Below are 42,146 nucleotides of genomic sequence, written 5' to 3' on the forward strand. Positions count from 1 at the left end.
CCGCGACAGCACCTAGATGCTGGGGGCGGATGCGTCGTCCTCCCCCATCACCACGGCACCCCCACAACCGACCTCCCTGTGTTTTTGGTTGTGTGTCGGGGGGGGGGGGGCCCCCCCCCCCCCCCCCCCGACCGCGAGGACCGTGGCGGCGACAGCGGCGAGCGAGACGTTACGTACGTGGGACCGACGCATCCGTACCTCCAGTCAACGACCGTCCGCGCAGCCTAACTTCGTGGGCAGCCCCTTGCCAGGACCGCCTCGAACAACGTTCCACTCCCCCGCTACCATGCGCGCCCATGTATGAAGACCTGCTCAACATCGTGCTCGGCGTCATCGCCACCGGGGTCAGCGCGTCACTCGGCTGGATCGCCCGCACCGCGCTGTGGCGCCGCAAGCTCCGCCGCAAGCAGGCCTTCTTCGGGCTGCCGGGCAACGCGGAGTGCCTGCTCGTGGTGAACCGCGAGGCGGGCGGCGAGGGTGCGGTGCACCGCTTCGACACGTTCGCGCTCCTGGAACTGGCGGCGCTCATCAAGGACTGCGGCGCCCACGCCCGGATCGTGTACCACGACGCCACCCAGCAGGGCTTCGGTGAGCGGCCCGAGTTCTGTCTGGGCGGGCCGTACTCGAACCGGCGGATGGCCGCGCACCTCGCCACCCTGCTCCCCGGCGTCGACGTCAACGTCGAGCTGGATCCCGGCCCGGAGCGGGGCGCGTTCACCATCGGTTCGAAGGTGTACCCGGTGGACGCGGGTTCGTCCGAGTACGTCGTCCTCGCCCGGCTCACCGCCGGCGAGGGCGCCCGGCCGGTGTTCCTGTTCTGCGGCCAGCGCGCCATCACCAACCAGGCGGCCACCCGCTACCTGGTGCGGCACCACGAGAAGCTGGCGCGGAAGTACGGGGCCGACGGCTCCTTCGTGCTGCTGCTGAAGGTCGTCAATTCCCAGGCGTACGGTCCCGACGTCGTCGAGCTGGTCGCGGATGTGACGCGTGCCGCGCGGTCCCCGGCACCGGCACCGGGGCAGACCGTGGAACCGGCCGGCGACTAGGGCACGCCCCGGCCGGTCAGGCGGCTTCCGGGCGGGTGGTCCGGGCGTCCAGCGCCGTGAGCAGCCAGTCGTGGGCGGTGCCGGGGGTGGGTTCCGGGCGGCCCGACGGGGAGCTGATCAGTACGGCGGTGAGGTCCCAGTACCGGTCGATCCGCGGGTCCGACGCGAGCTGCCGGCTCAGGCTCCGGCGGAAGGCGGGGGTGTCGCGCACGCCGAGCGAGCGGGCGTAGGCCGTGACGAAGCAGTCGAGTGCCTCGCCGTCGGACGGGGGGCGCCCGGCCCGGAGCTCCGGTGCCGCGAGGGCGTACGCCTCGGTGAGGCCTTCGTAGAGCACGGCTGGGCGCCAGCCGTCGCCGGTCCGGTGGGCGGCCGGCTGGCAGGGGGCGTCGCTCAGGCACGGTCCGGAGACGAGGGCGTGCAGCCGGGCGAAGGCCAGGACCTGTTCGGGGGTCGGGTCGTCGGGGGGCTGGGGCACCGCCTGTTCGAGGAACGAGGACAGCAGCCGCGCCGGGAACCGTGCCGGGAGCCAGCGCTTCCAGAACCGCGCCGGCGCGTCGGTGCTCGGCGGGGCGGACACGGCGCCGACCAGGCGCAGTCGCTCCGCGCGCTCACCGGGCGGGCAGTCCCTGATCAGCCGCAGGGCGGCCTCTCGCCAGCGCAGGGCCGCCATCTGGGTGCCGAGGTCCCGCAGCCGTCCGGCGACGACGTTCTCCAGGGCGTCGTCGAGGCCGTCGTCCTGGCCGAGGATCCGGCCCACGTCGGGGACCGGCAGATCCAGTGCGCGCAGCGAGCGGATCAGACGCAGCCTGTCGAGCGCCTCGGGGCCGTACCGCCGGTGCCCGCCGGCGCTGCGGGCGGCCTCGGGCAGCAGACCGCGGTCGGAGTAGAAGCGGACGGTCTTGACGGTGACGCCCGCGTGCTCGGCGAGCTCCCCGATGCTCCACAGACTGTCGGGCGACACGACTTGAACCTCCCTCAGGGGGAGTTCCTACCGTACCGGCGGACGGGACGGCCACCACGGCCGGCCCGGGGACGGAAGTACGAGGAGGGGTTCATGACGGCGTTCATCCTGGTGCCGGGGGCGCACACCGGCGGCTGGGTCTGGCGGGAGGTGGCCGATCGGCTGCGGGAGGCCGGGGCACAGGCGCATCCGGTGACGCTCACGGGCACGGGCGGCGAACCGCACCGGCCCGGCACGCCGGAGACCGCCACGGCGGCCGATGACAGGAACACCGGTCCGGAGAGCCATGTCGCGCGGCTGGTGCGGCTCATCGACCGGGTGGAGGCCGATGAGGTGGTGCTGGTCGGTCACTGCTACGGCATTCACCCGGTGTTCGGCGCCGCCGATCGGCGCCCGGAGCGGGTTTCGCGGATCGTCCATGTGGATGTGGGCATGCCGCGGGACGGCCGGCCGGCCCTCGACCTGCTGCCGGACCAGGACCTGCGCGCACGGCTGGCGCACCTGGCGGAGCACGGGGAGACCGGCGGCGGGGCGGACGAAGCGGGGGCGGGGATGCTCGCGGCTCCGTCGCGGGACGCCTGGGGTCGCTGGGGCAGTCTGGACGGCGTCCCCGCCGGGGCTCTGGACCGGCTGGCCCGGGAGGCCGCGCCGCAGCCGCTGGGTACGCTCACGCAGCCGCTGCGGCTGACCGGGGCGGTGGGTGACCTGCCGACGACCGGCGTGCTGTGCACCGGGAACGGCCCGGGCATCGAGACGTTGCAGGCGCTGATGGCCCTCGGTGACCCGGCCCTCCAGGCGCTCGCCCACCCCCGGGTCGGCTTCTTCGAACTGGCCACCGGGCACTGGCCGATGCTGTCCGCACCGGACGAGCTGGCGGACGTGCTGCTCAGGGCCGCGGCCGGGGAGGGGCACCGGCTGACGCCCGCCGAGGAGCCGGCGCACCTGCGGCCGTTCCTCCTGGACGTCCCCGAGGGCTGGCGCGAGCGTGCCGGTCGGGTGGATCTGTATCTGCCCGACGACCTGGACGAAAGCCCGGGCCCGCGGCCCGCGGTGGTTCTCGTGCACGGCGGCCCGGTGCCCGAGGGCGTGCGTCCGACGCCTCGGGACTGGCCCGCTTTCACCGGGTACGGCCGGTACGTGGCCGGGCTGGGGGCGGTCGGGGTGACGCTGGACCACCGGCTGCACACGCTGACCGACTACCCGCGCGCCGCGGAGGACGTGGCGGCCGCGGTCGAGTTGGTGCGCGCCGATCCGCGCGTCGACCCGGACCGCGTGGCGCTGTGGTTCTTCTCGGCCGGCGGGCTGCTGTCGGCGGACTGGCTCGCGGCCCCTCCGGCGTGGCTGCGGTGCGTCGCGGCGACGTATCCCGTCCTCTCGCCGCTGCCGAGCTGGGGGCTCGGCGAGTCCCGGTTCAGGCCCGCGCGGGCGGTGACCGGGGCGGGGCGGCTGCCGTTGGTGCTGACCCGGGTGGAGCGCGAACGTCCCGAGATCGCGCGGACGGTGACGGAGTTCCTGGCCGCCGCGGAGGAAAGCGGGGCCGAGGTCGAGGTGGTGGACGTGCCAGGCGGCACACACGGTTTCGAGACGACGGACCACAGCGAGGCGGCGCGACGGGCGGTGGAGCGGGCGGTACGCGCCGTGCTGGGTCACCTGCGCGGCTGAGCCGGCGGACGTACGCACACGCTGCCGGGTGCGTGCGGAACGGGGCGGGCTTGCGGCCCTCAATCCGGGCAGGGGTGGGAAATTTCCGGCATCCCCGAGGCAACCCGCGGCCTCCCCGCACCCTCTCACCTGGGGACGAAAGATCGCATCGGAGGTTTTCCAGGTGACCCGCACACGCCCGCGCAGCCCCTTCCGCACCGCCGCCCTGGCCGGCACCGCGGTTCTCGCCGCGGCCGCCCTGACCGCGTGCTCGGGCGGTTCGGGGAAGGCCGAGGCCGACGGCAAGGACACCAAGCCGGACACCCGGATCTCGGTGAACCTGACCGGCAAGCAGGCCAGGGCCGGCGAGCCGGTGAAGGTGACCCTCGCCGAGGGCAAGCTCCAGCAGGTCACGGTGACCGACTCCAAGGGCGCCACGCTCAAGGGCACCGTCTCCGCCGACGGCCGCACCTGGACCTCCGCCCGCAAGGCGGCGCCCGGCACCGGGTACACCGTCGAGGCGCGCTCCGTGGACGGCGGGACCGCGAAGGCCGACTTCGCCACCGCCGCGCCCGAGAAGGTGAACAAGCTGACGCTGGCGCCGGGCAAGAACACCACGGTCGGTATCGCCCACCCGCTGTCGATCGTCTTCGACCACCCGGTGAAGAACAAGGCCGAGGTCGAGAAGCACCTCAAGGTGACGACCTCGAACAACACGGTGGGCTCGTGGGGCTGGATGGAGGACTGGTCGGGCAAGGACCGGGTCGACTGGCGCCCCAAGGAGTACTGGAAGCCCGGCACCAAGGTCACCCTCCAGGCCGAGCTGAACGGCGTCGACTCGGGCGACGGCGGCTGGTTCGTGCGCGACTACACGACGAACGTGACCATAGGGAAGAACCAGCTGGTCAAGGTCGATCTGGACAACCACCGGCTGAAGCTGATGCGGGACGGCCAGGAGGTCAAGGACATCCCGATGTCGGGCGGTACGCCGGGCGGCGACAAGGCGTCCTGGCGCGGGAAGACGGTGCTGATGTCGAAGGAGGGCACCATTAACATGCGCTCCGAGACGGTCGGCCTGGGTGACGCGTACGACAAGATGGTCGACTACTCGATGCGGCTGACCTGGTCCGGGATGTACGCGCACGCCGCGCCCTGGAACGCCCGTTACATGGGCAACGCCAACAAGAGCTCCGGCTGCATCGGCATGGACACCCCGGACGCGCGGTGGGTGTACGACCAGGTGCAGGTGGGTGACCCGTTCGAGGTGGAGGGCGGCGACGCCAAGGGCACCCAGGCGCTCAACAACGGGTACGGCGAGTGGAACCTGTCGTGGGCGGACTGGCAGGCGAAGAGCGCCACTCGTTGACACGACGTCCAATAATCGTTACCGGTGCGTAACTTACCGACGGGTTACCTCCGGTAAGCCACCCGTGCTTTCCTTCGGTTCACCTTTCAAGCGTTGACAGCGATGGGGGAACGAACCGTGGTAAAGCCGCGCACAACCCTGCGCACATCGGTGCGTACGACGACGACCGGCGCCGTCTCGGCCGCCCTGCTCGCCGGGACGGCCCTGGGGTTCGCCCCCAGCGCCGCCGCCACGGAAACCACCGGCGGTATACGGTTCGTCGACATCACCGGCGACGGCGGCACCCTGCTGAAGGCCAATGTCGTCACCCCGGCGGACTCCGACGGCACCCGCCGGTACCCGGTGATCGTGCTGCCCACGAGCTGGTCCATGCCGCAGGTCGAGTACCTCGCCCAGGCGCAGAAGCTCGCGGACGCCGGATACGTCGTCGTCAGCTACAACTCACGCGGCTTCTGGCAGTCCGGCGGTCACATCGAGGTCGCCGGCCCGCCGGACGTCGCCGACGCGTCCAAGGTCATCGACTGGGCACTGGCGCACACCCCCGCCGACCCGGACCGGATCGGCATGGCGGGCGTCAGCTACGGCGCCGGTATCAGCCTGCTCGCCGCCGGGCACGACAAGCGCATCAAGGCCGTCGTCGCGATGAGCGGCTGGGCCGACCTCATCGACTCCATCTACAGCGGCCGCACCCAGCACCTCCAGGCCGCCGCGATGCTGGGCGGCACCGGCTACCTCACGGGCCGCCCGAGCGCCGAACTCCAGCAGACCCTCAAGGACTTCCTCGCCTCCAACCTCGACAAGGAGGAGGAGATGATCGCGTGGGGGGCCAAGCGCTCCCCCGCCTTCCGGCTGGACAGCATCAACGCGGGCGGCGCCGCCATCATGCTCGGCAACGCCTGGGGCGACACCATCTTCCCGCCCAACCAGTACGCCTCCTTCTACGAGAAGCTCACCGGGCCCAAGCGCCTGGAACTGCGGCCCGGCGACCACGCCACCGCCGAGGCGACCGGCCTGCTCGGTCTGCCCAACGACACCTGGACCAACGCGCACCGCTGGTTCGACCACCACCTCAAGGGCGTCGACAACGGCATCGACCGCGAACAGCCGGTCCAGCTCAAGTCCCGCACCGGCGGCGGCTACGAGGGCTACCCGGACTGGAAGTCGGTGGGCGCGAACGAGCGCAAGATCGCCCTCGCCGACACGCGGAAGGTGTACGCGAACATCGACTCCGGCGCCAACGGCGGCGTCGTCATGCTCTCCAGCACCCTCGACCAGTTCCTGAAGCTGCCCCCGATGGCTTCCATCCCCCTCCTCCCCCGCTCCTTCGCGGCCGTCTGGCAGTCCGAGCGCTACGACTCCGCGCAGCGCGTCCGGGGAACGGCGAAGCTCCACACCACGGTCACCAGCACCGAGTCGAGCGGCACCCTCGTCGCGTACCTCTACGACGTGGGCCCGCTCGGAATCGGCAAGCTGGTCAGCAACGCCCCGTACACCTTCCACGGCAAGACGCCGGGCCGGCCGTTCGCCGTCGACCTGGAGCTGTTCTCCACCTCCTACGACGTCCCGGCCGGCCACCGGCTCGCCCTGGTCGTCGACACCGTCGACCCGCTGTACATCGAGCACAACCCGTCCGGCGCGCGGCTGACCTTCTCCTCGCCGTCGTCCGACCCGTCGTACGTGTCGGTCCCGCTGCGCGAGAAGTGATCTCCGGCCGCTGCCGGGCGGGGCCTGGCCCATCAGGTCTGTCGGCACCCCGACTCGCCGCCGCGTTCCCTCCGCGCCCTGTCCCGGCGCGGAGGGGCCACCGGCACGTCACCCAGCTCGATCAACGGATCGACGGCCATACGCTGCCCTGCCCCATTCTCAGCTGTGTCGAGGTCAGCGCAAACTATCCAGCCCGGAAAGGGACTTCACACCGTCGACACGCATAAAGGCCGCATAAGCCGTATAACCACCCCAACCGCCGCTATCCCTCGGCGGCCTCCGCATACACCTGGGAGAGCTCCGGGGAACCGCTGATCGCCCAGTCCAGACCGGCCTCGACGACATGGATCTCCCGGCCCGAGACCAGCCGCACGACCGGGTGGCCCCCCGGGGCCAGGTGCCAGTGCGCACCCGGCACCGTCCGTACGATGACCGTACCGAGGTACAGGCCGGCGTCGTTGCCGAGCCAGGGCAGCTCCTCGGGGTCGTCGCGCCAGCGCGGCGGGAGCTGGTCGATCGCCTCCAAGGACCGGGGGGTGTCGTCCAGTTGGACCCCGAACCCCTGTACCCGGGCGCGCAGCAGATCGCACTCGGCGAGCATGTCGGCCACGCCCTCCGGGTCGTCGCCCTTCGGGTCGCGCTCCACCGCAGAGGCGGCGGGTCCGCCGCCGTGCCGTTTACGCCAGGCGTCCAGGAAAGGGATGTTCATACCGCCCAGCGTCGCACCGAACCCACCGGGCGCACTACAGGGCGCGCGCTAGACGTCCAGGTCGACGACGACCGGGGCGTGGTCGGAGGCACCCTTGCCCTTGCGCTCCTCGCGGTCGACGTAACTGTCCTTGACCGCGTCGGCGAACGGCTTGTTGCCGTACACCAGGTCGATGCGCATGCCCCGGTTCTTGGGGAAGCACAGCTGGCGGTAGTCCCAGTAGGTGAACGGGTGGTCGTACTTCAGCGGGCGCGGCACCACGTCGGTGAGCCCGGTGTCGCGCAGCCCGGCGAGCGCGGCGCGCTCGGGCTCGGTGACGTGCGTCGAGCCCTCGAAGAAGGCGCGGTCGAAGACGTCGTCGTCGGTCGGCGCGATGTTGAAGTCGCCGAGCACCGCGAAGGGCCGGGGGCTCGCGGCGTCGTCGGCGACCGCGCCCTTGAGCGCCTCCAGCCAGCGCAGCTTGTAGGCGTAGTGCTCGTGGGCGACCTCACGGCCGTTCGGCACGTACACCGACCAGACCCGGACGGGGCCGCAGGTCGCGGAGATGGCCCGCGGCTCGGCCGCGCCGTCGTACTCCGGCCCGCCCGGCAGGCCGTGGACGACCTCCTCCAGGCCGACCCGGGAGACCAGGGCCACGCCGTTCCACCGGCCGGTGGCGTGCACCGACGAGGCGTACCCGAGCTCGCGCAGCTCGTCGGTGGGGAACTGGTCCGCGGTGCACTTGGTCTCCTGGACGCACAGCACGTCCGTACCGCTGCTCTCCAGCCAGGCCAGCAGGCGGGGCAGCCGGGCAGTGATCGAATTGACGTTCCAGGTGGCGATGCGCATGCCCCACAGCCTAACGGGGGCCTGTGACAACCGGGGTCGGCCGTCAGAGGTCCCTGGAGTCCCCGGGAGCGAGCCGGCCGTGGTCCGTGCCGCCCAGCCCGCCGATCTGACGGTCGTAGATCGGCCGGGCCAGATCGGTGAGCAGGGCGTCGTGGATGTCGATGGCGCGCCGCGGCCCCACCTCGCGTACGTAGTCGATGACCTCGGAAATCTTGCTCCAGGGGGCCATCACCGGAAGCATCAGCGTCTCCACCGGCCGGTCGGGGACGGTGAGCGCGTCACCGGGGTGGAAGAGGGACCCGTCGACCAGGAAGCCGATGTTGGTGATGCGGGGGATGTCGGGGTGGATCACCGCGTGCAGTTCGCCGTGCACCTGGACGTCGAACCCGGCCGCGGTGAAGGTGTCGCCGTGGCCGACCGTGTGGACACGGCCGGGGAAGGCCGCCGAGATCTTCTCCGCGACGCTGCGCAGCGTCCAGATCTCGACGGCCGGGTCGGCCTCCAGGGCCGCCCGCAACCGTCCCTCGTCGAAGTGGTCGGGGTGTTCATGGGTGACCAGAACGGCGTCGGCGCCGAGCGCCGCGTCCTGTTCGCTGAAGCCCCCGGGATCGACGACGAGCGTGCGCCCGTCCTTCTCCAGCCGGATGCAGGCGTGGGACTTCTTGGTCAGCTTCATGGGGCCATCCTTCCCGGTGGATCAGACGTCCGGTGTGGTCTCCTCCAGGATCACCTCGCGGGCGACGCGGAACGCCGAGTTCGCCGCCGGGACGCCGCAGTAGACGGCCGTCTGGAGCAGCACTTCCTTGATCTCGGCGGGCGACAGGCCGTTGCGGAGGGCGGCACGGGTGTGGAAGGCGAGCTCGTCCAGGTGGCCGCCGGCGACGAGGGCGGTCAGGGTGACGGCGCTGCGGGTCCGGCGGTCCAGGCCGTCGCGGGTCCACACCTCGCCCCAGGCGTAGCGGGTGATCAGCTCCTGGAAGTCGCCGGTGAAGGCGTCGGCGGCGGCCATGGCGTGGTCGACGTGGGCGTCTCCCAGCACCTCGCGCCGCACCTTCATCCCGGCGTCGTACGGGTCGGGCCGCCCGGCCGCGGCGGGCGTGGGCGCGGGCGCGGCGGGCACGGCGGTGTGGGCGACGGCGGACGGTACGACGCCGGACGCGGACGGTACGGCACCATGCGGTACGGCTCCGGACGCCGCCGGGACGGCCTCGGCGGGCGGGACGGGCGGGACCGCGGCGGGCGGGACGGAGTGCGTGACCGGGACCGGGGCGGGCGCCGTGGGGGTGAGCGGGGCGGCGATGGCCGGGATCACCGGCGGCGCGGCGAGGGCGGTCATGGTGTCCTGCCACGACGTGGAGAAGTGCCGTACCAGCAGGTCGGTGACCGCCGCGGGCTGCTCCACCGGGGCGAGGTGGGACGCGCCGGGCACCACGGCGAGGCGGGCGTCGGGGATGCCGGCGACCAGGTGGCGGGCCTCGGCGGGCCCGGTGACGCGGTCCTCGGAGCCGACCAGCACCAGGGTGGGGACGCCCACGCGGCCGAGGTCGGCGCGTACGTCGAAGGCGGCGAGCGCCTCGCACGCGGCGACGTAGGCCCCGGCGTCCGTGGTGCGGACCATCTGCACGGCCCACTCGACGATCGCGGGCTGGGCGGCGGCGAAGCCGGGCGTGAACCAGCGCTCGGGCGCGGTGCGGGCCATCGGGTCGAGGCCGTTGGTGCGGACGATCACACCGCGCTGACGGAACTCGTCGGCGGTGCCGAAGCGGGGCGAGGAGGCGCTCAGGGCGAGCGAGGCGAGACGGTGCGGGGCCCGCAGTGCCAGGTCGGTGCCGATGGCGCCGCCGATGGAGCATCCGGCGTAGCCGAAGCGCTGGACGCCCAGTTCGTCGAGGGTGGCCAGCAGCCGGTCGGTGAGCTCGGCGACCGACGTCGCCGGGTGCGCGGGGGCGCCGCCGTGGCCGGGCAGATCGAAACGGATGACCCGCCACTGACGGACGAGCTCGGGTATCTGCCGGTCCCACATGTGCCAGGTGGTTCCGAGCGACGGGCCGAGGATGAGGACGGGTGCGTCATCGGGGCCGTCGGACCGGTACTGGAGGGTGAGGGGGCCTGCGGGCTGAGGTTCGGTCGTCTGCGTCTGGCTCACTCGCTCCAGGGTAGCCAGCGGAATCACCCCCTCCGGTCAGGGGGGTCCTCCGGTCAGGAGCGCCTCCGTCCGGGAGCGCCTCCGTACGGGAGCGCCTCCGTACGGGAGCCGGGTGCCGGGCGAACCGGTCAGGGGGTCGCGGTCGAGACCACGTGCACGCGGGGGGCCGCCGGGTCGGTGAGGTCGACGGTGATGTCCTGGGTGGGGCGCGGGTCCTTCTGGCGGTGCGTGGTGGCGGACCAGTCACGGCCCGCCGGGAACGTCCAGCCCACGGTGCGGGCGTCACGGTCGCTGATGGAGACGTCGTCGGCGTCGAGCGCGGCGCGGCTCGTACCGACGTCGTTGAGGAAGTCGTCCAGCCCCGTCCCGCTGGTGGTGAACTCGACGTACAGCCTGCTGGACTTCCAGTTGCTGGTCTCGAAGTAGGCGACCTCGGTCGAGCCGGCCGGGATCGGGACCTCGAAGACGCGGCGCTTCATCTTGGACGGCCAGCTGTCCCGGAGTCCGGTGACGGACGACTCGGCCTCCTTGTCGCGGCCGCTGGCGCGGCTCTGCTGGGCGGAGATCACCAGATACCCGGCCGGGATGCCGATGAGCAGCACGATGACGACGGCCGTCAGGACCCGGCGGCGGATCATGCGCCGCCGCTCCTCCGGGGACGAGGGCTGGTTCAGTACGGACATCGCTGACATGACTACGGTTCCTGGGTGGGGGTCGAACGGCCGGTGCGGATGGCCTGGGCGTACCGCTCGTACTTCTCGTAGCGCTCCAGGCGGCGGCGGTTGGCGCGCCGGAAGCGGCGGGCGACGAGCCGGGCGAGGTCGGCGGCGCCGACCATGCCGGCCTCGGGACCGAGCTGGGCCTTGGCGATCCGGGCCTCGGGGCGGTAGCCACGGCCGGTGAGGTGGCGGCGGAAGGCGTCCCGGGCGGGGCCGATGAGGAGGTCGTCCGCGGCGCTGACACCACCGCCGATGACGAAGCAGGACGGGTCGAGGGCGGCGGCCAGGTTGGCGATGCCGACGCCGAGCCACTGGCCGATGTCCTGGAACAGCTCGACGCACATCGCGTCGCCCTCACGGGCGAGCTCGGTGATCAGCGGGCCGGTGATGTCGGGGACGGAGCCCTTGACGCGCTCGATGATGTTGTACGCGACCGGTGAGTCGGCCGCGGCCAGCTCGCGGGCCTCCCGGACGAGGGCGTTGCCGGAGCTGTACTGCTCCCAGCAGCCGCGGTTCCCGCACGGGCAGCGGTGGCCGCCGGGCACCACCTGCATGTGGCCGAACTCGCCGGCGACGCCGTACTTGCCCCGCTTGACCTGGCCGCCCTCCAGGATGGCGCCGCCGATCCCGGTACCGAGCGTGATCATCACGAGGTGGTCCTCGCCGCGGCCCGCGCCGAACCGCCACTCCGCCCAGGCGGCGGTGTTGGCGTCGTTGTCGACCATGACGGGGACGGCGAGCCGGGCCTGCAGCGAGTCGCGCAGCGGCTCGTTGCGCCAGGCCAGGTGGGGGGCGAACAGGACACGGCTGCGGTCGGCGTCGACCCAGCCCGCGGCGCCGATGCCCACCGCGTGCACGTCGTGCCGGTCGGAGAGGTCCAGGACCAGCTCGGTGATGGTGTCCTCGACGACCTTGGCGCTCTTGGACTTGTCCGGTGTCTCGGTCTTGATCTGTTCCAGGATGCGGCCGTCGGCGTCGACGACGCCCGCCATCACCTTCGTACCGCCGATGTCGATGCCGACGGTGGGGACGCGGGGCGCGGTCAGGTGCGAGCGGCGCTCGCGGGCCGAGACGGTCCGCAGGACGGTGGCGCGGGCGGAGCCCCGGTGGGCGAAATCGCGGTACGTGCTCACGAGTCCTGTCGTCCTGGTGGTGGGGGGGCCGGGAGGTGGGGGTCCGGCGGCGGACGGCGCCCGCCGCCCCCGATTCTGCCAGCTACGCGGCCGGGGGCGGGGGCGCGCCGTGCTCAGGGAGCCGGGGCGGGAGGCACGTCATGGCCGCCGACCCGCGCGGGGGCCGGGGCCCTCTCCAGTTCGTGGCGGAGGTCCTCGAGCTCGCTGCCGCCCGCCATCTGGCGGGTGAGTTCGTCGAGCGTGACGGAGTCCTTGGTGTGGCTCGCCGACATCACCCCCCGCTTCAGCAGGATGAAACGGTCACCGACCAGATACGCGTGGTGCGGATTGTGCGTGATCAACACCACGCCCAGACCCGCGTCGCGGGCGGCGGCCACGTACTTCAGGACCACGCCGGACTGCTTGACCCCCAGCGCGGCGGTCGGCTCGTCCAGGACGAGGACCTTGGCGCCGAAGTGCACGGCACGGGCGATCGCCACGCACTGGCGCTCACCGCCCGAGAGGGTGCCGATCGGCTGGTCGACGTCACGCAGGTCGATGCCCATGCGCGCCAGCTCCGCGCGGGTAGTCTCGCGCATGAGGTCGACGTCCAGGCGCTTGAAGGGGCCCACGCCCTTGGTGGGCTCGGAACCGAGGAAGAAGTTCCGCCAGACCGGCATGAGCGGCACGACCGCCAGGTCCTGGTAGACGGTGGCGATGCCCCGGTCGAGCGCCTCGCGCGGCGAGGCGAGGGAGGTGTCCTCGCCGTCGATGCGCAGGGTGCCGCCGTCGTGCGTGTGGAGTCCGGCGATGATCTTGATGAGGGTGGACTTGCCGGCGCCGTTGTCACCCAGGACGCAGGTGATCTCACCGGCGTGGACCCGCAGGGAGACGCCTTCGAGGGCGCGGATGTTGCCGTAGTACTTGCTGACGTCGTCGAGCTCCACAAGTGGAGTGCTCACAGGGGGAGTGCTCATGTCGTTGCCTCCGCGCGCTTGCGGACCCAGGCGTTGAGCAGGGTCGCGAGAAGGAGCATCGCCCCGAGGAAGAACTTGAACCAGTCCGGGTTCCACTCCGCGTACACGATGCCCTTGCTGGTCATGCCGAAGATGAACGCGCCGACCGCCGAACCGATCGCCGAACCGTATCCTCCGGTGATCAGGCAGCCGCCGATCACGGCCGCGATGATGTAGATCAGCTCGTTGCCCACGCCCTCGCCGGACTGGACGACGTCGAACGAGAACAGCAGGTGCTGTCCGGACACCCAGGCGCAGAAGGCCACCCCCATGTAGAGGCCGATCTTCGTCGTACGGACCGGGACGCCCACCGCGCGGGCCGCGTCGGCACCGCCGCCCACCGCGAAGATCCAGTTGCCGAACCGGGTCCGCAGCAGGATCCAGGTGGCGAGGGCCACCAGGCCGAACCACCACAGGATGGTGACCTTGATGTCGACGCCGCCCAGCGAGAACTGGGAGGCGAACAGCGCCTGGGCGGAGGCGAAGCCCTCCATGTCGGCGATGGTCCTGGTCGACACGGTGCCGCTGATCAGCTTGGTCAGGCCGAGGTTGAGGCCGGTCAGCATCAGGAACGTACCGAGCGTGATGATGAAGCTCGGCAGTTTGGTGCGGGTGAGCATGACGCCGTTGAAGACGCCGATGGCGAGCGTGACCAGGAGCGACACTCCGACGCCGACCCAGACGTTCGCCGTCATCTGGTAGCTGAACATCGACGAGATCAGCGCCGCGCTCGTCACCAGCACACCGGCCGACAGGTCGAACTCGCCGCCGATCATCAGCAGGGCGACGGGGACGGCCATGATGCCGATGGTCGAGGCGGCGTAGAGGACCGTGCCGAAGCTGGAGGCCCGCAGGAAGCTGTCGGCGACGATCGCGAAGAAGAGGAAGACGGCGACGGCTCCGACGACCGAGCCGAGCTCGGGGCGGCCCAGGAGGGTGCGCAGCGGGGAGGTGCGCAGGAGGCGCTCGTCGGCGGGGGCGCCGTCCTTGACGGGTGGTGCGGTCGCGGTCATCGGGTTCCTCGCTCCGTGAATTCCGCCAGCGCGGCGGCGTCCTTCTCGGTGATGATCTGCGGCCCGGTCAGCACCGGCCGGCCACCGCCGAGCACGTCGGCGTTGTACCGGTACAGCCAGAGCAGGTCGACGGCCTCGTACCCCTGGAGGTAGGGCTGCTGGTCGACGGCGAAGCCGAGCTGCTTGCTCTTCAGCCCGGTGGCGACCTTGGCGTTGAGGTCGAAGGTGTCGATCTCGGCCTTCGACCCGGCGGTCCTCTTCGCCTGGACGGCGGCGTCGGCGAACGGCGCGCCGAGGGTGACGACGGCGTCGATGGAGGGGTCGGTCTGGAGCTTGGCCTCGATGGAGGCCTGGACGTCGGGCATGTTGGTGCCGTCGACGTACAGGTTCTGCAGGTCGCCGCCGAAGGTCTTCTTCACCCCGGCGCAGCGCTGCTCGTGGCCGACGTTGCCCTGTTCGTGCAGAACGCACAGGGCCTTCTTGCGGCCTCGCTCGTCCAGCTCGTCACCGACGGCCTCACCCGCGATCGTCTCGTCCTGCCCGATGTGGGTGAGGGCGCCGAACGCCTTGGACTGCTCCGAACCGGAGTTGACGGTGATCACCGGGATGCCGGCCTTCACGGCCCGGGCGACGGACGCCTTCATCGCGTCGGGCTTGGCCAGGGTGACGATCAGGCCGTCGACCTTCTTGTCGATGTAGGAGTCGACGAGCTGCGCCTGCTGCTGGCCCTCGTCGCTGTGGGCGTACAGGAAGTTGATGTTGTCCTTGACGGCCGCCTGCTTGGCGCCGTTCTGGACGATGTCCCAGAAGGTGTCGCCATCGCCGGAGTGGGTGACCATGGCGATGGTCCACTTCGGGGTGTTGACGGCGGACCGGCCCTCGGCGGCTGCGGCCCTGCGGGCGTCCTCGGCGCGTTTGCCGCCGGTCGCGCTGCATCCCGCGACGGCTCCCGCGAGGGACACTCCGAGCACCGTCGCCAGCACCGCGCGGAGCGCGCGTACCCCTGTCCGAACCCTTGCCACGACGCCGTGCCCCTCTTGCCGTTCTCGCTGTGTCTGCTGTGCCTGCTGTGGTTGTCGTGCTTGCTGCCGTACGACTGGCCAAGTATGGGTCATGGTGATGTGCCCGGATTTCATCGGGTACCGCGGCCGGTCAGTTCCTCCAGCACCGGTACGTCCTTCCCGGTGACGAGGGCCGGGCCGGTGAGGACCGGCTTGCCACCGCCGACGATGTTGAGGTTGTCCTTGTGGAGCCAGAGCCCGTCGACGGCGAGGTAGCCCTGGAGGTAGGGCTGCTGGTCGACGGCGAAGCCGATCTGCTTGGCCTTGAGCTGGGCGACGACGGCGGCGTTGAGGTCGAAGGTGTTGATCTCGGCGCCGGAGCCGGCGCTCTGCCTGGCCTTGACGGAGGCGGCGGCGAACGGGGCGCCGAGGGTGACGACGGCGTCGATGTCCTTGGCGCTCTGGAGCTTGGCCTCGATGGAGGAGGTCGCCGCGGGCATGTTGGTGCCCTCGACGTTGAGGTTCTCGACGGTGCCCTTGAAGGTCTTCTTCACTCCGGCGCATCGCTCTTCGAGGGAAACGTTTCCCTGCTCGTGGATGACGCAGAGCGCCTTCTTCTTGCCGCGGGCGGTGAGCTCCTCGCCGACGGCTTCGCCGGCCACGGCCTCGTCCTGGCCGATGTGGCTGATCGCCCCGAAGGCCTTGGAGTGCTGCCCGCCGGAGTTGATCGTGACCACCGGGATGCCGGCGGCCACCGCCTTGGCGACGGACGCCTTGACCGCTTCGGGCTTGGCGAGGGTGACGATCAGGCCGTCGACCTTCTTCGCGACGTACGAGTCGATCAGCGCGGCCTGCTCCTTGCCCTCCTTGTTGGCGGCGTAGAGGAATTCGACGTTGTCCTTGGCCGCGGCGGTCTTGGCGCCGCTCTGGACGATGTCCCAGAAGGTGTCGCCCTCGCCGGAATGGGTGACCATCGCGATGGTCATGCGTGCGGTCGCGGCGGGCTTCCCGCCGCCGGAGGTGTGCGTGGTGCCGTTCTCGGAGTCCTTGCCGCCCGAGCTGCTGCATCCGGCGGCGGTGACGGTGAGTGCGACTGCGGTCAGCAGGGCTGCTGCCGCCGTGCGGGTGGTGGGCATCGTGGATCCGCCTTGTCTCCCCGGCGCCGCCCGATTGCGGCTGGGTGAGTTTCTACGGGGGCTGAGCGGGCCCGTCAATACTTTGTCCGAACATTCTTACGCGGCAGACGGCGTGCGACGGACAGGAGACGGCATACGACGGACGGCACACGGCCCTACGGCCGCACGAGGAGCTGGAACTCGAAGGCGTACCGCGACGCCCGGTAGATGTGCGAGCCGAACTCCACCGCCCGGCCGGTGTCGTCGAAGGTGGTCCGCTCCATCGTCAGCAGCGGGGCGCCCTTCTCCTCCGTGAGCAGCTCCGCCTCCGGGCCCGTGGCGGCCCGCGCGCCGACCTTCTGGCGGGCGCTGTGCAGGGTGATGCCGGCGGAGCGCATCATCCGGTAGAGCCCCGTACCCTCCAGCAGCTCGTTGTCCAGGTCGAGCAGCCCCAGTGGCAGGTGGTTGCGCAGCCGTGCCATCGGCTCGTTGTGGGCGAACCGCAGCCGCTCCACGTACCGGACGTCGGTGCCTTCCGGCACGCCGAGCGCGGCGGCGACCTCGGCGGGTGCGGGCTCGACGCGGTTGGCCAGGACGGTGGTGGCGGGACGCTGACCGGCCGTTTCCAAGTCGTCGTACAGGCTGCTGAGCTCCAGGGGGCGTTTGACCTGGCTGTGCACGACCTGGGTGCCGACACCCCGGCGGCGCACCAGCAGACCCTTCTCGACGAGGGCCTGGATGGCCTGGCGGACGGTCGGCCGGGACAGGCCGAGCCGGTTCGCCAGCTCGATCTCGTTGCCGAGGAGGCTGCCCGGGGTGAGCGTCCCGCGCTCGATGGCCGCCTCCAGCTGCTGAGAGAGCTGGAAATAGAGCGGGACCGGGCTGGTGCGGTCCACGCTCAGGGGCAGTCGCACGACGGAACCGGTCTCTTCTCTGGCTGCTCGGGTCTGCTTGGGCACGGGCCGAGCCTATCCACAGGAAATGATGACGGGAAGTTGTGAAGTCATGTTGTCAGGACAAAAGCTTGACACGATGACGTCGCGGCACCACCTTGGGGGCCATGCGCATCGGACTCATCGGAACGGGACGTATCGGGGCCTTCCACGCGGGCGTGCTCAGTCGCCACCCCGAGGTGGGAGCTCTCGTCGTCGCCGACGCCGACCCCGGCCGGGCGGCCCAGGTCGCCGAACTCACCGGCGCCACGGCCGCGCCGACCGTCGACGACGTCTTCGCCTGGGGGGTCGACGCGGTGGTCATCGCCTCGGCCACCTCCTCCCACGCCGAACTCATCGCCCGCGCCGCCCGCGCCGGCCTGCCCACCTTCTGCGAGAAACCCATCGCCCTCGACCTGCCCGGCACGCTCGGCGCGCTCCGCGAGGTGGAGGCGGCCGGCACCCAGCTCCAACTGGGCTTCATGCGCCGCTTCGACGCCGGTTACCGGGCCGCCCGCGACGCCGTCCACTCCGGGCGCATCGGCCGGCTGCACACCGTCCGGGCCATCACCTCCGACCCGGCACCGCCGCCCGCCGCCTACCTCCCGCTCTCCGGCGGCCTCTACCGCGACTGCCTGGTCCACGACTTCGACATCCTGCGCTGGGTCACCGGCCGCGAGATCAGCGAGGTGTACGCGACGGGCTCGGACGGCGGCCACGCGATGTTCCGCGACGCGGGCGACGTCGACACGGCCGCCGTGCTCCTCACGCTCGACGACGGCACCCTCGCCACGGCGACGGCCACCCGCTGCAACGGCGCCGGGTATGACGTACGGATGGAACTGGCGGGCGAGCACGACCAGATCGCGGTGGGTCTCGACGACCGGACGCCGATCACGTCGACCGAGCCCCTCGGCCCTCCCCCGGCCGACAAGCCGTGGCCCGGGTTCCTGGAGCGGTTCGCCCCGGCGTACGAGGCCGAGCTGGACGCCTTCGTCCACCTCGCGCGCGGCGAGCTGGCCAACCCCTGCGACGGTCACGAGGCGTTGCGGGCGCTGCGTGTCGCCGAGGCGTGCGAGCTGTCCCGCCGCGAGCGCCGCCCGGTGCGGCTGGACGAGGTGCCGTCAGCGCTCTGATCCGTTCACCGACAGGACCGTGCCCTGGGCCACCGCGCACAGGGTCTCGGTCCCGTCCTCGTCCACCGTCAGCAGGTCGCAGCGCACCACCGCCTGCCGTCGGCCCGCGTGGACGACCGAGGCGCGGGCCAGCAGCGTGCGGCCGGTGGCCGGGCGGACGTACTGGATGGAGAACCCGGCCGTGAGCACCGCCGGCCCCAGCGCGCTGCCGGCGGCGAAGGTGATCGCGTTGTCGGCGGCGTACGACAGCACCCCGCCGTGCAGGAAGCCGTTCTGCTGGCGCAGGTCGTCACGGACGTCCACCTCCAGCACGGCCTCACCGTCCTCGAAGGCGCAGATGCGGGCGCCGACGAGCCGGCTGAACGGCTGGCTGTCGAGGACCTTGCGGGCGAGGGACAGGTCGAAGCCGGTCATGTGCGTCGTCACCACCTGACGGGAAGGCGGCGGACGCCGCGCATGAGGAGGCCGGGCAGCCAGTCCAGTGGCCCGGCCGAGGGGTCGAGGGACAGGGAGGGGAAGCGCTCCAGCAGGCCGCGGATCGCGATCCGGCCCTCCAGGCGGGCCAGCGGGGCGCCGAGACAGTGGTGGACGCCGTGGCCGAAGGCGAGGTGCCCGGCCGTGTCGCGGCGGATGTCGAAGCGGTCGGGGTCCGGGAACCTCTCCGGATCGCGGTCCCCCGCGCCGATGCCGACGAGGACGACGGCACCCGGCGGGATCACCGTGTCCCCGACCGGCACGGGCTCGCGCGCGAACCGGGCCGTGCCGGTCTCGACGGGGCCGTCGTAGCGCAGCATCTCCTCCACCGCGCCGTCCAGCAGGCCGAAGTCGGCGCGCAGGGCCGCCAGTTGGCCGGGGTGGGTGAGGAGCGCGCGCACGCCGTTGGCGATGAGACCGACCGTCGTCTCGTGCCCGGCGATCAGCAACAGGTAGGCCATGGCGCGCAGTTCGGCGGCCGACAGCCGGTCGTCGCCCTCCGGGCCGGTGTGCAGCAGCGCCGAGAGCAGGTCGTCGGTGGGGCCGGCGCGTCGCTTGTCCTCGATGAGCTCGTCCAGGTAGCGGCCCAGCGCGTGCACGGCGGCGTTCTCGTCCTCCCCGCGCCTCGGTGCGACGATCTCGCCGGACCAGGCGCGGAACGTGTCCCGGTCGGCGGCGGGGACGCCGAGGAGTTCGCAGATCACCGTGATGGGCAGCGGGAAGGCGAGCGCGTCGACGAGGTCGGCGTGCCCGGCGGGCGCCATGGCGTCGAGCAACTCGTCCGTGATGGCCTGGACGCGCGGGCGGAGGGCCTCCACGCGCCGCCCGGTGAACTCTCGGGCGACCAGTCTGCGCAGCCGGGTGTGGTCGGGCGGGTCGAGAACCAGCAGGTACGGGCCGATGACCGCTTCGTCGAGCATCCGGTACCCGGCCGCCGAGGGTGACTTCGACAACCGGGGGTCGGCGAGGGCGGCCCGTGCCTCGGTGTGGCCGACGATCAGCCAGGCCTCGGCGCCGGTGGGCGTGCGCACCTGGTGCACGGGACCGCTCTCGCGGAGTTTCGCGTAGTACGGATAGGGGTCGGCGGTGAACGCCTCGCCGTACTCGCTCAGATCGACCGTGACCATCGGCCCAGCCTATGCGTCTTCTCTCCGGCCGGGTGTCGTTCCGGGACGTTCGGCGGCAGTACGGCGCCGGATGCCGCGCGGGCTCACTCGCCCAGTTCGAACGTGCCGAACTGCGCGGGGCCGGTGGGCCGGTAGGTCTGGATGGTGACACCGGTGGATGTGGTGCGGTGGCCGGTGAGTTCGAAGGCGGTCGGGGTGCCGCCGTGGGGGAACAGACGCCGTCCCTCGCCGAGGAAGACCGGGAAGACCAGGAGGTTCAGCTCGTCGACCAGGCCGAGGGCGATGAGGCTCTGGGCGAGGCGGGCGCTGCCGTGGACCTGGATCTCGCGGCCGGGCTGCTCCTTGAGGCGGTTCACCTCCTCGCTCAGGTCGCCCTCGATGACGGTGGAGTTGTGCCACTCGGCGCGGTCGAGGGTCCTGGAGACGACGTACTTGGGCAGGGTGTTGAGACGGCTCGCGATCGGGTCGTTCTCGTCGGTGACCTTCGGCCAGTAGGCGGCGAAGATCTCGTACGTCCGCCTGCCGAGGAGGAAGCAGTCCACCCGGCCGAACACGTCGTCCATGAACCGGCCGAAGTCCTCGTCCGCGAAGGGGACGCTCCAGCCGCCGTACGCGAAGCCGTCGGTGCGGTCCTCGTCGGGGCCGCCCGGGGCCTGCATCACGCCGTCCAGTGTCATGAAGGTGGTGAGGGTGAGCTTGGCCATGGCCGGTGCCTTTCGTTTCCGTCACGTCGGTCTTCATCGTGGGTCACAAGCTCAGACCGTGCCTCCGGACGGAACTCATCGGTGGACGGGCACCGGATTGCGAAAAAGGCGCCGCGGCGCTCGCGCGGAGGGCCGTACGGGCGAAAAGCGGGGGCGCACCGGTGCTGTCCTTCCGGTGCGCCCCCGCATACGGGCAGGTGTCGTGCTGCCCGGGTCGGTCAGCTCAGCTCGTCGTGGCGGGCCGACAGGCGCTTGGCACCCTCGTCCGTCAGCGAGCCGAACAGGCGGAGGCGGGAGATGCCGCCGTCCGGGTAGATGTCGATGCGCACATGGGTGCCGACGACCGGCTCGGGCAGGACGAACCGGTGGTTGGTGTCCGGCTGGAGGCGGGTGCGCGGCAGGAACTCGGTCCACTCGCCGTCCTCGCCGTCGCGTGACGACAGGGCCGCCCAGCCGGCGCTGTTGCCCTTGAGGTAGGCGGTGTCGATCTCGACCGCGCGGATGGCGGACTGCTCGACGAGCTGGTAGCGGATCCAGTCGTTGCCCTTGTCACGGCGGCGGCGGGTCTCCCAGCCGTCGTCCATCTTGCGGGAGCGGCCGGGCTGGATGGTGTTGGTGGCGGGCGAGTAGAAGCGGTCGGAGGCGTCCTCGACACGGCCGCCGTTCTCCAGCGCGACCACGTCGAAGGTGCCGAGCACGCCGAGCCACGCCGGGTCGGGGGCGACCTCGCCGTACACGCGCAGGCGGGCGATGCCGCCGTCGGGGTGCTGCTTGACGCGCAGGTGCGTGAAGCGCCGCTCGACGTCGACGGCGAAACCGTTCGCCGCGTGGCCCCCGATGGCGGTGCGCGGGACGAGTGTCGTCCACTCGACGTCGTCGGCCAGCAGCCGCTCGGGCGACGGGGAGCCGGCCACGGAGGTCGCCTCGACGGAGACGGCCTGCGGGTAGTTGCCGCGGAAGTGGGCCGTGTCGACGACGATGCCGCGTACGACGCCGGGGGCGCCGAGGCGTACCAGCGCCCAGTCGTGGTCGTCGTCCGTGGGGTGCGGCTCGGTGGCGGAGACACCGCGGCGGCGGCGGGTCTCCCAGCCGTCCATGATCTTGCCCTTGTGGCCGAAGTGCTCGGGGTCGAACTCGGCGGGCTCCGGCTTGAGCATGTTCTCGCGCTCGGCGAAGAACTCGTCGTTGGCGGCGATGACGCCCGCGCCGAGGCGGCGGTCGGCCAGGTCGACGAGGCCGGTGAAGGGGAAGTCGGCGGTGCGGTAGTCGGCGTACGGGTCACCGCCGCCGTAGGGGCTGGCGTCGCCGGTGAAGGACGGTATGCCGGTCACGGGGGTCACTTGTTCCTTTCGAGCAGCCGGCCGTTCGGCTCGGCCAGGGTGCCGTTGTCGACGATGCGTACGCCACGCAGCCAGGTGGACTTGACGACGCCGTGCAGGGTCTTGCCCGCGTACGCCGTGACGCGGTTGCGGTGGTGGAGCTCCGCCGGGTCGACGGTGAAGGTCTCGTCGGGGGCGAGGACGGCGAAGTCGGCGTCGCGGCCCACTTCGATGGCGCCCTTGCGGTCGAGACCCGCGAGCCGGGCCGGGGCGGTGGACATCCAGCGGACGACGTCCTCCAGGGTGCGGCCGCGGCGGCGGGCCTCGGTCCAGATGGCGGGCAGGCCGAGCTGGAGGGAGGAGATGCCGCCCCAGGCGGTGGAGAAGTCGGGGGTCTTGAGGTCGGCGGTGGAGGGCGAGTGGTCGGAGACGATGCAGTCGATCGTGCCGTCGGCCAGCCCCTCCCACAGGGCGTCCTGGTTGGACGCCTCACGGATGGGCGGGCAGCACTTGAACTCCGTCGCGCCGTCGGGGACCTCCTCGGCGGTGAGGGTGAGGAAGTGCGGGCAGGTCTCGACGGTGATCGTCACGCCCTCGCGGCGGGCGGCGGCGATGAGCGGCAGCGCGTCGCTGGAGGAGAGGTGCAGGACGTGCACGCGCGCGTCGAGCCGCCTGGCCTGGTCGATGAGGTTCTCGATGGCGGTGTTCTCGGCGTCGCGCGGCCGGGAGGCGAGGAAGTCCGCGTACTTCGGCGAGCTCTTCTGCGGGGCGGCGGCGAGGTGGTGCGGGTCCTCGGCGTGGACGATCATCAGGCCGCCGAAGCCGGCGATCTCGGCGAGGGACGCGGCCAGCTGCTCCTGGTCGAGCTGGGGGAACTCGTCGACGCCGGAGGGCGACAGGAAGCACTTGAACCCGAAGACGCCGGCGTCGTGCAGCGGACGGAGGTCCTTGACGTTGTCCGGCAGGGCGCCGCCCCAGAAGCCGACGTCGATGTGGGCCTTGGAGCGGGCCACTTCCTGCTTGGTGCGCAGGTTGTCGACCGTGGTGGTGGGGGGCAGCGAGTTGAGCGGCATGTCGATGAGGGTGGTGATGCCGCCGGCCGCGGCCGCGCGGGTGGCGGTCCAGAAGCCCTCCCACTCGGTGCGGCCCGGGTCGTTCACATGGACGTGGGTGTCGACGAGGCCCGGGAGGACGACATGGTCGCCGACGTCCTCCAGGCGGGCGCCGGCGGGCACCTCGGCGTCGTGGGGCAGCACCGCCGCGATCCGGCCACCGGCGACGGCGACCGAGGCGGGGCGGGTGCCCTCGGGGGTGATGACGCGCGTCGAGCGCAGTACCAGAGTCACGTTCGTGTCCACGTCCACGCCCTGTCCCGGGTTGCCGTTCAGGTCCACGTTCCCGTCCACATCGCCTTCCACATAGCCTCACATCGGTCGGTCGTACCGGCCGGTCGCGCCGCCGGCGCATCGCCGGCCCCACGCCGTTTTTCAACGAACTGTTGAAGGAGTCTTCACTCCGGATCCGGCCTCGTCAAGAGGCTCCCGACGCGCCACGGGGTGGCGGATGGGCAACTTGGATGTTTCCATGAAGTGGAAACACAATTTCACGCAGGAGAACGTAGCTCCCCACATGCGGAGCACCGGCAGACCTGCGCGGAACACTGCGGACACCCGGACAAACAGCGCCTGACCGGCGAAGACGCCCCACTGCGGGCGATGTGCCCGACGGAAGGGCCCGGTAGGCTGCTGACTTGCCCATCCGCCTCGAAAGGACCGTTGACGTGCCGACGTCCAGCGCCAGCACCACCGACGCCGCCAAGCCCGCCGCCGCGACCGGCGGTGTCCAGTCCCTTGAGCGTGCCTTCGACCTTCTGGAGCGGATGGCCGACGCCGGGGGCGAGGTCGGGCTGAGCGAACTCTCCTCCAGCAGCGGACTGCCGCTGCCCACCATCCACCGTCTCATGCGCACGCTGGTCGCCTGCGGTTACGTACGCCAGCAGCCCAACCGCCGGTACGCGCTCGGCCCGCGTCTCATCCGCCTCGGTGAGTCCGCCGCCCGCCTCCTGGGCACCTGGGCCCGCCCCTACCTCGCGCGGCTGGTCGAGGAGACCGGCGAGACCGCGAACATGGCGCTGCTCGACGGTGACGAGATCGTGTACGTCGCCCAGGTGCCGTCCAAGCACTCGATGCGCATGTTCACCGAGGTCGGCCGGCGCGTGCTGCCGCACTCCACGGGCGTCGGCAAGGCGCTGCTGGCCCACACCCCGCCGGAGGAGGTACGGGCGCTGCTCGCCCGCACCGGCATGCCCGCCGCGACCGAGAAGACGATCACCACGCCCGACGGCTTCCTGGACGCCCTGGAGCAGGTGCGCTCGGCCGGGTACGCGATCGACGACAGCGAGCAGGAGATCGGCGTCCGCTGCATCGCGGTCTCGGTACCCGATTCCCCCACCGCCGCCGCCATCTCCATCTCCGGCCCGGCCGGCCGGGTCACGGAGGCCGCGACGGAACGGATCGTCCCGATCCTCCAGGACATCGCCAAGGAACTGTCGACGGCGCTGGCGAACCCCGCCAACAACGGCCAGGCCTGACCCGCCCGGGCACGTGCGGGCGGCCCACCCGGGTGCCCGGGGTGCCCGGGGTTGCCCGGGGTGCCCGCGGTGCCCGCCCGGACGGGCCGCCCGGACGGGCCGGGCACCGGCCGCACGCGCGGGTGCCCGCAGTGCTCGAATGCCGGCCGGACGGGCCGCCCGCGCGGCAGTCCGGCCGCCCGCGCGGGCGCCCGGTGCCGGCCGGACGAGCGTGCCCGGTGCCGGCCGGACGGGCCGTCCGCGCGGTGGCCCGGCCGCACGCCGGGCCGGGGCACCGGCCGCCCGGGGCGGTGGCCGCCCTTCAGGGCGGGGTGGGCGAACCGGCTCGGCCGGGCGAGAGTCTTCCGTCCTGGACGGTGACCGTCCGGTCCGTCCGCTGCAGGTGGGCAGGGTCGTGCGTGACCAGGACCGTCGCCGTACCGCGCTCCCGCGTCAGCGAGACCAGCAGCTCGACGACCGCCGCCCCACGCTCGTGGTCCAGCGCGCTGGTGGGCTCGTCGACCAGCAGCACGGCCGGGTCGTTCATCAGCGCCCGGGCGATGTTCACGCGCTGGCGCTGACCGCCGGAGAGCTGGTGCGGGCGCCGCCCGGCGAGGCCCGCGAGGCCGACCGCGTCGAGGAGATCCAGGGCCCGCCCTTCCGGGCGCCGGCGGCCCGACAGGTGCGCCATCACCAGGAGCTGCTCGGCGGCCGTCAGCGACGGCAGCAGATGGGGCTGCTGGAAGACGATCCCGACGTGCTCGCGCCGCAGCGCGGCCCTGGCCGCCCCGTCCAGCGGGCCGGTGTCCGTACCGGCCACCACCACGCGCCCGCGGTCCGGACGCACCAGCGTCGCGGCGACCGCGAGGAGGCTGGACTTCCCGGAACCGGACGGGCCGACGACCGCCGTCAGGGTTCCCGGCGGGACCTCCAGGGACACGGCGTCCAGGGCCGTGAGCCGCCCCTCACCGTCGGGGTAGGTCAGGGTCACATCATCGAGGTGCAGGCTCATCGGGCGCTCCCGAGCGCGGTGAGGGGGTCGACGGCGGTGATCCGCCGGATGGTGAGCGCCGCTCCGAGCATCCCGAGCCCGGCCATCACGGCGGCCGGGCCCAGGAGGGTGAGCGGATCGAGGACGAAGGGCACGTCGCCCCGGCCGGCCACCGCGCCGACGGCCACCGCGAGCCCCGTGCCGAGCAGGACCCCCGCGCCCAGCACGAGTGCCGCCTGGCCGAGGGCGTCCTTCAGGAGGTACGGGGTCGAGGCGCCCAGCGCCTTCAGGACCGCCACGTCACCGGCGCGCTGGATCGTCCACACCGTGAAGAACGCCCCGACGACCAGGGCGGAGATCAGGAAGAGGAATCCGCGCATCAGCCGCAGGGAGCCGTTCTCGGCCCGGTAGGAGCCGATGGCGGTGAGCGCCTCGTCGACGGTCGTGCTCCGCGTACCGGCCGCCCGGTCACCCGGCGCCGCTCCGGCGCCCTCGCCCCTCAGCACGATGACGGTGGCCCCGTCGCGACCGCTGATCCGCCGCCAGTCGGCGAGGGAGGTCCACACCACGGGCGTGTGGCTGTACGAGGCGTCCCCGGCAACCGCCGCGACCACGACCTCGCGGGTCCCGATCCGTACCCGGTCCCCGGCCCGGGCCTCCAGCTCCTCGGCCGCGGGCTCCGACAGCACCACCCGCCCGGGCCCCGGCCGTGTGCCGCCCGGGGCGATCCCGGCGCCCGGTTCGGTGCCGAAGGCGAAGAGTGCGGCCGTCCGGTCCCCGGCCGACGCGTCGACGCCGCCGATACCGACCGGCTCGGCGGTGGTGACGCCCGGCTGCCGCTGCCACGTCCGCCACGCGCGCTCCTGCACCACGGAGTCCGTGAACGACACCGACCGGCCGGGCGGCGGGGCGGCGAAGGCCAGGCGGTCGGCGGGCAGTGCGGTGATCGCCGAGACGTTCTCCCGCGCGAGTCCGGCCGTCAGCCCGGACAGCAGGCCGACGAGCAGGGTGATCAGCACGATCACCGTCCCCATCAGCGCGAATCGCCCTCTGGCGAAGCGTAGGTCCCTCCATGCCACGAACATGCGGGCCAGCCTGCCGACGAGTGGCCCGGGCGGGCATCGCACCCCGGACGGGCACGCGATCAACCTTTCGATTGAGGGCCCACGCGCCGGCCCCGCCTAGGCTGGACGGGTCATGGATCCCCGTTCCCTCACCCCCGCCCTGCGCGCCCCGCGCGTCTGTCTGCATCTGCTGATGGCGGGACTGCTGGCGCTGACCGCCGTACGGGCCGGGACTCCGGCCGCCGTGGCCGCCGCTGCCGCGACCGGCACGGTGTACGCGGCCGGCTCGGCACTCCGTGCCGTCCGGGAGTCGCGGTCCGCCGCCGCCGTATGGCTGGCCGCGCTGTCCGCGGCGTGGCTCGTGCTGCTGGCCCTCACGCCCGACGGGCTGTGGGTGGCCTTCCCCCTGTACTTCCTGCACCTGCACCTGCTGCCGGCGCGCTGGTCCCTGCCGGCCGTCGCGGCCACGGCGGGCGCGGCGGTCGTGTCGTACGTCCACCATGGCGCGCCGCTCAATCCGGGCGCGTTCATCGGGCCGGTGCTGGGCGCCGCCGTCGCCGTGGCGACCGTCCTCGGCTACCAGGCCCTGTACCGGGAGAGCGAGCGGCACCGGCGGCTCGTCGAGGAGCTGACCGCGACACGGGCGGAGCTGGCCGCCGCAGAGCGGCACGCGGGCACGCTGGCCGAGCGGGAGCGGCTGGCCCGGGAGATCCACGACACGCTCGCGCAGGGCCTGTCGTCGATCCAGTTGCTGCTGCGGGCCGCCGGGCGTGCCCTGCCGGACGGCTCACCGGTCGCGGCCGGGCACATCGAGCGGGCGCGGCGGACGGCCCAGGACAACCTGACGGAGGCGCGGCGCTTCGTCCGGGCGCTGGCACCGGCCGATCTGGAGCGGGGTTCGCTGGCGGCGGCGCTGGAGCGGCTGTGCGAGCCGGACGGTCCGGGGCCGCGGGTGCGGTTCTCCGTGAGCGGTACGCCGGTGCCGCTGCCGACGCCGTACGAGGTGGCACTGCTGCGGATCGCCCAGTCCGCGCTGGCCAATACGGTGCGGCACGCGGGCGCCGGGCGCGCCGAGATCACCCTCACCTTCATGGACGCGTCCGTCACGCTGGACGTGGTGGACGACGGCAAGGGCTTCGACCCGCGGTCCTGGAGCCCTTCCCCGGGCGACGGTTTCGGCCTCCACGCGATGCGCTCGCGGGCCCGGTCGCTGGGCGGGACGTTCACCGTGGAGTCGTCGCCCGGCCAGGGCACCGCGGTCGCGGTCGCCCTCCCCCTGCCTTCCGGAGTCCGCCCATGACCGTCCGCCTGCTGCTCGCCGACGACCATCCGGTGGTGCGCGCGGGGCTGCGCGCCGTCCTGGACACGGAGCCGGACTTCACGGTGGTCGCCGAGGCGGCCACCGCCGAGCGCGCGGTCGAGCTCGCCCCCGGGGTGGACGTCGTGCTGATGGACCTCCAGTTCGGCGCCGGCATGCACGGTTCGGAGGCGACGGCCGCGATCACCGCCCGCCCGGACGCTCCCCGGGTGCTGGTGCTGACCACGTACGACACGGACGCCGACATCCTGGCGGCCGTCGAGGCGGGCGCGAGCGGTTACCTGCTCAAGGACGCCCCGCCGGAGGAGCTGGCGGCGGCGGTCCGTACGGCCGCGGCCGGGCGGTCCGCGCTCGCCCCGGCGGTGGCGCACCGGCTGATGGACCGGATGCGTACGCCGTCCGAGGCATTGACGAAGCGTGAGCTCGAGGTGCTGCAGCTGGTCGGTGAGGGTCTGTCCAACCAGCAGATCAGCAAACGGCTCTTCCTCAGCCAGGCGACGGTGAAGTCCCACCTGGTGCACGTGTACGCGAAGCTGGGCGTCGACTCGCGCACGGCGGCGGTGGCGGCGGCCACGGCCCGCCGCCTGATCCGCCGCTGACGGCCCGCTAGCGGGGCTGTTCCCCGAACAGCTCCACCGCGTGGCGCACCTCGGTGAGCGCGCCGCCGAGGGCGCTGACGGAACCGATCGCTCCCGCGATGAGCAGCAACGACCGGCGCAGCCGCCGCACTTCGGGAATCCCGGTGAGGGTCATCGCGGCGAGCGCGGCCAGTTCGTCCTCGGCGATGCCCCGGTCCGCGAAGTCGGCCGGGTGGCCGGCGAGTTCGCGGCGGAGGCGGGAGACGGCGGTGCGCAGCTCCGCCACCCTCGGGTCCTCGCCGCTCCCGGCCGCGCGCCTCTGTCCCATGCTTCGCAACAAAAGCTCTCCCGCCCCTCGCCCGCACTACGTTGTGCGCCCGTCCCTGTACTTAACGCCATGGCGGGCGGGGAGCGCCACTCCTCCGACGAAACTCAGGAGGTGGCTTCCGGGGCGATCGCGCCCCGCCACACGGTCACGTCGAGGGTGACGTAGTGGCTGGGGTCGGACTCGGGAGACTTCCCCTGGTACGTCACGAGGCCGACGTGACCCCCGTTGGTCAGGACGCACAACTGGGATCCCTTGGACAGGGAGTCGAGGTCGACCCGGTCGGCATAGCGCGTCTCGGTCCGGCAGGTCTCCAGGTCGCCCTTCTGGCCCGTGCGCAGCAGGATGAGCCGCCCGTCCTCGACGGAGATCTTCTCCAGGTTCCAGTCGTAGGCGACGTCGACGTTGGCGTCGTCGGCGAGCGGCTTGACGGGGTCGTCGGCCAGCGTCAGGTGGTAGCCGTCCGTGAGGTCGATGCCCTCGTAGGTGGCGGGTTCGGGGTCGGCGACCGGCTGCGGGGGCTCCTGGGAGGAGGGTGCGTCGGGCGAGTAGGTGGACCCGTCGGGCGCGCTGTCCGCGGTGGCCGGGGCCTTGGGCGTGGGGGCGCTCGTGGCCTGGTCGCGGCTCTGCGTCTGGTTGCCGCCGTTGTCCTTCCCGTCCTTCCCGGACATCAGGACGTACACCCCGCCACCGGCGAGCCCGGCCACGAGGAGCGCCGCGGTGAGGCCGAGCATGAGGTTCCGCTTGGTCTTCTTGCGGGGCGGTGCGGACGGTCCGGGGACGGAGGCGGTGACCGGGGCGGGTCCGGCGTACGGGGGCGGGGTGGCGTGCGCCTGCGGATAGCCGTACGCCGGGGTGGGCGCGGGCGGCTGGGCCTGCGGGTGCGGCTGCGTGGGCGGCGGGCCGAAGCCGGGCGGCGGGGTCGCCGGGGCGGCGTGGGCGGTCGGGGGGTGCGGGGCGGGGGCGGGGGCCTGCGGCGGCCCGGCCGGCGCCGGGGCCTGGTGCGGCGGCGCCGTGGGCGGCTGCGCGGGCGGCGGGGGCGTGGTGGCCGCCACGGGGGCGGGCGCGGCGGCGCGGGTGGTGATGTCGGCGGCGACGGCGCCGGGCAGCCACTCCTCGGGGCGGCGCAGCGCGGTCTGGCCGTTGGCCTCCTGGCACAGGGCGAGGATGTCGGTGACGGACGGGCGCGCGGCGGGGTCCTTGACCAGGCAGCGGGTCACCAACTCGCGCAGCCGGTCGGGGAGTCCGTCGAGCTGCGGCTCCTCGTGGACGATCCGGTACAGCACACCGTGCGAGGTGCCCTCGCCGAAGGCGGGGCTGCCGATGGCCGCGTACGCCGTGACCTGGCCGAGCGCGAAGATGTCGGTGGCCGCGGTGACCGTGCGGCCCGCCGCCTGCTCGGGCGACATGAACGACGGGGTGCCGATGGTGACGCCGCTGCCGGTGAGCGAGGTGGCGTCGGCGGCGCGCGCGATGCCGAAGTCGATGACGCGCGGCCCGTCGGCGGCGAGCAGGACGTTCGCGGGCTTGAGGTCACGGTGCACGATGCCCGCGCCGTGGATGACCTGGAGGGCCTCGGCGATGCCGGCGACGAGGAGCAGGACCGTGTCGACGGGCAGCCGTCCGTGGGTCTGCACCGCGTCGGCGAGAGAGGGTCCGGGCACGTACGCGGTGGCCAGCCACGGCTGACGGGCGTCGGTGTCCGAGTCGATGACGGGCGCGGTGTACAGGCCCTGGACGCGCTGGGCGGACTGCACCTCCTGCGCGAACCGGCGCCGGAACTCGGCGTCCTCCGCGAAGTCGGGACGGATCACCTTGATGGCGACCGGCCGGCCGCCCGGGGTGTACGAGAGGTACACCTTGCCCATGCCGCCCGCGCCGAGCCGGGCGGCGAGCCGGTAGCCGGCCACCGACCTCGGATCGTCGTCCTCGAGCGGCTGGAAGACCGTTCCCTGGCGTGCCGGACCACCACTCATCAACCCATGTCCCCCGTAACGGACTTCACACTGTCCTGCTGATCACTGCTGATCGCTTCGATCTCGGACCCGCACCTTATCCAAGGCGGAGCCTCCAGTTCACCCGCGCGAGGGCGCACGCGCATGCGGTATGCACTCCACATGGGACATACGACGACAGACGGACCACGGATCGCCGGACTTCTGCTCGCGGCGGGGGGCGGGCGGCGGCTCGGTGGCCGCCCGAAGGCCCTCCTGGAGCACCGTGGCCGCCCCCTGGTCGAGCACGCCGTGGGGGTTCTGCGGGCCGGCGGCTGCGGGGTGGTGCACGTGGTGCTGGGCGCCGCCGCCGACTCCGTACGGGAGCGGGCGTCGCTGCAGGGCTGCGTGCTGGTCGACAACCCGGACTGGGAGGAGGGCATGGGCTCGTCGCTGCGCGCGGGGCTGGCGTCGCTCGCCTCGGTGGGCGGGGCCGACGCGGCCGTCGTGTCGCTGGTGGACCAGCCGGGGATCGGCCCCGAGGCGGTGCGCCGGGTGGCGGCCGCGTACCGCTCCCGCGACGCGCTGGCGGCCGCCGCGTACGACGGGAAGCGCGGTCACCCGGTGCTGATCGGGGCGGACCGGTGGGCGGGCGTGGGGCTGAGTGCGGAGGGGGACCGGGGGGCACGCGCCTATCTGAAGGAGCACGAGGCGTCGATCGTCCTGGTCGAGTGCGGGGACGTCGCGGAGGCGTACGACATCGACACGGTGGAGGATCTGACACACCTGGAGTGAACGAGATGGCACTCAGAGCCATGTTCTGTCGACCCGGAGAATCTCGACATCAACAAACCATTGAACTTCCACCATGAGGAAACTAGTATCCACTGTTCAGAAGCACCCGATCGTCAGAAGGCGCCTGTGACCGTATCTCGGCTCCCACGGCACTCAGTGCCGCGCGCGTATGCCCGGCGGCCGCTGCACGGCGCCGTGCCACAGTCCCCGCTGAAGGAAGTGACAGCTCATGTCCGCACCAGCGCCGTCCCCGCTGGCCATCGTCGAAGCAGAGCCCCTGCCCCGGCAGGACGAGGTCCTCACCGATGCGGCCCTGGCCTTCGTGGCCGAGCTGCACCGGCGCTTCACGCCGCGGCGTGACGAGCTCCTCGCCCGCCGCGCCGAGCGCCGTGCCGAGATCGCCCGCACCAGCACCCTCGACTTCCTCCCGGAGACCGCACAGCTCCGTGAGGACGACAGCTGGAAGGTCGCGCCGGCCCCGGCCGCGCTGAACGACCGCCGTGTCGAGATCACCGGCCCGACCGACCGCAAGATGACCATCAACGCCCTGAACTCGGGCGCCAAGGTCTGGCTCGCAGACTTCGAAGACGCGTCCGCCCCCACCTGGGAGAACGTCGTCCTCGGCCAGCTCAACCTGATCGACGCCTACGAGCGCAGGATCGACTTCACCGACCCGCGCACGGGCAAGTCGTACGCTCTCAAGCCCGCCTCCGAGCTGGCGACGGTCGTCATGCGCCCGCGCGGCTGGCACCTGGAGGAGCGGCACCTGCGCTTCGACGGCCGTCCCGTCCCCGGAGCCCTGGTCGACTTCGGCCTGTACTTCTTCCACAACGCGCAGCGGCTCATCGACCTCGGCAAGGGCCCGTACTTCTACCTCCCGAAGACCGAGTCGCACCTGGAGGCCCGCCTCTGGAACGACATCTTCGTCTTCGCCCAGGACTACATCGGCATCCCGCAGGGCACGGTCCGCGCGACCGTACTGATCGAGACCATCACGGCCGCGTACGAGATGGAGGAGATCCTCTACGAGCTGCGCGACCACGCGGCGGGCCTCAACGCCGGCCGCTGGGACTACCTCTTCTCGATCGTCAAGAACTTCCGTGACGGCGGTGCCAAGTTCGTCCTCCCGGACCGCAACGCGGTGACGATGACGGCGCCGTTCATGCGCGCGTACACCGAGCTGCTGGTCCGCACCTGCCACAAGCGGGGCGCGCACGCGATCGGCGGCATGGCGGCCTTCATCCCGTCCCGCAAGGACCCCGAGGTCAACAAGGTCGCCTTCGAGAAGGTCAAGGCGGACAAGGACCGCGAGGCGAACGACGGCTTCGACGGCTCCTGGGTCGCCCACCCCGACCTGGTGCCGATCGCGATGGCCTCCTTCGACGCGGTGCTGGGCGACAGGCCCAACCAGAAGGACCGCCTGCGCGAGGACGTCTCGGTGGCCCCGGGCGACCTCATCGCCATCGACTCGCTCGACGCGAAGCCGACGTACGAGGGCCTGCGCAACGCGGTCCAGGTCGGTATCCGCTACATCGAGGCCTGGCTCCGCGGCCTGGGCGCCGTGGCGATCTTCAACCTGATGGAGGACGCCGCCACGGCGGAGATCTCACGCTCGCAGATCTGGCAGTGGATCAACGCCGGTGTCGTCTTCGAGAACGGCGAGCCGGCCACCCCCGAGCTCGCCCGCACGGTCGCGGCCGAGGAACTGGCCGCCATCCGCGCCGAGATCGGCGAGGAGGCCTTCACGGCGGGCCGGTGGCAGCAGGCACACGACCTGCTCCTGAAGGTGTCGCTGGACGAGGACTACGCGGACTTCCTCACCCTCCCCGCGTACGAGCAGCTCGTCGGCTGACGCCGCTCGGCCCGAGGACCACTCCGCCCCCTGACGCCGCACCGCGTCAGGGGGCGGAGTCGTACCCGCCCCCGCCCCGGGCCGCCCCGCGCACCGCCCACGGCGCACCGCGCACCGTCAGGCGGGTCGTCGCGGCGGAGAGGAGCTCCTCGCCCGCCTGCCTGGCTTGCCCGGATCCGGTCAGCGGGCGCAGACCGGCGGTCAAGGGACGACCACCGTGCGCTGCGCCGAGAAGTCGCCCCAGGTGCCGTCCGGGAGTCTGGCGCGGAGCTTGACGGTGTAGCGGGTGCCGGGGTTGTCGGTGACGGTGAAGGTGTAGTCCACCGGACCCGCAGGTGGCTGGGTGCCCCAGACGATCGTGGTGGCGAACCGGCCGTTCAGGTGGAGCTGGTGTTCCTTGACCGGGGCGCCGGTGCGCGGTGGGGTCCAGGTGAGCCGGATGGCGCCCTTGCTCGCGGTCGCCGTCAGGCCGGTGGGGGCCGTGCTGGGACCGGAGCCGGGGGCGGAGGCGGTGGTGAGGTCGACCGGGGGGCTGTCGGGCGAGGAGTTGTTCGCGGCGTCGCGGGCGCGGACGGTGAAGGTGTACACGGTGCCCGGGCGCAGATGGGTGAGACGGGCGGTGGTGGCGGTGCCCGGGACGCTGTGGATGCGGGAGTCGGCCTGGTAGACGTCGTACGCGGTCACGCCGACGGCGTCGGTGGCGCGCCGCCAGGTGAGGGTGACCGCCCGGGTGCCCTCGACGGTGCCGCGCAGGTTCTGCGGCGGGGTGGGGGGCGTGTCGTCGTCCGGCGTGGCCGGGGGCGTGGTGACCGGTACGGCGACGCTGGGAGCGGAGAGGTTCCCTGCGGCGTCACGGGCGCGGACGGTGAAGCTGTAGGCGGTCGAGGGGCTCAGCCGCTCGACGTCGACCATGGTGCCGGTGGCGGGTACCGCCGCGACCTTGCGGCCCTTGTGGTGCACCTCGTACCCGGTGACCGCCCTGTTGTCCGACGAGCGTTCCCACATGACGTGCACGGAGCTGGCGCTGCCCGCCTGGGCGGTCACCCCGGTGGGCGTGGAGGGCGGCTCGGTGTCCTCGTCACCCCCGGCGCAGGCGGTGAGCACGAGGGCGAGGGCGAGAGCCGGCACGAACAGGGTGGGGAAACGTCGCACGCTCGGGCCTCCGCGCCTGACGGGTATTGGTCCAGACCTGTATCGCACACTCGCGGAGCGGCTTCAAGAGGCCGGTACCGCCCGGGAGTTCGCCGCGTGACCGGGCGGCCGGAGGCAACAATTCGCTTGCGGTGGCGACGGGCCGGCGTGGCACGCTTGCGCGGTGATCGTCGAGTTGGCCCCGCGCTTTCTGACCTGGGACGAGGTGGACCCCGCCCGTCATCCCTTCGACAGCGCGTCGGTGACGCGGGTGGTGCGCTCGCTCGGGCCGGCCCGGCGTGTTCCCCGCCGCCCCGACCTTCCGCCTTCCGACTCGACGCTGATCGCGTGGAGCTACGACGAGGGCCGTCTCTGGGCCGACGCCATGTCGCACGCGCTCGCCCACCACTACGGCCGCTGGGTCGTGGGCTGGCGCTGGGCGCACGACGAAGGGGACTTCGACGGCGGCCCCGTCGGGAACTGGTGCTGTCCGAGGGACTCGATCACCACCCCGGAGGAGACGCTCGACCGCGTCGTCGCGTCGCTCTGCGAATGGCGCGCCTGGCTGGAGAGCCTGGCCAGGTGGTTCGAGGCGTACCCGCTGGAGCTGACCGCCGTCGAGGACCAGCGGATCCTGTGGGAGTGCGCCGCCCGCAACCTGATCCTGCACGTGACCGACCGCACCGGCTGCGGCAGCGGCTGGCACGGGCACTGCCATCAGGTCCTCACCTGGTTCCTCAGCCGCTGGGGGGTCGCCCCCGACGTCGCGGAGAAGCTGATCGACGAGGCGATCGGCGGGCGTTTCCTGAGCTGGACCGGCCCTGACACGGTGCTCGTCGACGACGTCGCCGAGCGAGTCGCGCACGCGCTGCGGCCGGACGACGCCGCGCGGCCCGCCGGGCCCGTGCCGGACCACCTGCACCGGTGGCTCGCGCTGCGCGAGACCGTGCCGTGGGAGGAGGGACCGGACGAGGGCGGGGACGGACCGGTGACCCCGGCGCGTGACGGCGCCGCCGAGAACATACGCGCCTTCGACGGCGCCCTCGGCACCGCCCGCGCGGAGGGCATGCTCGCCGCCCTGGAAAGGGTACGGGCCGACGCGGCGCGGGGCGCCCCGCTCGACTTCGCGCTGCTCCGCGGCTGGCAGCGGCACGTCCTGAACGCCCCGCAGCCGCCGCCGTTCCGCGATCGACCCGCCTTCGCCAAGGGCGGCCGGGAACGCTACGGCATCGCCCCGGACACCCGCGACCGCCTCGACGCCTGCCTCGCCGAGAGCGCGCCGGGCGGTCGGCGGCCCCTCCCCCTGACCGCCCGCGCCGCACGCGCCTACCTCGACGTGTGTTTCTTCCACCCCTTCGACGACGGCAACGCCCGCTCCGCCTTCCTCACCCTCGTCTTCGTCCTCGCCCGCGAGGGCGTCACCCTCGACGCCGTTGGACTGCTACGCCGCATCACCTTCCAGGCCGACGCTCCCCAGGAAGGGCTGGTCCTCGCCCGGCACATCGGCCTGCACCTCTCGGAGACCCGCCGCCGGGCCGCCTCACCCGAGTCCTAACGCGGGGCAGGAGGGCGCCCCGCGGCGTCAGCGCCGGCGCCTGCCCCCGCTCGCCGTTCCGGTGTCCTTCACGGTCGACCGCGCGGTGCGCGCCGCCAGGGTCGCCGTCCTGGGGTCCGGGTGGTGCTCGGCGAGTGCCTCCAGGACGGCGAGCGCGGTGGCCGGGTGGGCCCGGAGGATGCCCTCGACCAGGGCGGGGGCACCGCCGGGCCAGGTCGACGCGGCGGCGTCGAAGGCGTCGGGCAGCAGCCATGGAAAGGCGCTCGGGTCCACTTCCCCGGGCTCACGCCCGTAGGCGGCCTCCACGTACCGGCGCAAGTCCTGGTGACGGCGGTCCTCGAGCGTTTCCAGGACCAGCACCGCGCGGGCGCTCAGCGGGACACGGTCGGCGTCCTGGGCGGTCGCCTCCCCCCGGCCGTCCAGGAGCCGGTGGGCGTGGGCGCCGGTGAGCGGGTGCGTGAGAGCGGCACGGAGGGCCTCGGCGGGGATGCCCGCCAGGTCGAAGCGCCCGAGGAGGGTGGCGGTGCCGACGGCCTGGAAGTCCGCGCTCATGGCCGCCTCGACGGCGCCGAGCAGCTCACTCCACGCGGTGACGCCGCGTCCGGCCGTCCACCTCGTGAGGGTGTCGACGGCCGTCTGCGTGGGCCAGATCCGGACGGCGGTGACGACTTGGGCGGCCTCCCATTCGGAGACCTCCTCGTCGTCGGGCGTGGCGACATGGCCGGCGGCCAGGACGTGGCGCAGAACGGCACAGCCGAGCGGGGTCAGTCCGTAGGCGTCACCGGCGCGGAAGACGCAGCCCGTCGCGGCCAGCCGGTCGACGACGTCCGCCAGTGCCCGGGCCCGGGGCTCGAGTTCCGACCGGTCCTCCTCGCCGAGGGAGGGCACGCCGAGGAGGGCGGGCAGCCGGTCCGGGGGCGGCATCTCGTACGGGCGGTACGCCCCGTCCTCCGGCACCGGAACGGGGGCGTCCTCCAGCTCCGGGTCGACCGGCAGGTCGCCGTGCTCGGCCGCCTTGCGTACGACGGAGTCGGCGGTGCCTCCCCGCTCGTACAGCGCGTAGAGCAGGTGCGCGGCGTCCTGGGCGTACTCGGAGTCGGAGGTGGCGCCAATGTCGTCGACGACCGCGGCCAGGATGTCCGCGGCGAGCTCGGTCACCTCCTCGGGGGTGCCGTCGGCCCAGACGGTGGGGGCCGGGCCGGTGAAGCAGCGTTCGGCGATCTCGCGCGGGGCGTCGGCGGCGCCCGCCGCGAGGGCGGCGGGAAGCGGGGCGGCGTGGAGCAGCGCCTTGATCTCGCCGGGGGCCGGCAGGGCGGGTGGCGGCGGGAGGGGTAGGGCGGAGTCGCCGTAGTAGTCGAGGTGTTCGCCGAGCAGCCGGTCCACGAGGGCGAAGTGGGGGATGGACTCGGGGCTGGGCGCCAGGGCGGCGTGGGGGCCGTCCGGTTCGGCGAGCGCGTCACCGAGGCCCGCGGCCGTCCAGCGGTCGCTGAGCGCGGCGGCGGTCCGCTCCAGCTCGGCGGGGAGCGCCTCGTCCGGTCGGTCGGCGTCCAGGGGCGGCCCGGCCAGCAGCGGGCCCGCCGGGGACGGTGCCTCGACGTCACGGGCGAACGCCTCCAGCAGCAGCTCCCCGAACTGGACGCGGACCGCGAAGGTACGGGCGGCGACGTCGGAGCGGTGCAGAGGTGCCGGGAGCGCGGGGCGCTCGGCGCGCGGGGTGCTCTCATGGGCGGCGAGCCAGGCCCGTACGGCGTCGGGGTCGTCGGCGTCGACGCCGTCGGCGCGCAGCAGGGAGGCGTACCAGCGCGGCCAGGTCAGGTTCCACGGGTCGGCCATGGCGCGGCGGAACTCCGGCACGGCCTCGTCGATCGCGGCGAGCAGCCGGGCGTGGCGCTTGGCGTTCAGACGGCCGGACGCCCGGGCCCGGTCGGCGAGCGCGGCGAGGACCTCGGGCACGGCATCGACCTCTGGCGGGGTGCCCCACAGGAGGACGGGCAGGTCCTCGTGGAGCACGGGGCCCAGCAGCCGTGCGGCCGGCTCGGGCACACCGGTCCTGCGGTCGGCCCCGCGCAGGGCGAGCAGCGTCAGGACGGCGTCCGCGGTACGCGCGGGGAGGGGGGCTTCGCCGCGGGCCTCGCGTTCCTTGTCCGCCCAGCCCAGGAAGTCGTCGAGTCCGGTGTTCGGAGCAGGTGTACGGATCACGGTCACTCGGGGAGCGTATGGGCCGCGCACGGGTCGGCGCCGCTCGCGCACGGGTGGATAGCCCAATCAGGCGACGCCGGTTCGGGCGCGGTTGTCAGTGGGGTGCGCTTCACTGGATCCATCACTCTCCGTGACGGGGGTTGGGGGGATCATGACGGAGCGTTTTACGTATCTGACGGTCACCGGGCTGCGGCAGCGCGGGTGGACGGACGCGATGGTGCGGGAGCTGCTCGGTGCGCCCGACGTGCAGGGCCGGGACCCACGGCGCTGGTCGGTGGCGCCGGTGAGGTTGTACCGGCTGGCGCGGGTGGAGGCGCTGGAGCGGACGCCCGAGTTCGCGGCGTGCGCCGCCTCGGCGGGGCGGAGCGCGGCGGCGGCGCGGGCCGGTGCCGAGCGCCGGCGGCAGGCCGTGCTCGCCGCGATCCGGGCGGAACCGATCCGGGTGCCGATGCTGCCTCAGGCGGAGCTGGAGCGCCGCGCGGTCCGCCACCGGCGCCTGCTGGGCGAACCGGCGACCGGGGGCGGCGGACCCGGCCCGGAGGCGGTGACTCGGGGTGACGGGAGGAGGGGCGGCGCGGGGAGAGGCGGTACGGGGACGGGCGACGCGAGGGCTGGCGACGGGAGGGCTGGCGATGCCGGGGCGGGCGGCGCGGGTACGGGCGACGCGAGGACGGGTGGCCCAGGGGCGCGTGACGCGAGGGCGGGCGGCCCAGGGGCGCATGACGCGAGGGCGGGCGGCCCGGGGAAAGGCGACGCGGGTACGGGCGACGCGGGGACAGGCGGTAGGGGGACGAGCGGTACCGGAACAGGGGACGCCGGGTCGGGCGGCGCCGGGGCGGGTGGCCCGGGGGCGGGCGGCAGCGGGGCTTTGGTGCGGTGGCAGGTGGACTATCTGCGGCACGTGCTGAGCCGGTACGACACGCTGCTGGACGGGTTGTTCGGGGCGACGGGCCGGGCGGAAGCCGAGCGGCTGCTGCGAGCGCGGGTGTACGGGGCGATCGCCCGGGCGTACCCGCGGCTGGCGGCGGAGTGCGCGCGGCGGGTGCGGTGAGGGGGGACGATGAGTTTCCGGGCCGGTGGCGGTCTGCCCTCACATGGACGCACACATGGACGCACACATGGAGACGGTCATGTTCGATCTCGGACCCGCGACCCGCCGGGTGGCCCAGCTGGTGGACGGTGTCACCGACGACCGGCTCGACGGCCCGACACCGTGCCCCGACTACACCGTGCGGGAGTTGCTGTCCCATCTGGTGGGGCTCACCGTGGCCTTCCGGGACGCCGGGCGGAAGGACCTCGGACCGACCACGGACACGGATCCGGGGGCCGGTCTGCCGCCGCTCGTCGACGACTGGCGCACCGCGCTCCCCCGCCGGCTCGACGAGCTCGCCGCCGCGTGGCGGGCCCCGGAGGCGTGGGAGGGCACCACCCGGGCGGGCGGTGTCACGCTCCCGGGCGAGGTGGCGGGGCTGGTCGCGCTGAACGAGGTGCTGATCCACGGGTGGGACCTGGCGCGGGCGACCGGTCAGGAGTACGCGCCGGACGAGGCGTCGCTGGAGGCCTCGTACGCGCTGCTGGCCCCCACCGCCGACGACCCGGACCAGCGGGGGCCGTTCGGCCCGCCGGTACCGGTCCCGGAGGACGCGCCCCTGCTCGACCGGGTGATCGGCCTCAGCGGTCGCCGCCCCGGCTGGCGCCCGGACGGCGGGCCGGGGGCCGGTGGGAAATCCGGGTGACCGGCGGGAGGTGGTGTGCGATGCTCCCGGGCCATGGCCCGCAGACTCCGCCCCAGCGTGTACATCTCCGTCGACATCGAGGCCGACGGCCCCATCCCGGGGCCGTACTCGATGCTCAGCATCGGCGCGGCCGTGGCCGGGCGCCAGGACGCCGACGCGTACGAGCCGGCCGACCCGGAGGCGGACACCTTCTACCGCGAACTGCGGCCGATCAGTGACGCGTTCGACCCCGAGGCGCTCGCGGTCAGTGGACTGGACCGGGAGGTGCTGCTCAGGGACGGCGCGGACCCGGCGGTCGCCCTGGCCGAGTTCAACACCTGGGTGAGGGAGGTGAGCAGGGGCGCGCAGCCGGTGATGTGCGGATATCCGGCCTCGTACGACTGGACGTTCCTGTACTGGTACCTGATGCGGTACACGGGCGCGAGCCCGTTCGGACACTCGGGGTGCATGGACATGAAGACGCTGTACGCGACCAAGGCGCGGCTGCCGCTGCGGGCGGTCGCCAAGGGCACGATGCCCCGCGAGCTGCTCTCCCGGCGGCGTCACACGCACCACGCCCTGGACGACGCCGTCGAGCAGGCGGAGCTGTTCAGCAATCTGATGGCATGGCCGGGGGTGGCCGCGTCAGGAGCGGAGTGAGGGCCGGGGTCCGGGTCGTCTCCGGGTTCGCACCGGGACATTCCTGATGGGACGGGCCTGTGGCCGCCGGAAGACTCCTCGCCATGACCAACTCGCGGAAGAGGACACGCCGGTTGACCCGGCGGGTGGCAGCGGGCGCGTTACTGGCCGCCGTGACGGTGACCGTCGCCGCCCCGGTCGCGGGCGCGGCGGCCGTCTCGCCGGCTCCGGCGGGCGTCGCTTCGGCCCCGACGGCCGGCCCGGCGGCACCGAGGCCGGACGCCTTGCGTCCCGGGGCGTTGCGAGAGGCGATCGCCGGGCTGCCGGACAGGCACGTGTCCGGTGCCCTGGTCCGGGTCAGCGGCCGCGACGGGCGCTGGACCGGGACGGCCGGCACATCCGTACCGGGCGCCGACGCGCACTTCAGGATCGGCAGCGTCACCAAGCTGTTCACGTCCGCCGTCGCGCTCCAGCTCGTCGGTGAGGGGCGGATGGGCGTGGACGACACGGTCGGGGAGATGGCGCCCGGGCTGCTGCCGGAGGGGTACGAGGGGATCACCCTGGGGCAGTTGCTGAGCCATACGAGCGGCTTGCAGCAGCCCACCTGTTTCCGGCCCGGCACGCCGCAGGAGGTGGTCGCCTCGGCGCTGTCGTGCGGCACACCCACTACGCCGGGGTCGGAGTACCGCTACAACGGCATCAATTACTTCGTCGTCGGCCTGTTGATCGAGAGGGTCACCGGGCGGACCTACACGCAGGAGGTGCACGACCGGATCCTGCGGCCGCTCCGGCTGCGGCACACGTCCCTGCCGGCCGCCCACGACTGGTCGATGCCGGTGCCGTACACGCGGGCCGCGGTCGCGCTGCCGGGCTCGGAGGAGCTGACGAACGTCAGCCGCGCCGATCCCTACCCGTGGGCGGAGGGCGGCATGATCTCCAACGCACACGACCTGTCCCGCTTCCTGACGGCGCTGCTGGGCGGGCGGCTGCTGGCGCCCGCCCAGCAGGAGCTGCTCTTCGACATGCCCGACGGGGTGCCCGGGGCGGCGTACAGCCTCGGTGGTGTGATGCGGACCGAGCTGCCCGGCGGAGTGGTCGTCTGGGGCAAGAGCGGCTCGTACTCGGGTTACACCAGCGGCGTGTTCGCCACCTGCGACCTGAGGCGGGTGCTGGTGTACTCGATCAATCCGACGGGCCGCGACGAGACGAAGGAGCGGGAGCGGATCATGCGCATCGCCGGCGCGGCGTTCTGACCCCCATGTCACGCACGGGCGTCCATGTCACGCACGGGCGTCCATGTCACGCACGGGCGTCCATGTCACGCACGGGCGTCCATGTCACGCACGGGCGCGGGGGGGACCCAACAGTGCCGCGGGCGCATGGTTGTCCCGGGGGGGTGATGCGCCAGGGGA

General features: G+C 72.9%; 39 protein-coding genes. 15 read left to right on the top strand and 24 right to left on the bottom strand.

Annotated elements, in window-relative coordinates; translation table 11 throughout:
* Positions 1–296: 296 nt before the first annotated feature.
* A complete protein-coding gene (locus ACZ6C1_RS08215; protein WP_469238927.1) occupies positions 297–1,046 on the top strand; it encodes a hypothetical protein in 750 nt (249 codons plus the stop codon).
* A gap of 16 nt (positions 1,047–1,062) precedes the next feature.
* Here the strand turns inward: ACZ6C1_RS08215 and ACZ6C1_RS08220 are convergent, their stop codons facing one another.
* Positions 1,063–2,007, bottom strand: coding sequence for a helix-turn-helix domain-containing protein (locus tag ACZ6C1_RS08220; protein ID WP_469238928.1), 945 nt, complete (start codon positions 2,005–2,007; stop codon positions 1,063–1,065).
* Positions 2,008–2,100: 93 nt separating this feature from the next.
* On the opposite strand from ACZ6C1_RS08220, the gene ACZ6C1_RS08225 reads away from it, so the two are divergent.
* The 3 genes from ACZ6C1_RS08225 to ACZ6C1_RS08235 all read left to right on the top strand — a co-directional run bounded on the left by ACZ6C1_RS08225 (position 2,101) and on the right by ACZ6C1_RS08235 (position 6,718).
* A complete protein-coding gene (locus tag ACZ6C1_RS08225) occupies positions 2,101–3,669 on the top strand; it encodes an alpha/beta fold hydrolase (RefSeq protein ID WP_469238929.1) in 1,569 nt (522 codons plus the stop codon).
* A 163-nt stretch (positions 3,670–3,832) separates the two neighbouring features.
* Positions 3,833–5,014 carry a L,D-transpeptidase gene (locus tag ACZ6C1_RS08230; protein ID WP_469238930.1) on the top strand — a complete coding sequence of 394 codons (1,182 nt, stop codon included), beginning with the start codon at positions 3,833–3,835 and terminating at the stop codon, positions 5,012–5,014.
* A gap of 102 nt (positions 5,015–5,116) precedes the next feature.
* Positions 5,117–6,718, top strand: a complete 1,602-nt coding sequence (locus ACZ6C1_RS08235; RefSeq protein WP_469238931.1) for a CocE/NonD family hydrolase — start codon at positions 5,117–5,119, stop codon at positions 6,716–6,718.
* Between the two features lie 262 nt (positions 6,719–6,980).
* Here ACZ6C1_RS08235 and ACZ6C1_RS08240 read toward each other — a convergent pair whose 3' ends face one another.
* From ACZ6C1_RS08240 to ACZ6C1_RS08290, 11 genes are all read right to left on the bottom strand, one after another.
* Positions 6,981–7,427, bottom strand: a complete 447-nt coding sequence (locus ACZ6C1_RS08240; protein ID WP_469238932.1) for a DUF6278 family protein — start codon at positions 7,425–7,427, stop codon at positions 6,981–6,983.
* Positions 7,428–7,475: 48 nt separating this feature from the next.
* The gene (locus ACZ6C1_RS08245) at positions 7,476–8,255 is read right to left on the bottom strand and encodes an exodeoxyribonuclease III (protein WP_469238933.1); all 780 of its coding nucleotides are present in this window, start codon (positions 8,253–8,255) and stop codon (positions 7,476–7,478) included.
* A 43-nt stretch (positions 8,256–8,298) separates the two neighbouring features.
* Entirely contained in the window at positions 8,299–8,931 is a 633-nt protein-coding gene (locus ACZ6C1_RS08250; RefSeq protein WP_469238934.1) for an MBL fold metallo-hydrolase, read from the bottom strand.
* 21 nt (positions 8,932–8,952) lie between these two features.
* Positions 8,953–10,401: a bifunctional 3-oxoadipate enol-lactonase/4-carboxymuconolactone decarboxylase PcaDC gene (pcaDC, locus tag ACZ6C1_RS08255; protein ID WP_469238935.1), complete on the bottom strand. Its 1,449-nt coding sequence runs from the start codon at positions 10,399–10,401 to the stop codon at positions 8,953–8,955.
* A gap of 128 nt (positions 10,402–10,529) precedes the next feature.
* Positions 10,530–11,084: a hypothetical protein gene (locus tag ACZ6C1_RS08260; RefSeq protein WP_469239098.1), complete on the bottom strand. Its 555-nt coding sequence runs from the start codon at positions 11,082–11,084 to the stop codon at positions 10,530–10,532.
* An 11-nt stretch (positions 11,085–11,095) separates the two neighbouring features.
* Positions 11,096–12,253 (bottom strand): ROK family glucokinase, encoded by a 1,158-nt coding sequence (locus ACZ6C1_RS08265; RefSeq protein ID WP_469238936.1) that lies wholly within the window; start codon positions 12,251–12,253, stop codon positions 11,096–11,098.
* Between the two features lie 113 nt (positions 12,254–12,366).
* Complete coding sequence (locus ACZ6C1_RS08270; protein WP_469238937.1) at positions 12,367–13,209, bottom strand: ATP-binding cassette domain-containing protein; 843 nt, start codon at positions 13,207–13,209, stop codon at positions 12,367–12,369.
* Complete coding sequence (locus ACZ6C1_RS08275) at positions 13,206–14,261, bottom strand: ABC transporter permease (protein WP_469238938.1); 1,056 nt, start codon at positions 14,259–14,261, stop codon at positions 13,206–13,208. Before ACZ6C1_RS08275 ends, ACZ6C1_RS08270 begins: the two co-directional genes overlap by 4 nt.
* On the bottom strand, positions 14,258–15,283 hold the full coding sequence (locus ACZ6C1_RS08280; RefSeq protein WP_469238939.1) for a sugar ABC transporter substrate-binding protein: 1,026 nt from the start codon (positions 15,281–15,283) through the stop codon (positions 14,258–14,260). The genes ACZ6C1_RS08275 and ACZ6C1_RS08280 overlap by 4 nt, the downstream gene beginning before the upstream one ends.
* Positions 15,284–15,393: 110 nt before the next feature.
* Positions 15,394–16,398: a substrate-binding domain-containing protein gene (locus ACZ6C1_RS08285; protein ID WP_469238940.1), complete on the bottom strand. Its 1,005-nt coding sequence runs from the start codon at positions 16,396–16,398 to the stop codon at positions 15,394–15,396.
* 155 nt (positions 16,399–16,553) lie between these two features.
* Positions 16,554–17,273, bottom strand: a complete 720-nt coding sequence (locus ACZ6C1_RS08290; RefSeq protein ID WP_469239100.1) for a GntR family transcriptional regulator — start codon at positions 17,271–17,273, stop codon at positions 16,554–16,556.
* Positions 17,274–17,437: 164 nt separating this feature from the next.
* On the opposite strand from ACZ6C1_RS08290, the gene ACZ6C1_RS08295 reads away from it, so the two are divergent.
* The gene (locus ACZ6C1_RS08295; RefSeq protein WP_469238941.1) at positions 17,438–18,445 is read left to right on the top strand and encodes a Gfo/Idh/MocA family protein; all 1,008 of its coding nucleotides are present in this window, start codon (positions 17,438–17,440) and stop codon (positions 18,443–18,445) included.
* Here the strand turns inward: ACZ6C1_RS08295 and ACZ6C1_RS08300 are convergent.
* The 5 genes from ACZ6C1_RS08300 to allB form a co-directional block, all read right to left on the bottom strand.
* Positions 18,434–18,859 carry a PaaI family thioesterase gene (locus tag ACZ6C1_RS08300; RefSeq protein ID WP_469239102.1) on the bottom strand — a complete coding sequence of 142 codons (426 nt, stop codon included), beginning with the start codon at positions 18,857–18,859 and terminating at the stop codon, positions 18,434–18,436. The genes ACZ6C1_RS08295 and ACZ6C1_RS08300 overlap by 12 nt on opposite strands.
* Before the next feature lie 8 nt (positions 18,860–18,867).
* Positions 18,868–20,046 (bottom strand): cytochrome P450 family protein, encoded by a 1,179-nt coding sequence (locus tag ACZ6C1_RS08305; protein ID WP_469238942.1) that lies wholly within the window; start codon positions 20,044–20,046, stop codon positions 18,868–18,870.
* Positions 20,047–20,129: 83 nt separating this feature from the next.
* Positions 20,130–20,750 carry a dihydrofolate reductase family protein gene (locus ACZ6C1_RS08310; RefSeq protein ID WP_469238943.1) on the bottom strand — a complete coding sequence of 207 codons (621 nt, stop codon included), beginning with the start codon at positions 20,748–20,750 and terminating at the stop codon, positions 20,130–20,132.
* Positions 20,751–20,968: 218 nt separating this feature from the next.
* Entirely contained in the window at positions 20,969–22,081 is a 1,113-nt protein-coding gene (gene alc / locus ACZ6C1_RS08315) for an allantoicase (protein ID WP_469238944.1), read from the bottom strand.
* Between the two features lie 5 nt (positions 22,082–22,086).
* On the bottom strand, positions 22,087–23,475 hold the full coding sequence (allB, locus tag ACZ6C1_RS08320) for an allantoinase AllB (RefSeq protein ID WP_469238945.1): 1,389 nt from the start codon (positions 23,473–23,475) through the stop codon (positions 22,087–22,089).
* 374 nt (positions 23,476–23,849) lie between these two features.
* On the opposite strand from allB, the gene ACZ6C1_RS08325 reads away from it, so the two are divergent.
* Positions 23,850–24,659 (top strand): IclR family transcriptional regulator, encoded by an 810-nt coding sequence (locus tag ACZ6C1_RS08325; RefSeq protein WP_469238946.1) that lies wholly within the window; start codon positions 23,850–23,852, stop codon positions 24,657–24,659.
* 301 nt (positions 24,660–24,960) lie between these two features.
* Here ACZ6C1_RS08325 and ACZ6C1_RS08330 read toward each other — a convergent pair whose 3' ends face one another.
* Both ACZ6C1_RS08330 and ACZ6C1_RS08335 read right to left on the bottom strand, forming a co-directional pair.
* Positions 24,961–25,650: an ABC transporter ATP-binding protein gene (locus tag ACZ6C1_RS08330; protein WP_469238947.1), complete on the bottom strand. Its 690-nt coding sequence runs from the start codon at positions 25,648–25,650 to the stop codon at positions 24,961–24,963.
* A complete protein-coding gene (locus ACZ6C1_RS08335; RefSeq protein WP_469238948.1) occupies positions 25,647–26,714 on the bottom strand; it encodes an ABC transporter permease in 1,068 nt (355 codons plus the stop codon). The genes ACZ6C1_RS08330 and ACZ6C1_RS08335 overlap by 4 nt, the downstream gene beginning before the upstream one ends.
* A gap of 112 nt (positions 26,715–26,826) precedes the next feature.
* Between ACZ6C1_RS08335 and ACZ6C1_RS08340 the strand changes: the two genes are divergently transcribed.
* Complete coding sequence (locus ACZ6C1_RS08340) at positions 26,827–27,993, top strand: sensor histidine kinase (protein ID WP_469238949.1); 1,167 nt, start codon at positions 26,827–26,829, stop codon at positions 27,991–27,993.
* Positions 27,990–28,610 (top strand): response regulator, encoded by a 621-nt coding sequence (locus ACZ6C1_RS08345; protein WP_469238950.1) that lies wholly within the window; start codon positions 27,990–27,992, stop codon positions 28,608–28,610. The genes ACZ6C1_RS08340 and ACZ6C1_RS08345 overlap by 4 nt, the downstream gene beginning before the upstream one ends.
* 7 nt (positions 28,611–28,617) lie before the next feature.
* On the opposite strand, the gene ACZ6C1_RS08350 is transcribed toward ACZ6C1_RS08345, so the two are convergent.
* Complete coding sequence (locus ACZ6C1_RS08350) at positions 28,618–28,929, bottom strand: DUF5955 family protein (protein WP_469238951.1); 312 nt, start codon at positions 28,927–28,929, stop codon at positions 28,618–28,620.
* 92 nt (positions 28,930–29,021) lie between these two features.
* Positions 29,022–30,890, bottom strand: a complete 1,869-nt coding sequence (locus ACZ6C1_RS08355) for a protein kinase domain-containing protein (RefSeq protein WP_469238952.1) — start codon at positions 30,888–30,890, stop codon at positions 29,022–29,024.
* Between the two features lie 141 nt (positions 30,891–31,031).
* Between ACZ6C1_RS08355 and ACZ6C1_RS08360 the strand changes: the two genes are divergently transcribed.
* Both ACZ6C1_RS08360 and aceB read left to right on the top strand, forming a co-directional pair.
* Positions 31,032–31,643, top strand: a complete 612-nt coding sequence (locus tag ACZ6C1_RS08360; RefSeq protein WP_469238953.1) for a nucleotidyltransferase family protein — start codon at positions 31,032–31,034, stop codon at positions 31,641–31,643.
* Positions 31,644–31,872: 229 nt separating this feature from the next.
* Positions 31,873–33,495 (top strand): malate synthase A, encoded by a 1,623-nt coding sequence (gene aceB, locus ACZ6C1_RS08365; protein ID WP_469238954.1) that lies wholly within the window; start codon positions 31,873–31,875, stop codon positions 33,493–33,495.
* 46 nt (positions 33,496–33,541) lie between these two features.
* Here the strand turns inward: aceB and ACZ6C1_RS08370 are convergent, their stop codons facing one another.
* The gene (locus ACZ6C1_RS08370) at positions 33,542–33,700 is read right to left on the bottom strand and encodes a hypothetical protein (protein ID WP_469238955.1); all 159 of its coding nucleotides are present in this window, start codon (positions 33,698–33,700) and stop codon (positions 33,542–33,544) included.
* Positions 33,697–34,647 carry a fibronectin type III domain-containing protein gene (locus tag ACZ6C1_RS08375; protein ID WP_469238956.1) on the bottom strand — a complete coding sequence of 317 codons (951 nt, stop codon included), beginning with the start codon at positions 34,645–34,647 and terminating at the stop codon, positions 33,697–33,699. Before ACZ6C1_RS08375 ends, ACZ6C1_RS08370 begins: the two co-directional genes overlap by 4 nt.
* Before the next feature lie 163 nt (positions 34,648–34,810).
* Here ACZ6C1_RS08375 and ACZ6C1_RS08380 point away from each other — a divergent pair, with 163 nt between their 5' ends.
* Positions 34,811–36,181 carry a Fic family protein gene (locus ACZ6C1_RS08380; RefSeq protein WP_469238957.1) on the top strand — a complete coding sequence of 457 codons (1,371 nt, stop codon included), beginning with the start codon at positions 34,811–34,813 and terminating at the stop codon, positions 36,179–36,181.
* 27 nt (positions 36,182–36,208) lie between these two features.
* Here the strand turns inward: ACZ6C1_RS08380 and ACZ6C1_RS08385 are convergent, their stop codons facing one another.
* A complete protein-coding gene (locus ACZ6C1_RS08385) occupies positions 36,209–38,386 on the bottom strand; it encodes a hypothetical protein (RefSeq protein WP_469238958.1) in 2,178 nt (725 codons plus the stop codon).
* A gap of 145 nt (positions 38,387–38,531) precedes the next feature.
* Here ACZ6C1_RS08385 and ACZ6C1_RS08390 point away from each other — a divergent pair, with 145 nt between their 5' ends.
* From ACZ6C1_RS08390 to ACZ6C1_RS08405, 4 genes are all read left to right on the top strand, one after another.
* A complete protein-coding gene (locus ACZ6C1_RS08390; protein ID WP_469238959.1) occupies positions 38,532–39,431 on the top strand; it encodes a hypothetical protein in 900 nt (299 codons plus the stop codon).
* Between the two features lie 55 nt (positions 39,432–39,486).
* The gene (locus ACZ6C1_RS08395; RefSeq protein ID WP_469238961.1) at positions 39,487–40,116 is read left to right on the top strand and encodes a TIGR03086 family metal-binding protein; all 630 of its coding nucleotides are present in this window, start codon (positions 39,487–39,489) and stop codon (positions 40,114–40,116) included.
* 33 nt (positions 40,117–40,149) lie between these two features.
* Positions 40,150–40,755: a 3'-5' exonuclease gene (locus ACZ6C1_RS08400; RefSeq protein ID WP_469238962.1), complete on the top strand. Its 606-nt coding sequence runs from the start codon at positions 40,150–40,152 to the stop codon at positions 40,753–40,755.
* 83 nt (positions 40,756–40,838) lie between these two features.
* The gene (locus tag ACZ6C1_RS08405) at positions 40,839–41,987 is read left to right on the top strand and encodes a serine hydrolase domain-containing protein (protein ID WP_469238963.1); all 1,149 of its coding nucleotides are present in this window, start codon (positions 40,839–40,841) and stop codon (positions 41,985–41,987) included.
* The last annotated feature ends 159 nt before the right edge of the window (positions 41,988–42,146 follow it).

The sequence above is a fragment of the Streptomyces sp. NPDC041796 genome, assembly GCF_055590785.1.

What these genes read in the sequence shown, in the direction of transcription:
- aceB (WP_469238954.1), top strand. Translation starts at nt 31,873, where the DNA reads ATGTCCGCACCAGCGCCGTCCCCGCTGGCCATCGTCGAAGCAGAGCCC.
- ACZ6C1_RS08275 (WP_469238938.1), bottom strand. Translation starts at nt 14,261, where the DNA reads ATGACCGCGACCGCACCACCCGTCAAGGACGGCGCCCCCGCCGACGAG.
- ACZ6C1_RS08295 (WP_469238941.1), top strand. Translation starts at nt 17,438, where the DNA reads ATGCGCATCGGACTCATCGGAACGGGACGTATCGGGGCCTTCCACGCG.
- ACZ6C1_RS08360 (WP_469238953.1), top strand. Translation starts at nt 31,032, where the DNA reads ATGGGACATACGACGACAGACGGACCACGGATCGCCGGACTTCTGCTC.
- ACZ6C1_RS08405 (WP_469238963.1), top strand. Translation starts at nt 40,839, where the DNA reads ATGACCAACTCGCGGAAGAGGACACGCCGGTTGACCCGGCGGGTGGCA.
- ACZ6C1_RS08250 (WP_469238934.1), bottom strand. Translation starts at nt 8,931, where the DNA reads ATGAAGCTGACCAAGAAGTCCCACGCCTGCATCCGGCTGGAGAAGGAC.
- ACZ6C1_RS08335 (WP_469238948.1), bottom strand. Translation starts at nt 26,714, where the DNA reads ATGTTCGTGGCATGGAGGGACCTACGCTTCGCCAGAGGGCGATTCGCG.
- ACZ6C1_RS08270 (WP_469238937.1), bottom strand. Translation starts at nt 13,209, where the DNA reads ATGAGCACTCCCCCTGTGAGCACTCCACTTGTGGAGCTCGACGACGTC.
- ACZ6C1_RS08240 (WP_469238932.1), bottom strand. Translation starts at nt 7,427, where the DNA reads ATGAACATCCCTTTCCTGGACGCCTGGCGTAAACGGCACGGCGGCGGA.
- ACZ6C1_RS08390 (WP_469238959.1), top strand. Translation starts at nt 38,532, where the DNA reads ATGACGGAGCGTTTTACGTATCTGACGGTCACCGGGCTGCGGCAGCGC.
- ACZ6C1_RS08285 (WP_469238940.1), bottom strand. Translation starts at nt 16,398, where the DNA reads ATGCCCACCACCCGCACGGCGGCAGCAGCCCTGCTGACCGCAGTCGCA.
- ACZ6C1_RS08305 (WP_469238942.1), bottom strand. Translation starts at nt 20,046, where the DNA reads ATGGTCACGGTCGATCTGAGCGAGTACGGCGAGGCGTTCACCGCCGAC.
- ACZ6C1_RS08340 (WP_469238949.1), top strand. Translation starts at nt 26,827, where the DNA reads ATGGATCCCCGTTCCCTCACCCCCGCCCTGCGCGCCCCGCGCGTCTGT.
- ACZ6C1_RS08310 (WP_469238943.1), bottom strand. Translation starts at nt 20,750, where the DNA reads ATGGCCAAGCTCACCCTCACCACCTTCATGACACTGGACGGCGTGATG.
- ACZ6C1_RS08395 (WP_469238961.1), top strand. Translation starts at nt 39,487, where the DNA reads ATGGACGCACACATGGAGACGGTCATGTTCGATCTCGGACCCGCGACC.
- ACZ6C1_RS08300 (WP_469239102.1), bottom strand. Translation starts at nt 18,859, where the DNA reads ATGACCGGCTTCGACCTGTCCCTCGCCCGCAAGGTCCTCGACAGCCAG.
- ACZ6C1_RS08345 (WP_469238950.1), top strand. Translation starts at nt 27,990, where the DNA reads ATGACCGTCCGCCTGCTGCTCGCCGACGACCATCCGGTGGTGCGCGCG.
- ACZ6C1_RS08260 (WP_469239098.1), bottom strand. Translation starts at nt 11,084, where the DNA reads ATGTCCGTACTGAACCAGCCCTCGTCCCCGGAGGAGCGGCGGCGCATG.
- ACZ6C1_RS08215 (WP_469238927.1), top strand. Translation starts at nt 297, where the DNA reads ATGTATGAAGACCTGCTCAACATCGTGCTCGGCGTCATCGCCACCGGG.
- ACZ6C1_RS08330 (WP_469238947.1), bottom strand. Translation starts at nt 25,650, where the DNA reads ATGAGCCTGCACCTCGATGATGTGACCCTGACCTACCCCGACGGTGAG.
- ACZ6C1_RS08245 (WP_469238933.1), bottom strand. Translation starts at nt 8,255, where the DNA reads ATGCGCATCGCCACCTGGAACGTCAATTCGATCACTGCCCGGCTGCCC.
- ACZ6C1_RS08355 (WP_469238952.1), bottom strand. Translation starts at nt 30,890, where the DNA reads ATGAGTGGTGGTCCGGCACGCCAGGGAACGGTCTTCCAGCCGCTCGAG.
- ACZ6C1_RS08225 (WP_469238929.1), top strand. Translation starts at nt 2,101, where the DNA reads ATGACGGCGTTCATCCTGGTGCCGGGGGCGCACACCGGCGGCTGGGTC.
- ACZ6C1_RS08235 (WP_469238931.1), top strand. Translation starts at nt 5,117, where the DNA reads ATGGGGGAACGAACCGTGGTAAAGCCGCGCACAACCCTGCGCACATCG.
- ACZ6C1_RS08400 (WP_469238962.1), top strand. Translation starts at nt 40,150, where the DNA reads ATGGCCCGCAGACTCCGCCCCAGCGTGTACATCTCCGTCGACATCGAG.